At 49.3% G+C, this 56735-nt stretch carries 50 protein-coding genes and 1 tRNA gene (1 of these 51 cut by a window edge); 32 read left to right on the top strand and 19 right to left on the bottom strand.

All coding sequences use genetic code 11. The features are described from left to right. Positions 1 to 830: 830 nt before the first annotated feature. On the bottom strand, positions 831 to 1607 hold the full coding sequence (locus H8L47_RS21800; RefSeq protein ID WP_110258199.1) for an enoyl-CoA hydratase: 777 nt from the start codon (positions 1605 to 1607) through the stop codon (positions 831 to 833). A gap of 152 nt (positions 1608 to 1759) precedes the next feature. On the opposite strand from H8L47_RS21800, the gene H8L47_RS21795 reads away from it, so the two are divergent. Continuing rightward, a complete protein-coding gene (locus H8L47_RS21795) occupies positions 1760 to 1921 on the top strand; it encodes a hypothetical protein (RefSeq protein WP_186955701.1) in 162 nt (53 codons plus the stop codon). An 18-nt stretch (positions 1922 to 1939) separates the two neighbouring features. On the opposite strand, the gene apaG is transcribed toward H8L47_RS21795, so the two are convergent. Further along, positions 1940 to 2314 carry a Co2+/Mg2+ efflux protein ApaG gene (gene apaG, locus H8L47_RS21790; protein ID WP_110258198.1) on the bottom strand — a complete coding sequence of 125 codons (375 nt, stop codon included), beginning with the start codon at positions 2312 to 2314 and terminating at the stop codon, positions 1940 to 1942. A 103-nt stretch (positions 2315 to 2417) separates the two neighbouring features. Between apaG and rpe the strand changes: the two genes are divergently transcribed. The 6 genes from rpe to trpC all read left to right on the top strand — a co-directional run bounded on the left by rpe (position 2418) and on the right by trpC (position 8083). Beyond that, positions 2418 to 3083 (top strand): ribulose-phosphate 3-epimerase, encoded by a 666-nt coding sequence (gene rpe / locus H8L47_RS21785; protein ID WP_186955700.1) that lies wholly within the window; start codon positions 2418 to 2420, stop codon positions 3081 to 3083. Positions 3084 to 3149: 66 nt separating this feature from the next. Then, entirely contained in the window at positions 3150 to 3833 is a 684-nt protein-coding gene (locus tag H8L47_RS21780; protein WP_186955699.1) for a phosphoglycolate phosphatase, read from the top strand. A gap of 273 nt (positions 3834 to 4106) precedes the next feature. After that, positions 4107 to 5603 (top strand): anthranilate synthase component I, encoded by a 1497-nt coding sequence (trpE, locus tag H8L47_RS21775; protein WP_186955698.1) that lies wholly within the window; start codon positions 4107 to 4109, stop codon positions 5601 to 5603. A gap of 74 nt (positions 5604 to 5677) precedes the next feature. Further along, positions 5678 to 6250 (top strand): anthranilate synthase component II, encoded by a 573-nt coding sequence (locus tag H8L47_RS21770; protein ID WP_186955697.1) that lies wholly within the window; start codon positions 5678 to 5680, stop codon positions 6248 to 6250. After that, the gene (trpD, locus tag H8L47_RS21765) at positions 6247 to 7278 is read left to right on the top strand and encodes an anthranilate phosphoribosyltransferase (protein WP_186955696.1); all 1032 of its coding nucleotides are present in this window, start codon (positions 6247 to 6249) and stop codon (positions 7276 to 7278) included. Before H8L47_RS21770 ends, trpD begins: the two co-directional genes overlap by 4 nt. A 4-nt stretch (positions 7279 to 7282) precedes the next feature. Next, entirely contained in the window at positions 7283 to 8083 is an 801-nt protein-coding gene (trpC, locus tag H8L47_RS21760) for an indole-3-glycerol phosphate synthase TrpC (RefSeq protein WP_186955695.1), read from the top strand. A gap of 113 nt (positions 8084 to 8196) precedes the next feature. Here the strand turns inward: trpC and H8L47_RS21755 are convergent, their stop codons facing one another. The 5 genes from H8L47_RS21755 to H8L47_RS21735 all read right to left on the bottom strand — a co-directional run bounded on the left by H8L47_RS21755 (position 8197) and on the right by H8L47_RS21735 (position 13488). Further along, positions 8197 to 10059 carry a M61 family metallopeptidase gene (locus tag H8L47_RS21755; RefSeq protein ID WP_186955694.1) on the bottom strand — a complete coding sequence of 621 codons (1863 nt, stop codon included), beginning with the start codon at positions 10057 to 10059 and terminating at the stop codon, positions 8197 to 8199. Between the two features lie 66 nt (positions 10060 to 10125). Then, entirely contained in the window at positions 10126 to 10587 is a 462-nt protein-coding gene (locus H8L47_RS21750; RefSeq protein ID WP_186955693.1) for a DUF3429 domain-containing protein, read from the bottom strand. 223 nt (positions 10588 to 10810) lie between these two features. Continuing rightward, entirely contained in the window at positions 10811 to 11425 is a 615-nt protein-coding gene (locus H8L47_RS21745; RefSeq protein WP_186955692.1) for a nucleotidyltransferase family protein, read from the bottom strand. A 14-nt stretch (positions 11426 to 11439) separates the two neighbouring features. After that, positions 11440 to 12180, bottom strand: coding sequence for a DsbC family protein (locus tag H8L47_RS21740; protein WP_186955691.1), 741 nt, complete (start codon positions 12178 to 12180; stop codon positions 11440 to 11442). Positions 12181 to 12285: 105 nt separating this feature from the next. Next, complete coding sequence (locus H8L47_RS21735) at positions 12286 to 13488, bottom strand: FAD-dependent monooxygenase (protein ID WP_186955690.1); 1203 nt, start codon at positions 13486 to 13488, stop codon at positions 12286 to 12288. 154 nt (positions 13489 to 13642) lie between these two features. Here H8L47_RS21735 and H8L47_RS21730 point away from each other — a divergent pair. The 8 genes from H8L47_RS21730 (at position 13643) to H8L47_RS21695 (ending at position 26227) form a co-directional block, all read left to right on the top strand. Continuing rightward, positions 13643 to 13718: transfer RNA gene (locus H8L47_RS21730), tRNA-Phe, on the top strand. Positions 13719 to 14131: 413 nt separating this feature from the next. Continuing rightward, positions 14132 to 15613, top strand: a complete 1482-nt coding sequence (locus tag H8L47_RS21725; protein WP_186955689.1) for a type I restriction-modification system subunit M — start codon at positions 14132 to 14134, stop codon at positions 15611 to 15613. Beyond that, positions 15553 to 17391 carry a DUF262 domain-containing protein gene (locus tag H8L47_RS21720; RefSeq protein ID WP_222616637.1) on the top strand — a complete coding sequence of 613 codons (1839 nt, stop codon included), beginning with the start codon at positions 15553 to 15555 and terminating at the stop codon, positions 17389 to 17391. Before H8L47_RS21725 ends, H8L47_RS21720 begins: the two co-directional genes overlap by 61 nt. Then, the gene (locus tag H8L47_RS21715; protein WP_222616636.1) at positions 17388 to 18857 is read left to right on the top strand and encodes a type I restriction-modification system subunit M; all 1470 of its coding nucleotides are present in this window, start codon (positions 17388 to 17390) and stop codon (positions 18855 to 18857) included. The genes H8L47_RS21720 and H8L47_RS21715 overlap by 4 nt, the downstream gene beginning before the upstream one ends. Then, positions 18854 to 19957, top strand: a complete 1104-nt coding sequence (locus tag H8L47_RS21710) for a restriction endonuclease subunit S (protein WP_186955688.1) — start codon at positions 18854 to 18856, stop codon at positions 19955 to 19957. Before H8L47_RS21715 ends, H8L47_RS21710 begins: the two co-directional genes overlap by 4 nt. Beyond that, positions 19957 to 22938, top strand: a complete 2982-nt coding sequence (locus tag H8L47_RS21705; protein WP_186955687.1) for a type I restriction endonuclease subunit R — start codon at positions 19957 to 19959, stop codon at positions 22936 to 22938. Before H8L47_RS21710 ends, H8L47_RS21705 begins: the two co-directional genes overlap by 1 nt. Continuing rightward, entirely contained in the window at positions 22938 to 25487 is a 2550-nt protein-coding gene (locus H8L47_RS21700) for an N-6 DNA methylase (protein WP_186955686.1), read from the top strand. The genes H8L47_RS21705 and H8L47_RS21700 overlap by 1 nt, the downstream gene beginning before the upstream one ends. Further along, entirely contained in the window at positions 25484 to 26227 is a 744-nt protein-coding gene (locus tag H8L47_RS21695; protein ID WP_186955685.1) for a retron system putative HNH endonuclease, read from the top strand. The genes H8L47_RS21700 and H8L47_RS21695 overlap by 4 nt, the downstream gene beginning before the upstream one ends. Positions 26228 to 26438: 211 nt before the next feature. On the opposite strand, the gene sugE is transcribed toward H8L47_RS21695, so the two are convergent. Both sugE and H8L47_RS21685 read right to left on the bottom strand, forming a co-directional pair. Further along, entirely contained in the window at positions 26439 to 26759 is a 321-nt protein-coding gene (sugE, locus tag H8L47_RS21690; protein WP_186955684.1) for a quaternary ammonium compound efflux SMR transporter SugE, read from the bottom strand. 191 nt (positions 26760 to 26950) lie between these two features. Further along, a complete protein-coding gene (locus H8L47_RS21685) occupies positions 26951 to 27517 on the bottom strand; it encodes a DUF3455 domain-containing protein (RefSeq protein WP_186955683.1) in 567 nt (188 codons plus the stop codon). Between the two features lie 219 nt (positions 27518 to 27736). On the opposite strand from H8L47_RS21685, the gene H8L47_RS21680 reads away from it, so the two are divergent. The 3 genes from H8L47_RS21680 (at position 27737) to H8L47_RS21670 (ending at position 30514) form a co-directional block, all read left to right on the top strand. Then, positions 27737 to 28537 (top strand): hypothetical protein, encoded by an 801-nt coding sequence (locus H8L47_RS21680; protein ID WP_186955682.1) that lies wholly within the window; start codon positions 27737 to 27739, stop codon positions 28535 to 28537. Between the two features lie 44 nt (positions 28538 to 28581). Then, positions 28582 to 29127: a hypothetical protein gene (locus tag H8L47_RS21675; RefSeq protein WP_186955681.1), complete on the top strand. Its 546-nt coding sequence runs from the start codon at positions 28582 to 28584 to the stop codon at positions 29125 to 29127. Between the two features lie 193 nt (positions 29128 to 29320). After that, complete coding sequence (locus tag H8L47_RS21670; RefSeq protein ID WP_186955680.1) at positions 29321 to 30514, top strand: glycerophosphodiester phosphodiesterase; 1194 nt, start codon at positions 29321 to 29323, stop codon at positions 30512 to 30514. Positions 30515 to 30590: 76 nt separating this feature from the next. Here H8L47_RS21670 and H8L47_RS21665 read toward each other — a convergent pair whose 3' ends face one another. From H8L47_RS21665 to H8L47_RS21655, 3 genes are all read right to left on the bottom strand, one after another. Further along, positions 30591 to 31790 carry an alpha/beta hydrolase gene (locus tag H8L47_RS21665; RefSeq protein ID WP_186955679.1) on the bottom strand — a complete coding sequence of 400 codons (1200 nt, stop codon included), beginning with the start codon at positions 31788 to 31790 and terminating at the stop codon, positions 30591 to 30593. A gap of 218 nt (positions 31791 to 32008) precedes the next feature. After that, the gene (locus tag H8L47_RS21660) at positions 32009 to 32776 is read right to left on the bottom strand and encodes a zeta toxin family protein (RefSeq protein ID WP_186955678.1); all 768 of its coding nucleotides are present in this window, start codon (positions 32774 to 32776) and stop codon (positions 32009 to 32011) included. A gap of 1 nt (position 32777) precedes the next feature. Then, positions 32778 to 32978, bottom strand: coding sequence for a hypothetical protein (locus tag H8L47_RS21655; protein WP_186955677.1), 201 nt, complete (start codon positions 32976 to 32978; stop codon positions 32778 to 32780). 456 nt (positions 32979 to 33434) lie between these two features. On the opposite strand from H8L47_RS21655, the gene H8L47_RS21650 reads away from it, so the two are divergent. After that, positions 33435 to 34628 carry an RNA ligase RtcB family protein gene (locus H8L47_RS21650; RefSeq protein ID WP_186955676.1) on the top strand — a complete coding sequence of 398 codons (1194 nt, stop codon included), beginning with the start codon at positions 33435 to 33437 and terminating at the stop codon, positions 34626 to 34628. Then, a complete protein-coding gene (gene prfH, locus H8L47_RS21645; RefSeq protein ID WP_186955675.1) occupies positions 34628 to 35260 on the top strand; it encodes a peptide chain release factor H in 633 nt (210 codons plus the stop codon). Before H8L47_RS21650 ends, prfH begins: the two co-directional genes overlap by 1 nt. Here the strand turns inward: prfH and H8L47_RS21640 are convergent. Continuing rightward, positions 35257 to 35745 carry a MerR family transcriptional regulator gene (locus H8L47_RS21640; RefSeq protein ID WP_186955674.1) on the bottom strand — a complete coding sequence of 163 codons (489 nt, stop codon included), beginning with the start codon at positions 35743 to 35745 and terminating at the stop codon, positions 35257 to 35259. The genes prfH and H8L47_RS21640 overlap by 4 nt on opposite strands. A gap of 182 nt (positions 35746 to 35927) precedes the next feature. Between H8L47_RS21640 and H8L47_RS21635 the strand changes: the two genes are divergently transcribed. Further along, on the top strand, positions 35928 to 38339 hold the full coding sequence (locus H8L47_RS21635) for a penicillin acylase family protein (protein ID WP_186955673.1): 2412 nt from the start codon (positions 35928 to 35930) through the stop codon (positions 38337 to 38339). 46 nt (positions 38340 to 38385) lie between these two features. Here the strand turns inward: H8L47_RS21635 and H8L47_RS21630 are convergent, their stop codons facing one another. From H8L47_RS21630 to H8L47_RS21615, 4 genes are all read right to left on the bottom strand, one after another. Beyond that, positions 38386 to 39501, bottom strand: a complete 1116-nt coding sequence (locus H8L47_RS21630) for an AI-2E family transporter (protein WP_186955672.1) — start codon at positions 39499 to 39501, stop codon at positions 38386 to 38388. Further along, positions 39498 to 39980, bottom strand: coding sequence for a cyclic nucleotide-binding domain-containing protein (locus H8L47_RS21625; RefSeq protein WP_186955671.1), 483 nt, complete (start codon positions 39978 to 39980; stop codon positions 39498 to 39500). Before H8L47_RS21625 ends, H8L47_RS21630 begins: the two co-directional genes overlap by 4 nt. Before the next feature lie 306 nt (positions 39981 to 40286). Further along, on the bottom strand, positions 40287 to 41267 hold the full coding sequence (locus tag H8L47_RS21620) for an aldo/keto reductase (protein ID WP_186955670.1): 981 nt from the start codon (positions 41265 to 41267) through the stop codon (positions 40287 to 40289). Next, positions 41264 to 42199 (bottom strand): DMT family transporter, encoded by a 936-nt coding sequence (locus H8L47_RS21615; protein WP_230413857.1) that lies wholly within the window; start codon positions 42197 to 42199, stop codon positions 41264 to 41266. Before H8L47_RS21615 ends, H8L47_RS21620 begins: the two co-directional genes overlap by 4 nt. A 116-nt stretch (positions 42200 to 42315) precedes the next feature. Between H8L47_RS21615 and H8L47_RS21610 the strand changes: the two genes are divergently transcribed. The 11 genes from H8L47_RS21610 to prmC all read left to right on the top strand — a co-directional run bounded on the left by H8L47_RS21610 (position 42316) and on the right by prmC (position 54795). Next, the gene (locus tag H8L47_RS21610) at positions 42316 to 43212 is read left to right on the top strand and encodes a LysR family transcriptional regulator (protein ID WP_186955669.1); all 897 of its coding nucleotides are present in this window, start codon (positions 42316 to 42318) and stop codon (positions 43210 to 43212) included. Positions 43213 to 43585: 373 nt separating this feature from the next. Further along, positions 43586 to 44365 carry a septum site-determining protein MinC gene (minC, locus tag H8L47_RS21605; RefSeq protein ID WP_186955668.1) on the top strand — a complete coding sequence of 260 codons (780 nt, stop codon included), beginning with the start codon at positions 43586 to 43588 and terminating at the stop codon, positions 44363 to 44365. A gap of 57 nt (positions 44366 to 44422) precedes the next feature. After that, positions 44423 to 45238, top strand: a complete 816-nt coding sequence (gene minD / locus H8L47_RS21600) for a septum site-determining protein MinD (protein ID WP_186955667.1) — start codon at positions 44423 to 44425, stop codon at positions 45236 to 45238. A gap of 1 nt (position 45239) precedes the next feature. After that, positions 45240 to 45503, top strand: a complete 264-nt coding sequence (minE, locus tag H8L47_RS21595) for a cell division topological specificity factor MinE (protein ID WP_186955666.1) — start codon at positions 45240 to 45242, stop codon at positions 45501 to 45503. Between the two features lie 223 nt (positions 45504 to 45726). Beyond that, positions 45727 to 46419, top strand: a complete 693-nt coding sequence (locus tag H8L47_RS21590; RefSeq protein WP_110258153.1) for a response regulator transcription factor — start codon at positions 45727 to 45729, stop codon at positions 46417 to 46419. Between the two features lie 57 nt (positions 46420 to 46476). Further along, on the top strand, positions 46477 to 48177 hold the full coding sequence (locus H8L47_RS21585) for a FecR domain-containing protein (protein ID WP_186955665.1): 1701 nt from the start codon (positions 46477 to 46479) through the stop codon (positions 48175 to 48177). A 49-nt stretch (positions 48178 to 48226) separates the two neighbouring features. Then, entirely contained in the window at positions 48227 to 50632 is a 2406-nt protein-coding gene (locus tag H8L47_RS21580; protein ID WP_186955664.1) for a CHASE2 domain-containing protein, read from the top strand. Positions 50633 to 50805: 173 nt separating this feature from the next. Then, positions 50806 to 52086, top strand: a complete 1281-nt coding sequence (gene hemA, locus H8L47_RS21575; RefSeq protein WP_186955663.1) for a glutamyl-tRNA reductase — start codon at positions 50806 to 50808, stop codon at positions 52084 to 52086. A 121-nt stretch (positions 52087 to 52207) separates the two neighbouring features. Further along, positions 52208 to 53287 carry a peptide chain release factor 1 gene (gene prfA, locus H8L47_RS21570; RefSeq protein WP_186955662.1) on the top strand — a complete coding sequence of 360 codons (1080 nt, stop codon included), beginning with the start codon at positions 52208 to 52210 and terminating at the stop codon, positions 53285 to 53287. Between the two features lie 159 nt (positions 53288 to 53446). Next, positions 53447 to 53953: a disulfide bond formation protein B gene (locus H8L47_RS21565; RefSeq protein ID WP_186955661.1), complete on the top strand. Its 507-nt coding sequence runs from the start codon at positions 53447 to 53449 to the stop codon at positions 53951 to 53953. Continuing rightward, complete coding sequence (gene prmC, locus H8L47_RS21560) at positions 53953 to 54795, top strand: peptide chain release factor N(5)-glutamine methyltransferase (protein WP_186955660.1); 843 nt, start codon at positions 53953 to 53955, stop codon at positions 54793 to 54795. The genes H8L47_RS21565 and prmC overlap by 1 nt, the downstream gene beginning before the upstream one ends. Before the next feature lie 47 nt (positions 54796 to 54842). On the opposite strand, the gene H8L47_RS21555 is transcribed toward prmC, so the two are convergent. Together H8L47_RS21555 and H8L47_RS21550 are read right to left on the bottom strand one after the other, a co-directional pair. Continuing rightward, positions 54843 to 55523 (bottom strand): phage tail protein, encoded by a 681-nt coding sequence (locus tag H8L47_RS21555; protein ID WP_186955659.1) that lies wholly within the window; start codon positions 55521 to 55523, stop codon positions 54843 to 54845. Between the two features lie 188 nt (positions 55524 to 55711). After that, on the bottom strand, positions 55712 to 56735 hold the 3' portion of the coding sequence (locus H8L47_RS21550) for a sulfotransferase (RefSeq protein WP_222616635.1). Its footprint extends 29 nt past the window's final position; the window shows 1024 of its 1053 coding nt (coding positions 30-1053); the start codon falls outside the window, past its right edge; the stop codon is at positions 55712 to 55714.

The following is a 56735-nucleotide window of genomic DNA, read 5'->3' as shown; positions in this document are numbered from 1 at the left end:
GTAAGGCATGCCGCCAGCGTTCAATCTGAGCCAGGATCAAACTCTTCAGTTTAATCTCTGTTTTGTGACATTTCTGTCTGTGTCATGTGACTGACACATCGCTCACTCAAAATACTGACAGTTCAGTGACTTATTTCTAAATCACCGTCTTGCTTTATACTTCTTGTGAACACTTGCTATATTATTTAAGCATTCCAATTCACCGAAATGAATTGGTGCGCTTCACCAAGTGCCCACATTTATTGACTGTTAATTGTTAAAGAACCGTATTCTTTTCTACCTAACCGGACTACTTATTCATCCAGTTTTGCGTCGCAGCGTTGTGTGCGTCAGCAGCAGAGAAACGAGATTATGGGGCATTTTACTTACGCTGTCAACACCTTGATTTCACTTCGTTTTGTTTCGCTTTCTCAAGCGTATAAAACTGTTGTTCGGTGTTCACAGTTGCCAGTTTTTTCCGCAATTTGTTCAATCGCTCATTTCACCAGCTTTGTTACTTTGCTTCCATTCTCTTCCCGCTCTTCAGCGGGAGGCGAACTATAGCAAACTACTGCCCGCCTCCGCAAGCTTTTATCGGTAATTATTTACTTCGTTTATTGAATGACACATCAACGTACATAAACGCAAAAACTAAAGGGTGCGCTGCGCGCACCCTTAGGCTTCCTTATTTATATATGTAGTTACTTATCAACGGACGACGCTGGGCTCCTGCCTGCGCAGGAGCGACGGGGTTGGGGTAACTAGATTGCTACTGTTTTGAGTTATTGAGTGCTCTATATTGTTGATGCTATATATAGAGCACTTTTATGAGTCTGCCGCTGAAGCGTAACTTACTTATTCTTAAATACAGCCGGACGCTTCTCCAGGAAAGCCTGCATACCTTCTTTCTGGTCTTCGGTTCCAAAGCTGGCCTGGAACAAACGGCGTTCATACTGTATACCCTCTGACAGGGTAGTTTCATAAGCTCGATTCACAGACTCCTTGGCCATCATGATGATGGGCAAGGACATGGAGGCAATTACATTCGCAGCAGCGAAAGCTTCTTCCATCAGCTTATCCAATGGCACGACACGTGATACCAGGCCTGCGCGTTCGGCTTCGACCACATCCATCATGCGCGCAGTCAGGCACATGTCCATGGCTTTGGATTTGGATATCGCACGCGGCAGGCGCTGGGTACCGCCAGCACCAGGCAAAGTACCGAGCTTGATTTCTGGCTGGCCGAACTTGGCATTCTCTGCGGCGATGATGAAGTCACACATCATGGCAACTTCGCAACCGCCACCCAAAGCATAGCCAGCAACAGCAGCGATGACTGGCTTGCGGATCTGGCGCATGGTTTCCCAGTTGCGGGTGATGTAGTCATCTTTATAGGCATCCATGAAGCTATAGCCCACCATGGCAGCGATATCGGCACCGGCGGCAAAGGCTTTTTCACTACCTGTCAGGATGATGCAGTGGATATTTTCATCCTTGTCGAAAGCTTTGAGCGCCAGACCTAGCTCATCCATGAGCTGATCGTTCAGCGCATTCATGGCTTTGGGGCGGTTCAGGGTGATCAAACCGACTTTGTCGCGGGTTTCAGTCAAAATACATTCGTATGTCATAGATGCTCCTGATTTTATTGAGTAGGGTTATGCAGCATGAATGCCGGTATGTCTATTGTAATGCGCCGAACCAGCACCTGTAATGAGGGACGCAAATAAGCACACAAATTAGCAGGTACAATGCGCTTACTTTATTGAGCGAGGTGGATGCGATGTGGTTATTAGCGCTGGAAGCAGGCGTTGCAATGTTCATGCTGATTTTTATCGTCTGGTGGACGATGTTTCATGGCCGTACACCAGAAACACCACCCAAAGAAGATAAAAAGCCGATAGAACATAACAAGCAAAGCCAGGATAATGAAAATCCGCAATAAGCCTGCGCCATGCAAGTATCAGTGCAGGGTACGCGGCAAAGACAGGACAAACTCGGGTATCTCTGCCTCAAAACGATGGGCATCTTCTGCAACGCAGAAATAAGTGCCTTTCATACTGCCCTGTGGTGTTCTTAGTGAACTGCCGCTGGTGTATTCAAAGCTTTGTCCTGGTGCCAAAAAGGGTTGATGGCCGACTACCCCCAGCCCTTTGACTTCTTCTACATGGTTGGTGCTATCGGTAATGATCCAGTGGCGAGAAATCACTTGCGCCGCCACGGTGCCGGTATTTTTGATGGTAATAGTGTAGGCAAAAACGAAATTGTTTTGCTCAGGATCGGACTGGTCTTTTAGGTATTGCGTTGCCACCGATACACTTATTTCATACGCTGCCATAATTTTCTTTCATGATGAATTACGGTCATTGTGCCAGACGAAGACAACAGCCGCTTGCCCTCACAAGGTAAAATAGCATATCTTTTTCAAGCACGATTCCATCATGACCACTTTCCGCATTGCTCCCAGTATATTGTCTGCCGATTTCGCCCGTCTGGGAGAAGAAGTCCGCAATGTCGTCGCCGCTGGCGCTGACATGATCCATTTTGATGTCATGGACAATCACTATGTGCCCAACCTGACCATAGGCCCCATGGTGTGCGAAGCGATACGCCCGCATGTGCAAGTGCCTATTGACGTGCATCTGATGGTCAAACCGGTGGACCGCATCATCCCCGACTTTGCCAAGGCAGGTGCAAATATCATCACCTTCCACCCGGAAGCATCGGAACATATAGACCGCAGCCTGCAAATCATACGTGACCATGGTTGCAAGACTGGCCTGGTATTCAATCCGGCGACACCGCTGCATGTATTGGAAAATGTCATCGATAAAGTCGATATCGTTTTGATCATGTCGATCAACCCGGGTTTTGGTGGCCAGACCTTTATCCCGCATACACTGAAGAAAATCGCGCAAGCCCGCAAGATCATTGATGAATCTGGCCGCGACATCATGCTGGAAGTGGATGGCGGCGTCAAAATCGAGAATATCGCAGAAATCGCCCGTGCTGGTGCCGATACCTTTGTTGCAGGTTCTGCCATTTTTGGCAAACCCGACTACAAGGCTATCATTGATGCCATGCGTGTTGAGTTGTCCAAGGTTTAATCCTCAATTTCATCTTCAGGCTTTTCGCCACGTCAGGTGGAAAGCCTATATCTAATCGCCCCCGCCATGTTCAGCCACATCAAAGCCGCCATCATTGATCTCGATGGCACCATGATAGATACCGCACCAGACTTTCTGGTCGCCATCAACCGCATGCGCGAAGACTTTGCGCTGAGACCACTGACGCTAGATGTCATCAAGACCATGGTGGGCAAAGGCTCGGAAAATCTGATCCAGCAAGTCTTGGCCCTGGATTTTGATACCTCTGGCGTAGCAGCACGCTTTGATGAAGCATTGGCTGCTTACCAGCGTCATTACCTGGCTATCAATGGTGACCACAGCCAGCTTTACCCTGAGGTGCATGAAGGCCTGCAAGCCATGCGCAATCTGGGTCTGCGCCTGGTCTGCGTTACCAATAAGCCACTGGCCTTTGCACTGCCGCTGATGGAAAAGAAGGAAATAGTCCATTATTTTGAGCAAGTCTATGGCGGCGACAGCTTTGCAAAAAAGAAACCTGATCCCCTGCCCATGCTGGAAGCCTGCAAGTCTCTGGGCTTGCCACCGTCACAAGTGCTGGCCATAGGCGACTCCAGCAATGATGCGATTGCTGCCCGCGCTGCCGGTTGCCCGGTCTTGACAGTGCCGTATGGATACAACCACGGCGAAGCTGTACAAAATATTCAAAGTGATGGTATAGTCGAAACCCTGTTGGTAGCAGCACAACTGCTGTCAGCGAAAAACTCTCATTGACTTTCAAACCATTCACATAACGAATGTTCATCGATAACAAACGTTCCATGATCACTCCAGGCACTTTTGAGGCCTGGCTATGGCGACGCTGGCAATTCTGTTAATACACGAATGCCGCGAGTGGCTGTGCACATCCCCAGCACATCTTCTTGCTTGTTATATCAATCTGTCTTACCCGTCCATACTCTCTTGAGCGAATTTGCGTGCGCTGCTGGCTGCTGTTGCAGACGCGTGTACAAGTTTCAGGAGCAGGCAGGCGGTTGAAAGAAAACCATGACCGAACTCGAATTCAAATCGTTGGCCGCGCAAGGCTACAACCGTATCCCCATGATTGCGGAAGCCTTCGCCGATCTGGAAACCCCACTCACCTTATATTTAAAACTTGCACAGACCCAAAACGGCGGCAAAAACACTTTCTTGCTCGAATCCGTCATGGGTGGCGAGCGCTTTGGCCGCTATTCCTTCATAGGCTTGCCTGCCAATACCCTGGTGCGGAGCTTTGGTGAAAAAGTCGAAGTCCTGAAAAACGGCCAGGTCATAGAAAGCCGCGAGATGAACCCGCTGGATTTCATTGCCGAATTCCAGGCACGTTTCAAGGTTGCGTTGCGCCCTGGCCTGCCACGTTTTTGCGGTGGCCTGGCTGGCTATTTTGGTTACGACGCCGTACGTCATGTAGAAAAACGCCTTGCTGGCAAGGCACCAAAAGATGATCTGGGCCTGCCAGAGATACAGTTATTGCTGACTGAAGAACTGGCTGTCATCGACAATGTATCCGGCAAACTCTATCTTATCGTGTATGCCGACCCTACCCAGCCAGAAGCCTGGTCCAAAGCCCGCCAACGCCTGAAAGACTTGCGCGCGATGTTGCGCCGTAGTGTTGATGCGCCTGTCACATCGGCGTCCGTCCGTACAGAATCGATACGCGAGTTTGCCAAGGAAGATTATCTGAAGGCGGTAGAAAAAGCCAAGGAATACATCATGGCTGGTGACCTCATGCAAGTGCAGGTGGGCCAGCGCATCAAGAAACCCTATGTCGATTCACCGCTATCACTGTACCGCGCCCTGCGTTCACTGAACCCTTCGCCGTATATGTATTTCTATAATTTTGGCGACATGCAAATCATAGGTGCATCGCCAGAAATCCTGGTGCGCAATGAAAGCCTGAACGATGGCAGCAAGAAAGTCACAATACGCCCACTGGCTGGCACACGTCCACGCGGCGCAACACCAGAGCGCGATGCAGAACTGGCCAAAGAATTACTGGCTGACCCGAAAGAAATCGCCGAACACGTGATGCTGATAGACCTGGCCCGCAATGACATAGGCCGGATCGCCCAGACTGGCAGCGTCAAGGTCACTGATCAGATGGTCATCGAAAAATATTCACATGTGCAACACATCGTCTCGAATGTAGAAGGTGTCTTGCAGGCGGATTTGTCCAACCTCGATGTATTGAAAGCCACCTTCCCGGCTGGCACCTTGTCTGGCGCGCCGAAAGTCAGAGCCATGGAACTCATCGATGAACTGGAACCAGTTAAACGCGGCATTTATGGCGGTGCTTGCGGTTATCTGTCCTTCGGCGGCGAAATGGATCTGGCGATTGCCATCCGAACCGGCGTTTTAAAAGACGGCATGCTGTATGTGCAAGCAGCGGCTGGCGTAGTGGCTGATTCAGTACCTGAAATGGAATGGCAAGAAACCGAAAACAAGGCACGCGCCGTATTGCGTGCAGCAGAACAAGTGCAAGATGGCCTGGATGGGGAGATTTAAATAAAATGCCAGACCAAACTTGTCACCTGATTGCCGCCCAGTCATCCCTTACGCTGTATTAAGAGGTCTTACTTATGTTACTGATGATAGACAACTACGATTCCTTCACCTACAACCTGGTACAGTATTTTGCCGAGCTGGGTGAAGATGTGCGTACCTATCGTAATGATGAAATTACGATTGCTGAAATCGAGGCACTTAATCCTGATCACATCTGCATTTCCCCCGGCCCTTGTACACCGGCCGAAGCAGGTGTTTCCATCGCCGTCATAGAACGCTTTGCCGGCAAGACGCCTATCCTCGGTGTCTGCCTTGGTCACCAGGCCATAGGTGCAGCCTTTGGCGGCAAAGTCATCCGCGCCAAGCAAGTCATGCATGGCAAGACTTCTGCGATTGCCCATACTGGCGTTGGCGTCTTCAGGAATTTGCCCAGCCCTTACACGATTACCCGTTACCACTCCCTGGCGATAGAACGCGCCAGTCTGCCGGATTGCCTGGAAGTGACCGCATGGACAGATGACGGCGAAATCATGGGTGTGCGCCATAAGGAATTCAATCTCGAAGGCGTGCAATTCCATCCCGAATCCATATTGTCCGAGCATGGCCATGCCCTGCTGAAAAACTTTTTGACTGGAACAGCATCATGACCATCTCTCAACAAGAAGCACTGACACGCCTGATTGAACACCGTGAGATTTTTCACGATGAAATGTTGTTTTTGTTCCGTAAATTGATGGGTGGCGAAATGTCACCAGTCATGATCACAGCGCTGACCATGGGCCTGCGCGTCAAGAAAGAAAGCATAGGTGAGATCACTGCCGCCGCCCAGGTCATGCGTGAATTTTCGACCAAGGTGCCGCTGGCCAATACGGACAACATGATCGATATCGTCGGTACAGGTGGCGATGGCGCGCATACCTTCAATATTTCTACCGCATCCATGTTTGTCACCGCCGCTGCTGGCGCACGCGTCGCCAAACATGGCGGTCGCAGTGTGTCTTCATCCTCCGGCAGTGCTGATGTACTCGAATCTTTGGGTGCGAATATCAATCTCAAGCCTGAACAGATCGCCCAGTCGATAGCACAAACCGGCATAGGTTTCATGTTTGCACCTAATCACCATGCGGCGATGAAGCATGCTGCACCAGTGCGTCGTGAACTGGGTGTGCGTACCATCTTCAACATCCTGGGGCCATTGACCAATCCTGCAGGCGCACCAAATATTTTGATGGGCGTATTCCACCCTGACCTGGTGGGTATACAAGTACGCGTCTTGCAACGCCTCGGCGCGCAACATGCGATAGTGGTATGGGGGCGAGACAATATGGATGAAGTCTCACTGGGCGCACCGACCATGGTGGGCGAACTGGTGAATGGTGAAATCCGCGAATACGATATCCACCCGGAGGACTTTGGCTTGCAGATGGTATCCAACCGCAATCTGCGCGTCTCTGGTGCAGATGAATCAAAAGCCAAGATACTCGACGTGATGAACAATGTTGAAGGTGCAGCGACTGACATCGTTGCCCTGAATGCAGGTACTGCCCTGTACGGTGCGGGCATAGCAACGTCGATTGCTGGTGGTGTCAAACTAGCTCAATCAGCTATCGCATCTGGCGCAGCCAAGGCCAAGCTGGAACAGTTTATTGAAGTCACCCAGCAATTAGGGAAGTAAGCCCATGTCTGATATTTTGAATAAAATTCTCGCAGTCAAAGCGGATGAAGTGGCAGCAGCCAAGAGATATCAATCCTTTGCCAGCCTGCGTGCAGAAGTTGAATCCGACAAGGAAGCGCAAGCTGATTTGCGCAGTTTTGAAAGCAGCTTGCGTGGCAAGATTGCTGCCGGCAAGGCAGCGGTGATCGCCGAGATTAAAAAGGCTTCACCTTCAAAAGGCGTGCTGCGTCCCGGCTTTCACCCAGCAGAGATTGCGCAAAGCTATGCTGAACATGGTGCTGCCTGTTTGTCTGTGCTGACGGACGTGCAGTTCTTCCAGGGTGCACCTGAATATCTGCAACAGGCGCGTACTGCTTGCGCCCTGCCAGCATTGCGCAAGGATTTCATGATAGATCCTTACCAGATCTACCAGGCCAGACACTGGGGTGCTGATTGCATCTTGCTTATTGTCTCTGCCCTTGATCATGGCCTGATGGCTGAACTGGAAGCATGCGCACATGAACTGGGCATGGGTGTGCTGGTTGAGGTACATGATGCGCAAGAACTGGAAACAGCCTTGAAACTCAAGACAGCTATGCTGGGCATTAACAACCGTAACCTGCGTACGTTTGAAGTTTCCCTGGATACGACGATAGGTTTGCTGCCAAGGATTACGCCAGACAAACTGGTCATTACCGAATCCGGCATCATGTCAGCAGAGGACGTCACCCGCATGCGGGAAGCAAATGTGCATGGATTTTTAGTGGGCGAGGCCTTTATGCGGGCGGAGAACCCTGGGGCGGAACTGGCAAAGGTGTTTGGGTAATTGGCTGAGGATATTTCCCCATAATCTGAAGGGGCTATGTCAAGGTTTCGCAAAAAAATAAAAACCGCCGCAAAGCATCTGGCTTTACGGCGGTTTTTTAAGAAACTACAAACTTACTTCTTGCCTGGTTTTTGATAGCTTGGTCTCAGCAAACTAGCAGACTTGCCTGACGCCTGCACTGCCAAAGTTACAGCGGGTACATCATCCGCCTGCAATTTAGCTTGCACCGTCAACAACTCATCGCGGCGGAAGGCGTGAATCTGCACAGTCTCCCCCACGCGATAACGACCGAGCGCTGTACCCAAACTATCGGCAGCATCTGCAGCAGTCACACGCAAACCATTGATCGCGATGATGATATCGTTGGGTGACAAACCAGCGACATGTGCTGCGCGGCCTTCATGTGCATTGGCGATCTTACAGTCATTTGCTTCACGCACTACACGTACACCAAGGCTGGCTTTCTTGCTTGCGCTACCACTGTTTACCTGTACCGCAAAGTCAGCATACAGCGCTGCCAGCGGCACGTCTTCAACGCCACGCACATGCTTGTCGAGGAAGCGGCGTACGTTCACGCCAGTGACTTGCTCAACCAGACTTTCAAACTCAGTCTCGCCCAGGCCCTGCTGCTTGCCTGACAGGCTGCGCTCATAAAAGTCACGGCCAAATTTTTGCCACATGGCGCGCATGACGTCGTCGAGTGATTTTTTGCCCGCAGTTTCTGCGCGTATCGTCAAATCCAGTCCCAATGCCACCAGAGAACCCTTGGTGTAATAGCTGACGATCGCATTCGGTGAATTTTCATCCTGGCGATAGTATTTGGTCCAGGCATCGAAGCTCGATTCAGCCACGCTTTGCTTCAAACGACCGCTACCGCGTGTCACCATATTGATGGTCTTGGCCACCAATTTAAAGTAAGCGCCTTCATCAATCACGCCTGCACGTACCAGCATCAGGTCATCATAGTAGCTGGTGAAGCCTTCAAATACCCACAACAGGCTGGTGTAGTTTTCATGGCGCAGATCATAGCTGGCGAAAGCAGCAGGTTTGATGCGCTTGACATTCCATGTATGGAAATATTCGTGGCTGCACAGGCCCAGAAAGCCACGATAACCATCGCTCATTTCTGTCTGATGCTTGACTGGTAAATCAGTGCGATTGCAAATCAATGCAGTGGAGGCACGATGCTCCAGGCCACCATAGCCTTCACCCACCACCATGGTCATGAAGACATAGCGATCCATAGGTGCTTTCTTAGTACGCGGCTCAAAGAAGGCGATCTGGGTTTCGCAGATTTTTTGCACATCAGCAATGATGCGCTCCATATCCATATTTGGTACTTTGCCAGTCACGACAAAATCGTGAGAAATGCCATGCGCATCAAATGTCGCCAGCGCAAAGTCACCCATTTCAACCGGGTGATCTATCAACTCATCATAATTGGCGGCCACATAAGTACCAAAGCCATAGCGTTTGGCTTTCAGCTCTGGCAAGGACGTGGCAACGCGCCAGGTTTTACATGCGATATCTTCGGAACGCTGGATATCGACTACATGCGGGTTCATCTCCTGGCCATGTACGCTCAAGAACACGCTGGTGCCATTGAAGAAACCGTGACTTTGATCGAGATGTGCTGCACGTACTGACAAGTCCCAGGCATAGACTTCATAGCTGATACGCAAAGCGCCTTTGCAAGGCGCGGCTTGCCAGGTGTGCTTATCGAGCTTTTTCAGTGCGACTTTTTTGCCTTCACAGCTAGCCTTGATCTGCACGATATTGCGGGCAAATTCACGCACCATGTAACTGCCCGGTATCCATGCTGGCAGACTGACAATCTGGCCCTCAGCTTCAGGCGCTGCAATGTCGAGCGTGACCTGGTAGATATGTCCGGCCAGGTCCTTGGGGACGATGGTATACGCTATTGCATGCGCAGATACAGCCGCGCCAAGTCTCTTTGTTGTTATCGTTTTTTTCATTCGGAACGATCTTTCTGTTTCTTAAATAATGAGTCTGCTGAAGTGAGAAGTGAAAGCAGAATTTTTTCAGCTCGTGTAATTACGAACATTGGCCGCGATAAAGGTAAATAGCTGCGCCCCTACGACTGCACGCGTCAATTGCAAACGCAGAGTCATAAACCATGCTGGCACACCATAAGATTGATAAAGACGCTTGTCTATCTTGTAGGTCGCAATAAAGCCAGCGACCTGAACAATAAAACCTATCAGCATATGGTTCAAAAACAGCCAGGCGATAAAAATGGGGACCACACCCCAGATCAGAGCCTTCTTGTTTTCATTCTCATGTCCACCACCTGCCATCAGGGCGACGCCCCAATGCAGACCACCGAGAAAAGACAAAATCACAATGCCATAATGCAGTTGTGCCTTGATCAGGGCCCCAAGCCAGTCAGGATGCACGATCCAGCAAGCCAGCGTCAAAAAGACAAATGGTGCAAGCCCGACAAACCCTATCCGTATTGCCAGCTTTTGATTGAGATTATTCATAGATTTGGGCAGCACCAATACCGCCACGTCTTAAATCAGGTGGAAGAAAACCGCTATTCTATGGTTATTTTAGTTGTATAGATATATCCGAAAGCTATTTAGAAGCAACAAAGCTGGCGAGGAAAGTGAAAAATTGTGGCAATTCCGTGGCTTTTTTAAGCATCGTCTTCGAAATCATGTCTTATTTACAGGATTTTTAGGCAAAATCACTGATCTCGACAAATTAAGCTTCAGCCCTAGCCATCGCAGCAAGATAATCAACCAAGGCATCTGGCGTATCAATATCCTGATGAATACCCGGGTCGTCTACCATCACCTGCGTCACCAAATCACTTTTCAAAAGACTACGTGCGCCAACATCGCCCTGCAAATCCAGTAATTGTGGCAAGTATTTACGCGCAAACCCCACTGGATTGCCACGCTGCCCATTAAGTACAGGCACGACGATTTCGGCGCCTGCTTGCAAGGCGTCACAGAGTTGCGTTATGGTAGAAGGTTTTACCATGGGCATGTCTGCGAGAGCAATCAGCCAGCCTTCACTATCAGCCGTGGCGCGCAAAGCGCACTTGAGTGAATTGGCCATGCCAGCGTCCGCATCATGGCAGACCAGACATACTATACCCATGGCCTGCAGCTGATCTGATAGCACAGCATTATCGGGCCTGGTTACCGCGACCATATGCGGCATGACCGCGAGTAAATTATGTGCGCTGTGCTGCGCTACAGACTTGCCATCGGCCAGTGTTTGCAAGAGCTTGTCTTGCTGGCCGCTGGCATCAAAACGACGACCACGCCCCGCCGCCAGCAAAATACCAGTCCAGCGCAGTGGCGATGTCATCAGAAAAAGTACGCTTAGTTAGCTTTGTTGTTGCTGGCAGCTGCGGCAATTCTGCTTTCCAGCATTTTCACATCCAGCATACCGGGTGCACGGCTGCCATCAGTGAAGATAACTGAAGGCGTACCAGTCACCCGCATTTTTTGGCCCAGTGCAAAAACTTTGTCATTCGGCGTATTGCAATTGGCTGGCGCTTCTGGCGCAGCCTTGCCACGCAACATCCAGTCATCCCAAGCCTTGTTTCGGTCGGCAGAGCACCAGATGTTCTTTGATTTGTCCTTGGAGTCATCGCTCAAAATGTTATACATGAAGGTATACACCGTGATGTTATCCAGCGTGTTGAGCGTCTTGCGAAACTGTTTGCAATAGCCACAGTTAGGGTCTTCAAATACGGCAATCACGCGCTTGCCGTCTCCCTTGACCATCTTCAGCGCAGATTCCAGAGGCAACTCAGAAAACTTCACCTTGCTCAAATCATCTATCCTGGCCTTGGTGTAATTCGTCCCGTTTTTTGCATCAATGACTTCGCCTGTGAACAGGAATTGTGCTTTTTCATCCGTATATAAAATATCCGAACCGATACGCACTTCAAACAGACCTGAATAAGGCGTCTTGGTCACAGTATCAATTTTCACGCCCTCGCGGAAAGTGGACTGTATCAGCTTGCGCACAGTGGCTTCTTGCGCTGACTCAGCAGCAAATGCACTGCCAGCCAAGGCAAATGCGAGGACTATCAAGCCTTGTAGTGTTTTTTTCATGTTCAATTTTCTTTCTTCATCAGGCTTAGACTAAATCGTTTTAGCCATTTCATCAACATTGGTCGCATTCATTGCCACAAACTTACATGCTCGCAATGACCGGGCTCATTTCCCCATGGCGTGAGCGATCAGTTTATTCTTTATGACCGGCAAGCGGTCCAGCAAGTTCAATCCCAGGTCACGTATTGTACGCAAAGGCGTCAAATCGGATGCAAACAAGCGCGCCAGGACGTCAGTCGTTGCCAGCATCAGCAGCACTTCTTCCTTGCGCGCGCGCTGGTAGCGGCCCAGCAAACGTGCATCACCGCAATCTCGATGTGCCTCTTTCCCTGTCATAACCTTGAGCAAATCGACCACATCGGCAAAGCCCAGGTTCATGCCATGCCCCGCCAGCGGATGCACTGCATGTGCCGCATCCCCCACTAGCGCAACTCGCGGTGCGATCATGCTGTGTGGCCGCATCAGCCGCAACGGGAAAGCCTTGATCGCCTCCGGCAAGACTGGCTGCAAAGTACCCAGCACCTCACCGCAATACGGCATCAAGCGCTCGACCAATGCTGACAAAGGTTCACGCAACAAAGTCTGCGCCAGCGCATCCGGGGCCGACCATACCAGCGAAACGCGATTACCCGGTAAAGGCAACAAGGCAATAATCCCCTGCTCCTGCACAAACCATTGATGCGCAACACCATGATGCGGTTTGGCACACTCAAAATTGGTGACCACACCCTGCTGATCATAAGAACGGTAATCCAGACCGATATCACAAGCACCGCGCACCCAGGACTGCGCACCATCAGCACCAACGACCAAAGACGCACGTATGCTGCTGCCATCATCCAGCAGCACTTGTGCAGCCTCAGCATCAAGCACCAAGGCTTGCGCCTGCCCTTGCACCAACGTCAGATTTTGCGCAAACCGCAACGCCGTATCCAGCGCCTGATTGAGATTCCTGTCCTCAACAATCCAGGCCAGCTCATTCACATGCGCGCCATAAGCATCAAAGCCCAGCTTGCCCGCATCCACACCACCGCCCTGCACCTGCATGGCCGACACTGGCGCCACCCGCGCCTGATCAAGCGCATCCCAGACTTTCAGCGAAGCCAGCAAATCATGCGCCACATGGTTCAACGCATACACTCGCACATCCCAGTCAGCAGAAGCAGGTGCAACAACAGCCGCACCAGAACCCGGCGCGCATAATAAACTCACACGCAAACCCGCCTGGGCAAACCCCAAAGCCGCAGCCTTGCCCACCGCCCCATTACCAACAATACAAATATCGCAATCACGCACCTGAGCAGACATCCGTCCCCCATCAATAAGCAGATAATGCCCCATTATACGGGAAGCCCACCGACCAGCCCGATGCGCCAGATCAAAGCTCGCTCATAGAGGGAAACCAAGTATTTTCAGAAAAAGCTTGCCAACAGCCCCCGACATCTCTATAATTCTTGGTCTTGGCCTGGTAGCTCAGTCGGTAGAGCAGAGGATTGAAAATCCTTGTGTCGGTGGTTCGATTCCGCCCCGGGCCACCAAGAAATATGTAGTAAAAAAATGGTTACTCGCTTCGGCTGGTAACCTTTTTTTTTGCATAAAGTTTCTTAGCGAGAGTCTGTTAGCTAGTTGCAAGCACATTTTTCCTGCAGGCAAATCCATACCCTAGTGCTTCAATCAAAGAACCATCAAATCATAACGGCACGAATACCGTTCCAATGAAAGCCTCCCCTTGTCCAGAAAAGTGTCACTTCTTAACAGAACTTGACTCAACCAATCTAACTCAATTTCTCATTGATTTAGAATCAAACATCCTACCACGCAAAAAATGGCTACGTTATTAAGCTATCAAGTACAATAATCTTTCGTTAATTCTGTGACATCACGCTATAAAAAAAGCAGAATCTATTGCCTGGCACAATTTTGTTGAAGTAACCAACCTTAAAATGACCGCATGAACACGAAACGGCTAGGACTATCCCAACTAGAACAGTATCTCTCTAAAGCCGCCTGGATCTTAAAAGGACCAGTCGATGCCTCAGATTTTAAGGTCTATATTTTTCCCCTGCTTTTCTTTAAGCGGATATCCGACGTCTACGACGAAGAGTATCGCACCGCCCTTTTAGAATCTGATGGCGACCAAGACTACGCAAAGCTGCCAGAGATGCACAGGTTCGAAATTCCTGCTAATTGCCATTGGCAGGACGTACGAGAAAAAACGACAAATGTTGGACAAGCTATAGAATTTGCTCTTCGTGGGATCGAGAAAGCAAATCAAGATTTCCTGTACGGGATTTTCGGTGATGCGCAATGGAGCAATAAGAACAAACTCTCGGACAAACTTCTTATCGATCTAATCGAACACTTCTCTCAATACAGCCTTAATAGTGAGTATGTCGATCCAGACATGCTTGGACAAGCATACGAATACCTGATAAAGCACTTTGCCGATCTAACGAATAAAAAAGCGGGTGAGTTTTACACCCCACGATCGGTCGTTCATCTGTTGGGCTTAATTTTAGATCCGCACCAGGGTGAGTCAATTTATGACCCTGCGTGCGGCACCGGTGGCATGTTGCTAGAGTGCGTCGATCACCTCAAGCATAACAACGAAGACTACAGAACCCTTAAATTGTTCGGTCAAGAAAAAAACCTGACGTCCAGTTCTATCGCCAGAATGAATATGTTTTTGCACGGGATAGAGGACTTCGAGATTATTCGCGGAGATACACTGCGCAACCCAGGCTTTTTTGAGGCAGATGGCCTGAAAACATTTGACTGCGTTATTGCAAACCCGCCATTCTCATTGAGTGACTGGGGCTCGGAAAACTGGGCAAACGATCCGTTTGGTCGCAATATTGCAGGCGTTCCACCACAAGGCAATGGCGATATGGCCTGGGTTCAGCACATGGTCAAGTCGATGAATAGCACAGGCAGAATGACAGTAGTGCTACCGCATGGAGCACTCTTTAGAAAAGGTGCCGAAGGTAAAATTCGGCAAGCATTAATCGAAAAAGATATTCTCGAAGCAGTCATCGGCCTTGGCTCAAATATTTTCTACGGCACGCAACTCGCAGCCTGTGTCATGGTGTTCAAACAAAACAAAGAAAAAGACCGGAAAAAGAAAGTCTTGTTCATCGATGCCTCTGACCAGGTTCGCAATGGCCGTGCGCAGAACTATCTTGAAACGCAGCATGTCCAACAAATCTACGATTGGTATTCGAGATTCGAAAATATCGAAAACTCAGTCTTTGTCGCATCACTAGCAGATCTCGAAGCTAACGATTACAACCTCAATATCCCGTTGTATGTCGAAAAAGTAATCGAGGACAATCTGCCATCTGTTGAACAAGCAATGGCTGATTTGAGAACAGCTTGGCAAGAGAGCTTGGAAGCAGAAGAAAAATTCAAAACTATTTTAAAGAGATTCATATAATGGCTTATGAAACCCCAATTACTATAAAAAAAGCAATCGACAATATCCGTAAAAGAAACTACGTCTTGCCATCAATTCAACGTGAATTTGTGTGGGACACAGATCAAATTGAAACGCTTTTTGATTCTTTAATGAGAGATTACCCAATCAGCACTTTTCTGTTCTGGAAGGTTGATAAAAGTAAAATCAAAGATTTTCAATTTTACGAGTTTCTCAAGAAATATCACGAGAAAGATAACCGACACAATCGTAAAGCCGAGTTGGAAAATGAAGATGACATCATAGCCATCCTAGACGGGCAGCAAAGAATGACGTCGATGTATGTGGCACTAACAGGGTCTTATGCGAAGAAAATGCCCTATTTCCACAAAAATAGCGCACACGCCTACCCGGAAAAGAAACTCTATCTCAATCTATTGAAACAATCAGAAGATCTTGAGATGGAATACGACTTCAAATTCTTGACAGAAAAAGAAGCCGAATCAAGTGAAGGTCATTTTTGGTTCGAGTGCGGAAAGATACTAGACATCACAGACATGGGAAAGTCATCCATGTATTTGATGAAAAACAATCTGATGAATACCTCGGTTTATTCGGAACAAGAATCTGAATTCGCCATCAACACTTTGAACGCTTTTTTTAATGTCGTCCATCAAAAAGGCACCATCAGTTTTTACCTTGAAGAGGGTGAGGAACTAGATAAGGTTCTTCAAATATTTATTCGTATTAACAGTGGCGGTACAAAATTAAGCTATTCGGATCTGCTTCTATCCATTGCAACGGCACAATGGAAAGAGAAGGATGCGAGAGAAGTTATTCATGAGTTTGTCGATGACATCAACAAAATTGGAGATGGTTTTTCGTTCAACAAAGACATCGTTCTAAAAGCCTGCCTGGTACTGGCAGACTTCGATGTTAAATTTAAAGTGGACAATTTTACGAAAGAAAATATGTCCATCATCGAAAAGCAGTGGGATCAAACCTCGGCCGCTCTTCGTGCGGCAATTGAACTGGTCGCAAAGTTTGGATACAACAGAGATAACCTGATTGCAACGAATACTATTATTCCGCTTGCCTACTTCATTTATAAAAACAACTTCGAGAATCAAATACTTCATTCAGCCCAAAGAGACGCTGATCGCCGAGCTATTAGGGAATGGCTTGCACGAGTCCTGCTCAAAGGGGTTTTTGGTGGACAGCCAGATTCTATTTATCCTGCCATGCGCGACCTAATCAATAAATGCCCAGGTCGTTTCCCTCTGCATGAAATCATTGAACATTATAAGGGCCGCAGAAAATCGATATCGTTCAGCTCGGATGACATCAAGAACCTACTTGACCTGCAATATGGGCAAGCGAAAACATATTGCGCATTAACCTTGTTATACCCAGGTCTAAACTTTAATTTCAAATATCATCAAGATCATATTCACCCAAAATCTCAGTTTACCAAGCGAAATTTAAAGAAAGTCGGCATCAGCGAAGAGCATATAGACTCTTATTTGTCCGAGTTCAATAATTTGAGCAATTTACAACTTTTACAAGCAACGCAAAATATTGAGAAGAGCGATAAACCATTCGCTGATTGGCTAGACAAAAATATCGGCGGCCAATTGGATCGTGAAAGCTTTCTCATGCAAAATCACATCAAGTTAGACCAGTCTTTAAGCTTCTTTGACTTTATCGAATTTATCGACAATAGGAAGAAAGCACTAGCAACGCAACTTTCGAACCTTCTCGATAGCGCAATACCGGATTCAGCGGAAACTGAAGAATGATGACCCAACAAGAACTAGAAAAATACCTCTGGGGCGCGGCCGTTGCCCTGCGAGGTACGATCGATGCTGGCGATTACAAGCAATACATTTTTCCTCTACTCTTTTTTAAACGCATTTCAGACGTTTATGATGAAGAGTACGATCTCGCGCTTGCCGAGAGCAATGGCGATTTGGCTTATGCTGAATTTGCGGAAAATCATCATTTCATCGTTCCCAAAGGCGCTCATTGGAACGACGTGCGCGAAACAACGGTCAATGTTGGTCAAGCATTGCAAGAAGCGATGCGCGCAATTGAGAAGGCGAACCCTGATACCCTGCATGGCATTTTTGGCGATGCCAGTTGGACCAATAAAGAACGCTTATCTGATGCAATGCTCATTAACCTCATCGAGCATTACTCGCAGCAAAAACTCAGCCTCACCAATGTTCCAGACGATAAACTAGGCAATGCCTATGAGTACTTGATCAAAGAATTCGCGGATGACAGCGGCCATACGGCAGCGGAGTTTTACACCAACCGCACTGTAGTCAAGCTCATGACCATGATCATGGACCCGCAGCCGGGCGAGAGTGTCTATGACCCGACCTGCGGCTCTGGTGGTCTATTATTGAACTGCGCATTGCACCTCAAAAGCGAAGGCAAAGAATACCGCACACTCAAACTCTACGGACAAGAAATCAATCTTCTCACTTCAGCAATCGCCCGCATGAACATGTTTATGCATGGCATAGAGGAGTTTCAAATTGTACGCGGTGACACATTGGCGAATCCGGGTTTGCTTGAAAATGATCAACTGAAAAAGTTCAACGTCATCCTTGCCAACCCGCCCTACTCGATTAAGTCGTGGGATAGGAAGAGCTTTGAAAGCGATCCATATGGTAGAAATGTATGGGGAACACCACCCCAGGGCTGTGCAGATTATGCGTTTCAACAGCATATTCAAAAGAGTCTGGATGCCAAAAATGGGCGTTCCATTTCGCTATGGCCACATGGCGTTTTGTTCCGAGATTCCGAAGCAGAGATGCGTCGAAAAATGGTGGAAGAGGATCTGGTGGAGTGTGTAATTGGGCTGGGACCGAATCTATTTTACAACTCGCCGATGGAAGCTTGTTTACTGATTACCAAGACCAATAAAGCTCCCAATCGAAAAGGAAAAGTCCTTTTCATCAATGCGGTCAATGAAGTGAAGCAGGATAAAACGATGTCCTATTTGATGGAATCGCATATCTCGAAGATCTTTTCGGCCTACAAAAAATTTGAAACGATGGAAAGTTTTACATCGCTGGTCACTAATGAAGATGTTCTTGGGCGAAATGGCAATATGGCCATCAATTTATACGTCCGTCCAGATGAGCACAACGCCGCCGATACCATCCGTTTTGCCGCCGCCTTCAGCGATTGGAGAAACACCTCAGAAACGCTAAAAACCTCTATGAAAAAACTTTTTGAAGTGTTGCAGAAATGAAAAATTTGAACATAGATAAAAGTAGTTGGAAACTCGTCAAATTTGGAGACGTGGTTGTCGAACCCAAAGAAACCATCACCGACCTCGCCGCTTCGGGACTGGAACATATAGTCGGACTTGAACATATCGACACCGAATCAATCCATCTTCGCCGTTCAGCGGGAATCGAAGAGAGCACTACTTTTACCAAACGTTTTGCTGTGGGCGATGTGCTCTTTGGTCGTCGTCGAGCCTATCTCAAAAAGGCGGCGCAGGCCAGTTTTGATGGAATTTGCTCCGGTGATATTACCGTGCTTCGAGCCAAAAAGAATCTGCTTCCCGAGCTTCTTCCTTTCATCGTCAATAACGACAAATTCTTTGATTATGCGGTGAAACATTCGGCGGGCGGATTGTCGCCGCGAGTGAAATTCAAAGACCTAGCCGACTACGAATTCCTCCTCCCACCCAAAGAACAGCAGGCCGAACTGGCAGAACTGCTCTGGGTGATGGATAAGGTGATTGAGAAGGATTTGGCGGTGTTGGAAAGTGTCAAAACACTTTTGACATTAGAAATGCTTCAAATAAAAAACAAGTATTTCAAAAAAAAGATCATCACTTCTGAAGAAAAATTTATGGAAGGAAAATTGGAAGATTTCTTTGTTTTACAGAGAGGATTTGATCTAACTAAAGAAAAATCATTGGCAGGGGATATACCCGTTATATCATCTTCTGGATTAAGCTATTATCACAATGTCGCGATGTGCCAATCACCCGGAGTTATTACTGGTAGAAAAGGTAAAATTGGAGATGTGTATTTCACTGCCCTACATTATTGGCCGCATGACACAACACTTTGGGTAAAGGATTTCAAAGATAATAATCCCAAATTCATATACTGGTTTTTGAAGTCGATAAATCTTGAAACATTTAATGCTGCAACTGCAGTTCCAACCTTAAATCGAAATACAATTCACCCTTTAAACATTTACTTTCCACTTTCTGAAAAACAAACTTTTTTAGCAAATCTATTAGACATACTTGATAACGAAATTGATCAGATAAGAATTCATATAGCTAACTCCAAAGCCCTCCAAAAATCCCTCATCAACGAGGTATTCTAATGGCCTTTACCGAACTCAACTCCGTCGAATATTTCATCATTCATAAACTTTCAGGAGCCAATCTCAACACCCAAACCACTGCTTCCGCCGTCTCCGAAGATGCCGACACAAGCTACGGTCATTTCTGGCAGTTCCGCTCCCCGCAGCAGCTCGACCGCAGTGTAAACGAAGTGCTTCTCGAAAACGAACTCAAATCCGCTCTCATTCGCCTCAACCCCGAAATCGCCGAAAAACCGGAGCGTGCCGTTGAGGTGATTCATACGCTTCGAGGGATTTTGAATTCGGTGGCTCATACGGGCCTAGTGCGTGCCAACGAGGAGTTTCTCAAGTGGGTCTGCGGCGAAAAGTCCATGCCCTTTGGCGAAAACAACTCTCATCGCCCGGTCAAAATCGTTGACTTTGAGACCATGAGCAACAACCACGGAATTATTACCAATCAGTTTCGCATCCATCACCGCGAAACCAAAATTCCTGATGTGGTGCTCTTTATCAACGGAATTCCCGTAGTGATAGGCGAAGCCAAAACACCGATACGCCCGGCCGTTTCTTGGCTGGATGGCGCTCACGAGATTCACGACATCTACGAAAATGCCGTGCCGCAGCTCTTTGTGCCTAATATTCTCTCCTTTGCGACTGAGGGCAAGCAACTCTTTTACGGTGCGGTGCGTTGTCCGCTGGAATTCTGGGCACCCTGGCGCATTGAATCAAAAAACACGGCACTGGCCCAGGCATTGGGGCTTGCTGAAATTGGCCGGGAACTGTCAGATCTGCTTTCGCCGGTACGCCTGCTAGATATTTTGCGAAACTTCACTCTCTTTTCGAGCAATAACAAGAAAATTCGTATGAAGGTGATCCCCCGCTTTCAACAGTACGAAGGCGCCAACAAAATTGTAGAACGGGTAGTAGAAGGAAAAATTAAAAAAGGGCTGATCTGGCATTTTCAAGGTTCGGGTAAATCACTGCTCATGGTATTTGCCGCACAAAAGCTGCGCCGGACGCAAGCACTTAAGAGTCCTACAGTGCTAGTACTGGTTGATAGGACGGATCTTGACACACAAATTTCCGGTACATTTAATGCCGCCGATATTGCCAATGTGGAGAGCACGGACAATATCAAAGAACTGCAGACGATGTTGGAGCGCGATACACGAAAAATTATTATCTCCATGATTCATAAGTTCCGCGATGCTAAGCCGAACATGAACACAAGAGATAACATCATCGTTTTGGTCGATGAAGCACATCGTACGCAAGAAGGCGATCTCGGTCGTCAAATGCGGGCTGCTCTACCCAATGCGTTCTTGTTTGGGTTAACTGGTACGCCTGTCAATAAAGCAGATAAGAATACGTTTTGGGCGTTTGGTGCGGAAGCCGACGAAGGTGGCTACATGTCTCGCTACACCTTCCATGACTCCATTCGCGATGCAGCCACTTTGCCGCTACACTTTGAACCTCGCTTAGTGGACGTTCATGTAGATAAAGAGGCCATTGATAAAGCCTTTGCGGAGTTTAAGGAAGGCACAGCGCTGACCGATGAAGAAGCCGATGCGCTCAACCAAAAGTCAGCCAAAATGGCTGCCTTCTTGAAATCACCGGAACGAGTCAAGAAAATCGTTGAAGATATTGCGATCCATTTCAAGACTAAGGTTGAACCACAAGGTTTCAAGGCGATGATCGTCACACCAGACCGTCACGCCTGCGTGCAATACAAAGAAGAGCTAGATAAACACTTTCCAGAAGCGGCAAGCCGAGTGGTGATATCTACGACTGCCAACGACGATTTCGATTTCAAGAAAAAATGGGAACTAGATAAGGGACAACAAGAGAAGGTCGTAGACGAATTCAATAATAAAAATTCAGAACTACTATTCCTGATCGTCACTGCCAAACTCCTGACTGGCTTTGATGCCCCTATTTTGCAGACAATGTACTTGGATAAGTCACTGAAAGACCATACTTTATTACAGGCTATTTGTCGAACCAACCGCTTATTCCCTCAAAAAAGTTTTGGCCGGATTGTCGACTACTTTGGCGTATTCGATGATGCAGCAAAAGCGCTTGAGTTTGATGAGCAAAGTGTTAAGCAAGTCATTAGTAATCTTACCGAACTTCGAGAAAAGTTACCGCAGGCTATGTCGGATGCGCTGGCTCATTTTGCGGGAGTCGATCGAACCCTCGTTGGATTTGAGGGTTTAGAGGCTGCACAAAACGCCATTGGTACCGTTGAGAAGAAAGATGCATTCGCACTTGATTTCAAATACTTAGCGCGACTGTGGGAATCCTTATCGCCAGACGAAGTACTCAATCAATATAATCAGGATTACAAATGGCTTGCTCAGGTTTTTGAATCTGTCAGACCCGCATCAGATAATGTTGGAACATTATTGTGGCTAACACTTGGTGCGCAAACTACCAAACTCATTCATGACAACATTCACGTAGGGGAAGTGCACACTCTGGACGAGTTCGTTCTGGACGCAGATGTGATCGAAAACATTTTCAACAACCCCGACTCGAAACAAGTGAAGCAACTTGAAAAAATGCTCGCTAAGCGTTTTCAAAGGCATGCGGGCGACCCTAAGTTCAAGTCTCTCAGCGAACGACTCGAAGACTTGCGCAACAAGGCAGAGCAGGGATTAATCACATCCATCGAATTCGTTAAAGAATTATGTAAGATCGCGAAAGAGACTATTCAAGCAGAAAAAGATCTCGAAGCAGCCATGCAAGATAAGTCAGCGCAAGCCGCACTGACCGAATTGTTTTTAGAGTTAAAGACAAACCAAACACCTGCAGTCGTCGAACGTATCGTTTCCGATATTGATGCCATCGTTCGGGTCGTACGTTTCCCCGGCTGGCAGACAACGATTGGCGGCGAACGCGAGGTACAAAAATCCCTTCGCAAGGCACTACTTAAATACAAGCTACATACTGATCAGGCTTTATTTGATCGGGCATATGCGTATATCAAGGAGTATTATTAATGTCACTCGATGAACAAATTGAGGCAAGCGAACTTACAAAAAAAATCTGGAGAATATTAGATCGTGCTAAGGGGAGTGCAAGCATCGATCATTTTCGAAAATTAGCTTTCACCATACTAATCATCAGTTTTTTTCAAGCGAAATTTGATAAGAAACTCAAAAATACCGGTTTTTTAACAATCGACGAGCTTCGTCAGCACATCGCTGATTTAATGAAGGCTTTTTCCTTAGAGCAATTAATTGCAACACGGTCAGATCAAAATGTTATATTTTTTTTAAAAGAAGAAATTCCAAAAACCATTTTCTCTAAAGAACTAGAAAATGATGTGCATCGAGAAATACTCGCTTTTCTCAGTGATATCCGTTCTCCAGTTAACGAAACAATCGCACAAAAAACCCTTTACGAGCTAAATGCTAGATTCACCGAGAGTGAATCACGGACTGGAAGTCAGTTTTATACCCCAAATGATTTAAATAAACTTGTCTTAGGATTGGGAAAACGAAACAATCCTCAATCCATATATGACCCTTTTGCGGGAGGTGGATTAACGGCATTTCAGTTTTATCGTGAAATAGAAAATGCTCAAATTTACACGCAAGAGATTAATTCAAATTCCTATTATTTGGAAATAATTGCTCGCATTATTCTCGACGTTCCTGGACATGATGTTCTGGGAAATTTTCTTAGCAAGCCATGTTACGGAAGTGATTCTTTTGATTTAGTCGTCTCGTTCCCCCCAATTTCTTTAAGAGTACCTAAATACATTATAGAAAGTGCTGCGATCGGGCCCATCAAATGGAAAGATGAAAATTGGATTCCGCTCGTAGAAAATTTGCCGGAAACCAAAAGTGACTTATTTATTGTCTTGAGTATGTTAAATGTACTTAATCCCAAAGGAACTCTAATTACCTGCTGCCAATTGGGGCCACTTACTAGATCTGGTAAAGAATTTGAAATTCGTAAGCAGCTTATTCGCAACAATTTGGTTGATGCTGTCATTCTATTGCCAAGCAAAATTCATTTCTCGACAAAGGTTCAAACTGTACTTTTAATTCTTAAAAAATCTCGCTCAATTTCTAATAAAAACCAAACAATACGATTTGTTGATGCGTCGTCTTTTTGTTCACCACGCAAAGGGAGGCACGGTTTCGATGAGAAACATATCGAATATATTTTGGATGCTACGGAGAACGATGGAAAATACAGCGTATCTTTGGACGGCGAATTTATCATCGAAAATGGGGCATCACTAGATCCCTCTAACTACGTTAAAAAATCGCTTACACTTAGGACCATAAATCTACGGAATTTTCGCGGGTACCGAGATTTTTCGACTTCAATTCATAAAAATCTAACTGTGCTTGTCGGGGAAAATGGTGCAGGGAAGACTTCAATTCTCGAAGCCATCGCTGCAAGCCTTGGCCCGTTTTTAACGTCCATACCTGAGGCAAAAGGGCGTCTCCTTCGAAAATCTGATATTCGAATATCGGCGGAGGGGGAATCAGACTATGCACAGGTTTTTATAGAAACCAATTCTAGTTTGAGTTGGGATCTGTCGATAAGGGGTGCGACAAAAAATAGCATTCAAGGGATAGGCCATTCAGCACTTGCAGAGTTTGCCACTGAAATAGTCGAAAATAATGCAGATCTCCCGTTAGTAGCGTATTACGGCACAAATAGAACTCTCACTTCAGCTGGAAAGGTCGCGATCGACCCATTTGAAAAAAATAGCAGGTATGAGGGCTACGACGGTGCGCTTGAGGCACGCCTTAACTACGCTTCTATAAAAAATTGGTTCTCGAAAATTGAAGTTGCTGAATTGAGAATACGTGACGAAGAGAAGCAACAAAATTACATACACCCAGTGAAGTCTTTGATCCTGCGAGCGATACAACAAATAGTCCCAAGTGCTACAAACATTTCTTTCGATAGAAACGAAAGTGACATCCGTGTCCAGTGGCGCACTGTTTCAGGTGAAAATGTTTCACTGTCTCTTGAGCAGCTCAGTGAGGGAAATAGGAGCATGGTTTCTATGACTGTTGACTTGGTAAGACGAGCTTACCAATTAAACCCTGAAAGCAGCAATCCTTTGAATGTAGTGGGCATCGTCTTAATTGATGAAATTGAACTGCATTTGCATCCAAGATGGCAGCAAAAAGTCTTAGACGACTTACGATCGCTCTTCCCAAATATTCAATTTGTCGTTTCGACACATAGCCCGCAAGTACTTACCACCGTAAAAGGTGAAAACATTCGGACGGTATCCTACGACAGTCAGGTCTCGGGTACTGTTTCAACACCCTACGGTGCTGAAAGTGGATGGGTGATGGAAGAGATTCTTGGCGTCAAACAGCGTCCAGAAACGGAAGTAATTATGAAATTGCGTGATTACTTTAACTTGATCGAAGATGGGTTGTCAGATTCAGAGACTGCTCGCCGACTAAGAAGGGAAATTGAAGAACTCACCGACGGAAAGGAGCCACTGCTCCTGAAAGCAGACCTAGCGATCAAGAGAGTCAACTGGGTTCGTTCAAAGAAAGGTGAATGATGCCCTATTTCCATATATCAGAACCGCTGGAACTTGAAAAGTTCAGAACTGCTGATCCTAATGCTACTTGGGCTGATTTAAAGGCTACGATGAACGTGAACATCTCAGTCAAGAATACAGTACCAAAGAAAGGGGCTGGACTATGTATATATTGTGAACAAAAATTGATCGACAAAGTCGATTTTCAAGTCGAACATTTTGTCCCAAAAAAAGGCGATGTAAATTCAAGTTATCTCCCAGGGGACCCAAACTGGGCGATCCATTGGGACAATTTGTTGCCTGCTTGCCTAGGTGGAACAGCACCCGCGGGTAACATGCCAAGCTCTATTTGTGATTCCGAGTCTCGGATTTACACCTCAAAGAATAATATCTCATGCGGACAATTCAAGGGTGATAAACACCCTAATGTTGGCTTCATTTCGCCCAAGGAAATACCAAGTTCGGAGTCTCTGTTCCTGTACGAAGTAGACGGACAAATGAAGTTCAATCACAAAGCGAAAAACGTCGGAAGTTTAGACAAAAATTCAATTGATAAGCATATCGGGTTACTAAACCTAAACTGCGAGCGTCTAAAAAGAGCACGCGCAAAGTTTGCTCTAATGTTAGAAGACGAATTTGACGTTGCGCAGCAGAGCTATGAAGACGTTAGTGAATTGATAGAGAAATGGCTGACTCCAAACGCAGACGGTCTGCTGGATCAGCCGTTTTTTTCACTAATTTTGAAGCGATACAAGTCATAATAGTCGTTTATTTGGGAGTATTGGACTACCCTGCAAATGACATGGCGCGGAATGTGCATATTTCATGGTCATCGCCAGTCTGATAAATATTTAAGTTCTGCAGTCGCACGCTGCGCTATTTCATAGAACTCATTTCATAAACAAGGTGAGATGCATTTGCTAGATAATGCAGGCTGCTATGGAAAAGGGGAAGAAATCTGCCTCCCCCAATTTATTGCGATGACGACATCTTCATCAAAATCAGCCCTGAGACGATCAGCAAGGCAGCGCAGATGCGGGTGAAGTTCAGGTGTTCCCCCAGGAAAACGATGCCTGCGATGAAGCTGCCGACGGCGCCTATGCCTGTCCAGATGGTGTAAGCAGTGCCGAGTGGGAGGCTGCGCATGGAAAATGCCAGCAAGACAAAGCTGACGATCATGCCGACGATAGTAATAATGGAGGGTATGAGCTTGGTGAAGCCATGAGATTGCTTCATTGAAAAAGCCCAAAGGACTTCAAAAAGCCCTGCTACGATCAACATTGCCCAAGCCATATGGCTCTCCTGTCAAAGAGCCGGGCCGTCCCGGACTTTCACTCCCAGAATGGGGAAGGTCGTTCCTTCTGCACTCGGGCTGTGGTCACCCGGCGAGTCAATTATAGCTCACGCCATGAACACCTGCTGGTTGCATGGCGTTCACAGCATGGCTACTATGCAAGGGGCAAGTGTCTGCCCATTTTGCCTTCTTACATCATTTTCCAGAAGATATAGTCTGCCTGATAGCTGACGGTTTGCTTGCTGCTCACTTTGCTGGTATCACACACTGTCGATGGCGCTACCCCGCCTTTGGTGGCAACGCGCTGTATGTAAGTGACGCCCATCATCGCACCATTGCCGGTTGCTGGATTGGCTTTGACCAGTTGATGAGGGATATTGCCTGCGCCCGCCGGGGCGACTGCTAGCTGGGTGGCAGTGACTTTGGAGCCATCCATGCTTTCCCATGTCGCAGGTGGGCCGTAATATTTGCCCACCTTGTTGCCACTGCGGTCATTCAATGCTGCATCAGGGCCGACGAAAACCCATTCGAATTGGCCAGCCATGTCTTTTTTGGCGCGGCATTCATAGGTAATCAGCCCGACACCTACGGTTTGCATGGCGACCTTATGCCCAGCTGGCACCTTGACGGCGTCTGGTAGGTTGTCTTGCGAGAAGCTGGCCGCCATGGGGCTCATGGATGTGCAGCCAACGAACAATGTCAGCAGAGTGGCAGCGCCAGCCAGACGGCCGGCGGTAATCAGAGTGAAGGCTTTCATGTAAGGCTCCTAAAGTAAATGGGGTATTAGTCCTCGCGACCAATACTTCAGATACGTAGCAGATGCCTTACTGGATTCAAGATATTTCAAGAAAAATGCATCAAGACAGCAAATTGCTATTTACTTGTCATTAATATTGCTTAAAATATAAATCTCGAACTGCGCTGTCCATAGTCAAGCATCTCCCTCAGTTTTCAATATCGGGCAAAGATCAACATCATGAATGCGAAAAAATCTCTATTCTCACTGTGCCTGTCCTTGGGCGCGTTGGTGCTGACCCAGCCCGGCTATGCGGCTCTATGCCCTGGAGAGCAACAGATCGGACTAAGCTTTGAAGGCCAACAGCTGGATCGCTGGACTGGTACATCAGCCAGCATGCGCACCTACACGCTGGCGAATGGCTTTGTACTGGGTTTGAAAGTGGAACAGGCGCCCAGGGAAATTTATGCGCGTGACTTTGCCCGCAGTCCGGAAACCCAGCCAGAATGGGTCAAGATCAGTATCTACGATGCCAGCAGCAAACAGCCACGCTACCTGACCTCGACTTACGGCGGCAGCAATTCAGAACAAGGCTATAGCGCCAGGGGTGGTGCAGACCGCGTCGATGAACTGGGAAGCAAAGGTATCAAATTATCTCTGAGGAAACCCGAATGCCAGATCACACAGGCAGATTTGGCCACCATCCCCACAGAAAAAGAACTGGCTCAGGTAAAGGAGCACCCTGTCGCCACAGCACAAGCCCAGCGCTGGATAGCCCAGGCCAAGGAAGACATCAACAAGGGCAAATACGTCATCAGCTACCATCAGGGCAGTTTGCCAGAAAATGTACTTGCCCGTCTGACCAGCCTGCTGCAAAAGGATGGCATAGAAATCCAGCTGATCGCTGAGGGTGATAAACGCAACAGCAAGGATTATTTCACCGGCTATGGCCGCACCATGTTTGATGCGATTCAGGCACGCTTTGGCGCTGAACATCTGCGAAACATTGAGCTGCAGTTGAAACAGGAATACAAGAGCTAAGACATGCATGGCACAATGCCCGCATCCTTACCTGATACTCCACCATGAACAATAATCCGGAAACGTCCGAAAAAGACTTGCGCGCCCTGCTGAGGCGCAATAAACAAACACTCAAGGGCATGCTGTTGCCGCAAGCCCTGGGGCTGATGGCGGGTTTTTACCAGGATACGCAATACGCGGTCGCCAGCCCTGATGATGATGCCCTGATCGTGTACAAGGACATTACCAATCGCGGTCGTGGCACACGTTTCGAAATAGGTATCATACGTCTGTTTTGCCTGCCGGATGCAGGTGCGGGTATGGAACCACAAGCCGCCCTGCGCTTGCGGCTGCGTCTGTGCTACAGGTTTGACATGGAAATCATTACCGAACTGATGTCTGAAGATTTCTGGTCTTATCACTGCTGGTCTGTGCAAGACATGCCAGCTTTGCTGGCGCAGGTGATGGCGACGCCGGCGTACCAGTTATTGCAGGAGAATGTACCTGCCGAAGTCAACATCAATCTGGAAGAAACCACTTACCTGCCTGGCGAGAAGCAACCAGGCACGGATCCCCAAGAAAACTGGTGGGGAGTGTGGGACCAGTTTTAAGTCATCCACTGGCTTACCTGATTTTCACAAACAGGCATCAGGGAACAATACGCAGGGTATTTCCCCTACCAGCTTCATATCTCGCACTTTCCAGGGATTTGACGACCATATGAGTTTGTAAGCATATGTGTTTTTGTCATGACCTCGTCATACGCAACTTATATCGTCGCTCTTTTTTCACCGAGAGACGTTCATGTCAGCTATACGCACTCCAGAATACTTATTGGCTTCTTCCCTGTTAATCTTGCTTAGCGCCTGCGGCGGTAATAGCCAGCAAGCCTTGCCTACTCTGAATGGTGACAAACCTGTGGTGGTCGCTCACAGGGGTGCATCCGGTTATTTACCAGAACAAACCTATGAAGCCTATGTGAAAGCCATCGAACAGGGTGCTGATGCGATTGAGCCTGATTTGGTTTCCACCAAGGACGGTGTTTTAATTGCGCGTCATGATCCCAATCTGGCCTACAGCACGGATGTGGACAAACACCCTGAGTTTGCTGCACGCAAGAAAACCATCAGTGTTGATGGTGAAACCCAAACCGGCTGGTTTGCCAGTGATTTTACTTTTGCAGAAATCAAGACTTTGGGTGGCATTTCCACGGATGCTGAGCGCCCACAACAATATAACGGTGTGTACAAGATCGTCAGCTTCCAGGAAATCATTGATCTGGTGAAAGCCAAATCTAAAGAAACAGGCCGCACGATTGCAGTCTATCCAGAAACCAAGAACCCCAGCTACCACCGTGCCCTTGGCTTGCCGCTGGAAGACAAGCTCATCGATATCATCAACAAGGCTGGCTGGAATGACAAGAATGCACCTATCTTTGTGCAGTCATTTGAACCAGGCAGTTTGAAAGAAATGCGCAAGAAGGGTTTGAACGTCAAACTGGTGCAATTGATTGATGCAGATGATGTGGACATGAAAACTGGCGCACTGACATTTGCGGCACCGTATGACAGACCTTATGACTGGGCAATGGCAGGTGACAAACGTTTGTTCAGCGATATGGTGACACCTGCAGGTCTGGCAGAAATCAAGACTTACGCAGATGGCATAGGCCCATGGAAGCGTTACATCGTCAGCGTCAAGGGTACTGTAGGCGCAGATGGCAAACTGGTGGATGTCAATGGTGATGGCAAGGTCAATGAAACTGATGCGACTACCCTGGCACCAACCAATCTGATCAGCGATGCTCACAAGGCTGGCTTGCTGGTACATCCTTACACTTTCCGCAATGAAAAGCGCAGGCTGGCGGCTAACTACAATGGCGATCCCAAGGCAGAATACCTGCAATTCTTCCGCCTGGGTGTGGATGGGCTGTTCTCAGACTTTGCCGACACAGCACTGGCTGCGCGTGCAGACTACCTGAAGGAAACCGGCCGCTAATTTTTCTGATCAGCGTCTTACCCGTTCATGCGTGAAGTACCTTCGCTTCACGCATGATTCTGCTTCAAAGCCTGCTTCAAAGCCCTTTGGCCAAAGTTCCCAGTCGGGTAATATCATTGATCAAAAAAGCCGGCACGCAAGGAATATGCTCTGCCGGTTTTACTGGACAATCCATGCGGTCTGTCAGCGTTGCTGCACCACGTCTGTTCATGGCCTGGAAGGCTGAATCGGTATTTCCATAAGGTACAGTCGTATCATCGCGGCCATGGAAGAATGAGATAGCCGATTGTGGGGTCCAGTCATTGACATTGCTTTGGAGCGCAATGGCAGCATCATCATCGTTGAGGAAATTGTCGAGGAAAGTCGGATCGAAACTGATATCGCTTTTGCTGCCCAACACGGACGACAATATAAGATTGCGTACATTGGCCCTGTCATTCGCACCCAGTTTCTTCAAGAAACCGGGACTGATCAATGCACCGATTATAGGGTTCTCTTTGCGCACCGCATCAAGCATGGCATTCAGTGTCAAGACCACATCGTAAGGACCAGCGCCGATGTAGGTGCTGACTGGCAATACGCCTGTCTTGTTAAGCGTCAGATGACGCAGGGTTGCCATGCTCGCATACGCGCCTTCTGAGTAGCCGGTTAAAAACACCTGACCATTTTCAGGAATCGACTTCATCTGCCGCCAGCGAGTATTGGCCGTCATGAAATCTGCCACGGAAAGCGCCGTTGGCGTAGCCAGCAAATAAGGATGAGGCAAGCCCCTGGTCGTTCCATAACCGACATAATCAGCAGCGCTGACCAGGTAGCCCATGGAAGCAAACAACACTGCAGGCTCATCTGCCGTTGCGTGATTGCTGGGTGCTTCAGCATTGGTCTTGATGGTAGCATGCTGGTAGCTCAGCACGGGACTGGGCAAGCTGCTGCTCTTGCGCGGGATGGCAGCGAGGCCAGAGGCAAGCACGCTGCGGCCACTGGCATCCGTGGTGGTGTAGGTGATCTTGTAGGTATCTACGGCATACAGAGGCTTGACTACCGTTGTCACTTCTTTTGGCAAGGCCGCAGTCACTTCAGCGGCGCTGATGGTTTTGATAAAAGTAGCAGTATCGAAATATCCGGGGCCGGGTGGATTGGCAACATCTGGTGTGGTGACAACAGGAATGGTCGCAGGGCTGGAAGCTGAGCCACCACCACAGGCGCTGACAATCAGGCAAACCGCCAGGCCGGTTATATAGCGTGGCAATGAGTGGTTTAATAAATCAGATTTCATATTCTTTCCCTTTAATGCTCAGGGTATGGTCAGGCAATATAGGCGGCGAGAATGCATTACACAAAAACAAACATCTGCCTGAGTTGCCTGGAACTTGGTACCCAGCTTGAACACTGGCATATCTGCCTATAACGGTAAAGAACAGAATTGGATGACAACAAAGCTGCATTGATACATATTGATGTATAAATGAGCTTAGCTCGCAGCAGCGATTTAATTCAGGGCTTGAGCTTATCCACTTTAACTGCTTCGTTTGCGGTGGAGATCAGGCGATTCGACGGGCTGTCATTACCTGACAATAAGTTAACATCCGTTATGGTCTTTTCAGTTTTTTTGCTGGAAGTTTGAGTGGTATTCTCCAACTTTATTGCCAATGGCGCATTTTCTTGCCGTGCCTGCATGTCTGCCAGAGCTTTGCTTTCTATGCATTGTATCCAATCTGGAGCTTTCTTTTCGGTCAGACGTATGACTTGATTATTTTGAATTTCAAGATAGGTAACGGGATATAACTCTGAGTTATCACGTACCAAAGTCAAATCGCATATCGAAATTGCTTTAATGAGATTTTCCTGACTTTCAGTATAGCGTCTCCGAATAACATCCTCATCGATGTTATGCCCTCCCTTAGCAACTCTATTGGCGACACGTAAAACATTCAAATCAGCATCTTTCAATCCTACATAAAAAAGCTGGGTTTCGAATCCAGCCGTCTTGGCTTCCTCAATGCGTCTGAGTATGCCATTTCCAGTCAGTGTAGTTTCCATCGAAAATGAAGTTCTATTGTCGATGGCTTCTTTGAACTGGCGTATCGCCTCTCGCCCTGCAGCAACATCAACAGAACGTGGATCATTGGGATTGATGACACGTGCAATTGCATCAGGGTCTATATGTTTCTTGATCTCAGTGTCAGTATCTATTTCCCTCAAAGTCGATTTACCTGAACCATTGGTGCCGCCATAAAATAAGGCGATAGGACGGTTCCCCATATCAAGACTTCACGCTGGGAACATTGCGTATTCTGGTAATCACGCCGTCTGGGGAGCGCATGACTACATAGCCTTCCTCATCGATATAACTGACAGATTCGGTTTCATTGAGTTTTTTTATATGCTCTGCAAATTTCTGATCAAGTTCCAATGCACGTTTGGCAGCGTCACTCAATTTTGTTTCTTTATCGGGTTGACTCATTTTCATTCCTAACATGACGATAAATAAGTAATTCAAAAATTTTTGTTTCTTCATTTTAGTCGCTTGATATCGAAAGAATAAATGAAGTTTCAATATGTTACGCCGTTGGTGTGAAAGGCTTTTGTATGTGTGCAGCAAGCGTCTTGTACTGAATATCTGTAAAAAATTTCTTGCCAAAACCAAAATCCATCGGATATTATCAAGCCCTCACCTCAACCAGCTTAATCTGAAAGGAGATCAACATGCGACTACCACAAAACCTCTCTCCTTCATTGGGTCTGGTTTTTTGCTGCCTGCATTAGTTCGTATTTTATCGCGCGTATTTCATCGCGCTGTTGATACAGCGTACACGTCTGCAAGCATTTCATTTTAGTCTTCATCTTGTCAGCATCAGCTGGTGATTTGATACGTCTATACCAGCGCCCAATTCCTTAAATTATTATTTGGAATTCCTCTATGGGCAATTTTATTCAGCAATTGTCTGAGCGCGTATCCGTGATCGCCTCAGACCGCTTGTGGCTTGAAGACAGCGCGATACAGCAACTCAAGACAACAGCACAATTAACACAGATGGTAAGCGTAGTTGGCTTGCCTGATTTACACCCTGGTCGTGGCTACCCTGTGGGCGCAGCATTTTTATCGCAAAACCATTTCTACCCTGCTTTAGTTGGCAATGATATCGGTTGCGGCATGAGCCTGTACCAGACTGACCTGGCCATCAACAAGGTCAAACTGGACAAACTCGACAAGCAAATCGGCAATCTGGATGAGCCTGTCGATGCAGATGAATGGCAGCAATTGCTCAGTATTGATCCTGAACTGGCAACAAAAAAACAGGCCGTTGCTGATGGCTTGCTGGCAGCAGGATTGGATTTGCTGCAAATGCGTTCACTGGGCACGATCGGCGGCGGCAATCATTTTGCCGAATTGCAAATCACTGACAGAGTCGATGATGCGGCCAGCTATGATGCCGCGAACCTGCATGCCAAGCGTGTGCAGCTACTGGTGCATAGCGGCTCGCGTGGTCTGGGGCAATTCATCTTGCGTCAACATGTGGATGCACATAGTCACGCTGGTCTGGCAAGTGATAGTCAAGCAGCGACAGACTACTTGCGCAAGCATGATGCGGCACTGGCGTATGCGGCACTCAACCGCGCCATGATCGCAGCACGTATCTTGCGCCGCCTGCGTTGCAATGGCGAACTGGTTCTGGATATCCACCACAATCTGGTCACGCCTGCACATGCGGACGGCAAGAGTTTGTGGTTGCATCGCAAAGGTGCCAGCCCCAGTGATCAGGGCATGGTGATGTTACCGGGTTCACGTGGCGACTATAGCTATCTGTTGCAACCAAAAACAGAGAACGGCGCAGCCAGTTTGTATTCACTGGCGCATGGTGCAGGCCGTAAATGGCAACGCACAGACTGCAAGGACAGGCTGTTCAAACTGGCGACACCAGATCAATTGAGCCGCACTGAATTTGGCAGCCGGGTGATCTGCGCAGACCGTGCCCTGATTTATGAAGAGGCACCACAAGCCTATAAAAACCTGGACAGCGTGCTCGACTGTTTGCTGGGTGCAGACCTGGTGACTGTCATATCCCGCAGCAAACCCTTGCTGACCTACAAAACACGTGGGGAGTGCTGCTGATGTTGTATCTACAAATCACCGCCAATACCGGCCCGGCAGAATGTTGCCTGGCTGTTGCCAAGGCTTTGCAGTTATTCAATAAGGAAGCGGCAAAAGCAGGTGTCATTGCGCGCATCATTGAACAAGTCGATGGCCCAAATGCTGGCAGCCTGCGTTCTACCCTGCTGGAATTGAGCAGCGAAAAAAGTCCAGCTGCAGTACAAGAACTGGCACAGGCATGGGAAGGCAGCTTGCTCTGGATATGCAATAGTCCTTACCGACTTGGCCACAAACGCAAGAACTGGTTTTTGGGCTGTAAAGTATTTCAGGCTGGCAGCACTATGCCTGAAAGTGAAATACGTTATGAAGCTACGCGTGCATCCGGGCCTGGCGGGCAACATGTCAACAAGACGGACAGCGCCATCCGTGCCACCCATATTGCCACTGGTATTTCAGTCAAGGTACAGACTGAGCGCAGCCAACATGCGAACAAGCGTCTGGCTGCGCAACTACTGAGCAGCAAACTGGCAGAATTGCATGCGGCAAAAGAACGCGACAATAAAGCCGAAAGACGCATGCAACATCACGATACAGAAAGGGGAAATGCCAAACGTATATTTGTGGGCATGGATTTCAAGGAACAAAAAGCTTAACGCTTTTTTGCGACAGGTTTCTTGAAAGCTTTCTTTGCCACTGCTGCACCAGCACCGCTGCCGCTATCGGTAGCGGTGCTTTGCATGGTGGTGACAGGCAATTCAGGCTTACAAGTCAGCAAGGCAAAGGTGGCCTGCAATTCTTTTTTTAGAATTTTCAACTGGCGCATATGTTCATCTATTTGTGCCATCTTGTTCGATAATTGCTGCTCTATGTCGGCGCGGCCAAACTTGCCCTCTGCCAGGCGCGGCAGGATGGCCTGTATTTCCGCCAGAGAAAAACCCAGTGCCTGCGCACCACGGACAAAACGCAGGGTTTGCACATCTGCATCGCCATACTTGCGATAACCATTTCCCTGGCGCGGCGCAGGCTGGATGATGCCTTGCTTTTCATAATAGCGCACAGTGTCGGTTGATACTTCGCATGCTCCGGCAAACTGGCTGATGTTCATTGCTTGCTCCAGACTAAAATCGTTCTTGACCATGGAGTGTAGTCCAGGCTCTAAACTAGGCACAAGTTGAAATAATTTCGCTTTGCAGCAAAACACCCAGGCATGGTGATTATTGCTTGACGGCGCTACTCGCTTGCGAAATGATGAGAGCTTGCTTAAAAAAGCAAACAAATAAAACGATAGGCAGGCCAGAACCTGACCCGGATGGAGACAAGATGAGTAAAATTCTAAGACGCACGGCCATAGGTCTGGCGTTAGTACTAGCCTTGGGGGCGACGGCTGGATATCTGAAACTACGCAGCTCTGGTCACCCACAAATCGATGGGGAAATGCAACTGGCTGGCTTGACTGCTCCCGTCAAAATCTTGCGCGATGAACTCGGCATACCCTATATTTTTGCGAGCAATACGCCTGATCTTTTACGTGCTCAAGGCTTTGTGACTGCGCAAAACCGGCTGATGCAGATGGAGTTATTCCGTGCTACCTGGCGTGGTGAATTGTCAGCAATTTTAGGTGCCGAGACATTGCCCAGCGATATACGCATGCGGGTACTCGGCATACGTCGCAACGGTGAGCGTCATGCAGAAAAACTCAGTCCTGAATCGCGTACCTTTTTTCAACATTATGTCGATGGCATCAATGTCTATGTCAAATCTTATCCCGGTGAGCATCCCATAGAACTCAAGGCTGTAGGCCTGGTGCCGCAAGCCTGGACTGTGGCTGATCTGGTAGCGCTGGTGCATTACATCCACTACACCCACTCCACCAATTTCAAGGCAGAAGTCATCGCGCAAAAATTGATTGATCATCTGGGTATGGAAAAAGCCCGTGAGATTTTCCCGCTGACAATCAATCCTGACTGGAAAACAGCCCCTACTGCAGCCATCACGCAAGCACAATCCGCACAATTAAATCTCGCCTGGAGCGATCTCAATATCGCTCCAGAGACTTTGAATCATCAGGGCCTGGGTTCCAACAACTGGGCGGTTGGCCCCTCGCGCTCCTTATCAGGCAAGGCTATCGTCGCCAATGATCCGCATCTGGATAGCCGTATTTTGCCAGGCACCTGGCATCCGATAGGTTTGTTCACGCCTGAGATACAGGCTGTAGGTGCGGCTATCCCCGGTATGCCGGGCATTATGGTAGGCCGCAACAAGCATGTGGCTTTTGGTGTCACGAATGCCTATGGCGATGTACAGGACTTGTATGTGGAAAGCCTGGACCCGGCCAATAAAGATCATTACATGGACGGTGGCCGCAGCGTGCCATTTACAGTTATCAATGAAAACATACGCATCAAGGACAAAAGCGCCACAGGAGGCTACAGGGATCAGCCACTGATCATCCGCTTCACCAAACGTGGGCCGGTGATAACCGATCACCCAGGCCTCGGCCCCAAGGGCGACAAGCTGCTGGTCTTGCGTTCTACCGATGCCGAAGTGTTGATGCCGCAAATCGGCATAGAAGGCATGCTGACTGCTGCCAATGCCGCCGACTTTGACAAGCAAGTGCAAAAGATAGATTTGATGATGTTCAATTTTGTCTTCGGTGATGACCAGGGAGCAATCGCCCACCGTGCCACTGGTGCTGTGCCGATACGCGCAGGTGCCGATGGCGGCTTCCCGCGCCTGCCAGCAGCAGATGGCAGCGATGACTGGACAGGCTTTATCCCCAAGGACAAGATGCCTGGCATGCATAACCCTGATCGAGCCTGGGTAGGTACGGCTAATCATGATACCCGGCCTGAAGGTTTCCCCTGGTATTACACCAATTATGTCTCACCCAATTATCGCTATACCCGCATAGGACAAGTCCTGACGGCGGGTCAAAAGATGACGGTGGAAGATCACTGGAAACTCATGCATGACAGCCGCAACCTGCAAACAGATGCCTTGCGCCCTGCCCTCATCGCTGCGCTGGAAAATGATACTGCGAACAAAGACCTTGCAGCCATCCTCAAGAACTGGGATGGCCAGGACGATGCGACCCTTGCTGCACCATTGGTCTATCAGGCACTCTACAGAGGAGTCGTGACAGGCACGTTCAGTGATGAACTCGGCGACGATGTCGCCAAAGACATGCTCTCTACCTGGTATTTCTGGCAGCAGCGTTTTGATAGCTTGCTCGCCAAGCCAGACGCCACCTGGTTTGACGACGTGCGCACCAAGGACAAACGCGAAACCCTGGCCGATGTGATACATGCAGCCGCACCTCGTGCCCGCTCAGAAATCGAAGCCTTGCAAGGTAAAGATGCGGCACAGTGGCGTTGGGGCAAGGCGCATACCGTGCGTTTTGTCAGCCCTTTGCGCCGCAGTGGCGCGGGGCAGGAATTACTGGGTGGTTTCACTGCTGAACGTTCGGGCAGTGGCGAGACTGTCAGTCGTGGTGTCTATGATTTCCAAAAGCCCTATGAAGCGAATTTTTTCGCCTCCATGCAAGTCATCATGGACTTTGGTGACAATGACAAAATCGAGGCGGCCATGGCTGGCGGTGTCAACGAGAGACATTTCCAGCCTCATCAAAACGACATGGCCAAACTATGGGCAAAGGATGAACGCCGCCCTTGGTGGTTTGCACCTGACAAAGTGGAAGCCAATGCCAGACACCGGCAAACCCTGAAGCCATAAGATGTAAAAAGAGGCAGCCTTATCGCTGCCTCCTTTTTTTGTATTTTCAGCCTTTCAAATCAACACTAACCTGTCGCTCGCGCAGGGCCTTGGCATGTCTATGGCGTGCGCGCAAGCGGGGGTTGGTGATGACACGCCCCAGTGTCTCTCCCACCACCATGGCGATACCAAGGATAGGTAACACCAGCATCAGGCCAGGCACACCAGCCAGCTCACCGCCTACAAAAATCATCAGCACAGAAATCAGTGGGTGCATGTGCAGGCTGCGCCCGAGCGTCATGGGCATGAAGATAAAATCATCCAGCAGGCGCACAGTGACAAACACCATGATGGCACTGTAAGCCAGCAAAGGCGTATCTGGCGCATCGGTGGCAGCTACCAGCACCACCATGATGCAGCCCAGCACGGAGCCAACAAAAGGCACCCAGGCGAGAATGGCCGATATCAGCGCCAGCGTGAAAGGTGCAGATATGCCTATAGTCCACAAACCCAGCGCCAGGATGATGGTATCGATCAAGGTCAGCTTTAGCAAACCCTGGAAATAGCGACGTGCAGTCTGGTCCACTTCATGCATGAGGAACAGGGTTTCTTCAAAAAATGCATTTGGCACGGCATTCGCCAGGAATTGCTTGAACCTGCGACCATCGCGCAAGAAAAAGAAAGTCAGGAAAGGCGTTAAAAATACTGCAGGCAATACAGCGGCCATCGAGACCAGGATATTTGCCACATATTGCTGCGCGAAGTTGTCAGTATTACTGGCCATCCAGGCATCGACAGATTCACTGGCATGTGCCTTGTGCAGGATGGGGAAACTTTTCTCCAAAGCTTGCATGCTATTGCGCACAAAGCGTATGCCACCGTCGACATAATGTGCCAGCATATCTTGCAATGACCCCGCGCGCATCGTAATTTTATTGACGACGTAAGCAAGCACCAGCGCCAGTAAAATAAAGAAAATTCCTCCCACCAGCATAGCCGCCAGATCGCGTGGCAATCCCAGAAGGCTCAGGCGTGCAACGGCTGGCACGAGTATGTAATACAGTATCATCGCAAACAGGAAGGGTACGATCAACCACAAAACCCTGGGCAATAAAGACAGCAACAGGCAAGTGGCAAACAGTACGCACAGCCAGACGATGGGGCCGGATTGACGCTGATTCACAAGACCTCACTACGTGAATTGGCATCCAGCGAATCGCGCAGGCGGCGGCTGTTCAGGCGCGCCAGTTCCAAAGAAATTTTGTAACCAATGACAGCATTGGTTTCCAGCAGTGAACTGAAGTCGGCGCGGAAGAATACCGCCACCTCACAATTTTCGATTGCCTTGACCTGGGCACTGCGGGGAGAATTATCAAGCAAGGCCACGTCACCAAAAAAATTACCTGCGCCCAGTTCGGCAATCATTTCATCGCCATGCTCACGCCTGCGACTAATGCAGACTATGCCAGAGAGGATGATATACAAGGCTTGCCCCTCCTCGCCTTCATCAAAGATGATTTCATTGGCCAGGTAATGCCTGTTGTGCAGCATGCCATCAATGATCTTCAATTCACGCGGACTCAGTGTGGAGAACAGGGACATGCCTGACAGGCGCTGCAGACGATGCGAAGTGACGGGTTGCCGTATCCAGGTGAGTGTCATGTGTATCCTTTTTTACTATTGGTAACGCAGCAATCTACAATTATGCGGCACCCAGTAAGCCTTGCCCATGAAAATCTCATGACATCCATGCGGTACAATGAAATAATTGACATTACTACAAAAAATCACTCTCGCATTTGTTTTCCGCACACTATCTCCAGATTTGGAGTCTCTATCAGAAATGCAGACGTCAAACACACATAAAGACCTAGATACATGTGCACATCAACAAGCTAGAACCAGATAGTTAAAGTGCAACCTCCCTCGAATTAACTGGATTCAAGATGAAGTCAGCACTGGTTCAATTCATCTGTCCACCATCGCCATTCTCTCCTTGCTGTAACGTTCACCTGCAACAGTTTGCATTGCTGTGCCCAGGGCTTGCATATCCGCATTATCCAGTACCACTTCGCTCGCACGCAGATTTTCTTCCAGGTACTTCACGCGCTTGGTGCCTGGAATAGCCACAATATCATGTCCCTGATGCATGACCCAGGCAAGTGCCAGTTGAGCGGGGCTGACATTTTTTTCGGTAGCAATTTCCCTGACCTGGGCAGCTGCCTGCATATTACGATCAAAATTCTCACCCTGCAAACGCGGGTCAAGATGACGGAAATCCGTCGCAGGATACGCCTCAGCGCGCAGTGCGCTACCGCTGAGAAATCCACGTCCCAGAGGGCTGAACGGCACCAGACCTATCCCCAGTTCACGCAAGAGCGGCAGAATCTCGTCATCGAGATTGCGCTCCCATAGAGAGTATTCGCTCTGCAATGCACTGATGGGGTGAACCGCATGCGCACGGCGTATGGTATTTGCCCCCGCTTCTGACAAACCCAGAAAACGCACTTTGCCTTGTTTTACCAAATCAGCCATACAACCTATGACTTCTTCAATGGGAATGGCGGGATCTACTCTGTGCTGATACAAAAGATCAATATAATCCGTCGCCAGCCTTTGCAAAGACCCTTCCACTGCCTGGCGTATATGTCTGGGGTGGCTGTCCAGTCCCGTTATTTGATTGTTTTCTATCTTGAAGCCAAACTTAGTGGCGATCACTACTTCACTGCGCCTGCCCTGCAAGGCTTTGCCCAGCAAAGTTTCATTAGCATAGGGGCCGTATTGTTCCGCGGTATCAAAAAAATTCAAGCCCAGCTCCAGCCCTCTGTGTATGGTGGCTATGCTTTCATTTTCATCGGCAGCACCATATGCCGTACTCATACCCATGCATCCCAGACCCAGCTCGGATACGAGCAAACCTTGCTGTCCCAATTCACGAGTTTTCATCATTTGATTCCATTTCTTAAATTCAAAGTTCGCATCAACATAAGCAGATTCCAGTCACGCTGATTTGCCAGCACGGCTATCAATATCATCGCCATGCCTAGCAATTGCATGGCACTCAAGACTGTAGAAAAAAACCACACATCAACCAGCAGAGCCACCAGCGGATAAATAAAGGATAAGGTAGCGATACTCGTTGCTGGCAATTTTTGGAAAGCATCGTACATGAGTTTGTACATCAGCCCGGTATGAACAAAGCCCAGCAAAACTAAACTGCCCCAGCTTTGCCAGTGCCAGCTCCAGCCCGATAAATCTGCCATCGGTGCCAGCACCACAGCGCCAACCAGCAATTGCAAACCAGCGATCTGCGCCGGGGCTATACCTTGCAGCTTACGTGTCGCCAGCGTGGCAAAGGCATATAGTAAGGCCGCCAGCAAGGCCAGCCCGGCACCTGCCAGAACCTGACTAAAATGTCCATCAGCACTACACAGGAAATCATGCTGGACATCCAGCCCCGAGCTGAACACGACTCCAGCAAAAGCCAATAACAGGAAAGGTAGCTTGCGCCAGATTTGCCCATCCTTTTGCGTCATGGCGAGCAAGATCAGTAAAAAGAAGGGTTGTACATGATAGACCACCGTGGCGATAGAAATGCTGCTGAGCTTGTAAGCAGAAAACAGGCATAGCCAGTTGATGATGAGGGCAGCAGCTCCCAGCAATAGCCATTTTACTTGTGCGACATTGAAGTTTTTCCAGCCGCCCTGCCAGTACAACAAGGCTAGCAGGCTAATACCACCAATCAGGCAGCGTAATAACACCACCGTCATCGCTGGCTGGCCGCTGGCCATCACAAAAAGGCCTATGGTGCCAGACAATGTCATTGCCGCCACCATTTGCCATTTTCCGAGAATTTCAGAATTGCCTGAATCGCTAATCATCGTATCCACCTGCTTCTGATTTAAGTAGCCTTTATTATCGACAAGCTGACACTCTTCAACAATACGCATAAAATACAAAAGATTATTGCCCTGGAAGCAAAAATAAAAGGATATGCATGATGGAAATGCTCAATGAGATGGCGATCTTTGCCCAGGTAGTGGAAAGCGGCAGTTTTTCGGCTGCCGCTCGGCAACTGGGTGTCAATACCTCAGCAGTTAGCCGCCACGTCACCCGGCTGGAAGCACATATGGGTGGCAGGTTGCTACAAAGAACCACACGCTCCTTTGCCCTGACCGAGCTAGGGCAGGAAGTGCTGATCGGTAGCATGCGCATCTTGCAGGCAGCACGTGAAACGCATGCGCTGGCAGGAAGTTACAGCCAGCATCCGAGTGGCGTCATACGTCTAACCGCCCCCGTGGTATTCGGCGAGGTCTGGCTGGCACCACTACTGCCTGGCTTTCTGGATGCAAATCCAGATGTCTCTGTTCGCCTGACATTGATGGATGACACCATTGATCTCATTGATGAAGGCGTAGATTTGGCGATACGCATTTCAAGCGCTCTGGCTCCGGGTCTGGCCGCCAGGCCGCTCGGCAAGATGCGGTATCAGTTGGTCGCCACACCATATTATCTGCAGCAATCAGGCTACCCCGCAGAGCCACATGAGTTAACGACGCATCGCTGTATTTATCTGGGCTATGGCAACTTTGGTGACCACTGGACCATGCAAAGAGACAAGCAACAATGCAAGGTGCAAATTTCAGCGAGGCTAACGATTAATAATAGCGCGGCCATACTGGCGGCTATATTGGCAGGTGGTGGCATTGGACTTATTCCTGACTTTACTGCGCGTGCAGCCATCGCGGCAAAGCAGTTGGAAGCCGTTCTGCCAGATTGGGAATTTTGCGCGCCCTATACGGGTAATATTTTCGCAGTGTACACACCGGGCAAACATTTGGCCTTGAAAATCAGGGCCTTGATTGATTACCTGCTGCTACAAACGCAAACATGACCTGACGGGACAAATTGAAATGTAAGCTTCCCATCACAACAATTTCAAAGCCCAGCCTTTGTTTCCAACAAGGATCATATTGCACACACGTTAAGCCCGTTTATTTCTTTTATGTGCACAGTTATAGCTGGTGATGACCATCTACGCTATTGCCTTAACGTTACTGATAGTCAAACCAGCACGCTATTTTTGTAGCTTTACAAAGAAAAAGTGCATAATTTTGCAATCCTGCCCGCCTATTGGTAGGATTAGTCCTTTTCATGCTTGCTATTAATTGCGCATGACTATTATTCTGACACGTGAACCATGAAATGGTTCTTACGTGAAAGTATTTGGGCAATTAGCAGATTCACTACTATTTCCAACGGATGCCATGCAAAACAGCCTGACGCGCAAGCCCATTGAGATCAAGATTTCTACTGTTGTTGCTGTTGCAATTTTGCTGCATGACTCCGCTTTTCCTGTGCTGGAAGCAGCATTGAAGGAAATGACTGCAGGTTCGCCCGACTTTTTTGATGATGAATTTGCCGTTATTGACGTGGAAGCCATTACTGAGCAAGCGCTGGACTGGGATGCGCTGATCCCGCTCTTCAAGTCGCATGGGCTGAACCCGGTTGCCGTGCGCCATGCCCGGGAAGAAGATCATGTCACCATACGCTCGCATGGTTTGAGCATAGACGTGGTCAGCAAACCCAGGGCCGAACCAGAACTTAAAGCGGAAGTGCCCGTTGAACAGCCGGCCCCGGCACCAGTAGAAATAGCGCCGGTTGAGGCACCCGTTGCAGTTGAACCACAAGTCATTATCCGTAATATGCCTGCGATGGTGATAGATACACCCGTGCGTGCAGGCCAGCGTATCTACGCGCGCGGAGCAGATCTGATTATCACGGCTTCGGTGAATAATGGCGCCGAAGTGATTGCAGATGGCAGCATCCATGTTTATGCACCTTTGCGAGGCCGCGCGCTCGCAGGGGCGACGGGGAACACCGAAGCCAGGATTTTTGCCTTGACTATGGAGCCAGAGCTGGTTTCCATCGCCGGGATATACCGTACGTTCGAGAATGGCTTCCCGCCGTTACTACCTCATCATCCGGTTCAAGTTAAACTGCACGGTGACAGTATTGAAGTATCATCAGTGAAATCAGCAGGCTAGTCTGCAGGAAAGCAGCCTCAATTTTCAGTATCCTCGGATAGATAAAAGGAGTTATTTGTGGCAAGAATCATCGTTGTGACATCCGGTAAGGGCGGCGTAGGCAAGACTACTTCCAGTGCCAGTTTTTCTTCTGGCCTGGCCATGCGCGGCCATAAAACAGCCGTGCTGGATTTTGACGTGGGTTTGCGCAATCTTGACCTCATCATGGGCTGCGAGCGCCGTGTCGTGTATGACCTGGTGAATGTCATCAGTGGTGAAGCGACGCTCAACCAAGCGCTGATCAAGGATAAACACTGCGATAATCTATATATTTTGCCTGCCTCACAAACTCGCGATAAAGATGCCCTGACAGAAGAAGGCGTGGAACGGGTACTGAATGACCTGATCAAGATGGATTTTGAATTTATCGTCTGCGATTCACCCGCAGGTATCGAGCGCGGCGCCGTCATGGCGCTGACCTTTGCCGATGAAGCCATCGTAGTCACCAATCCTGAAGTCTCTTCAGTCAGGGACTCTGACCGTATCCTGGGCATCATTCAGGCCAAGTCCAAGCGCGCCCAGGCAGGCGGCGAACCAGTCAAGGAGCATCTGCTGATCACTCGCTATTCACCAAAGCGGGTGGAAGCTGGCGAGATGCTGTCCTATACCGATGTGCAAGAAATCTTGCGCATCCCCCTGATTGGTGTTATTCCTGAGTCGGAAGCGGTATTGCATGCTTCCAACCAGGGCAATCCGGCTATCCACATGAAGGGGAGCGATGTGTCGGAAGCCTATGAAGACGTGGTTTCCCGCTTCCTGGGCACAGAAGTTCCCTTGCGTTTCATCACTTACGAAAAACCGGGGCTGCTGCAACGCATTTTCGGAGGCAAATAATATGGCTCTGCTTTCATTTTTATTTAATACCAAACCCAAAACCGCCAATATGGCGAAAGAACGCCTGCAAATTATCATTGCACGCGAACGCACGGGCCGTGATGGCTATGATTTCTTGCCAGCATTGCGCGAAGAACTGATCGCCGTGATTTCCAAATATACCAAGGTCAACCCGGAAGACATCAAAGTCTCGCTGGATAAACAAGGGAATCTGGAAGTGCTGGATGTCAACGTGGTCTTGCCGGAACTTGAGTTACGTAGTTAAGTCTACATTGCTGCAGGCTTGCGAGAACATGGGCCTATGCAGGCAGAAACTTGATTAAAAAAATAATAAATTTAATAATTGTCGCGTGCCATTGTCGAAAAATTGTAACAACAAGTAATTTGTGTTTTATTCACATTTTTTCACAATTACTTATTTTTTCACTTGCTTTCGATATAATGGAAGATATTCCACTTTATTTGCCGAACATCAACGGTAACATCCCATGAGAATCGCTGTACTTGACGACGACAATAACTTGCTCGAATTGGTCTGCACCATATTGAATGCAGCAGGTCATACGACTCACCCTTTCCTGAGCGGGAAAGAGATGCTGCACCAGTTGCGCAGGGAGAGTTACGACATGCTGATACTCGACTGGCAAGTGCCAGACCTGAGTGGCACCGAGATTTTGCACTGGGTACGGGAAAAACTTTCGCCTACGCTGCCAGTCCTGTTCATGACCAGCCGCTCTGGTGAGGACGATATCGTGGCTGGCCTGGCTGCCGGTGCTGATGATTACATGATCAAGCCGATACGCCGCAGTGAAATGGTCGCGCGGGTACAGGCTTTGTTGCGCCGCGCCTACCCTACCCAGGCAGCATCCGAGCATTTGCAATTTGGCATCTACAAGTTTGAAACCCGCGCTGGTCGCGTCAGTGTCAATGAAGTACCGGTAGAAATGACACAAAAAGAATTCGACCTCGCCCTGCTGCTGTTCCGCAATCTCGGCCGCCCATTGTCGCGCGCCTACATACTGGAAGCCGTATGGTCACGGGATGTGGATATCCCATCCCGTACCATGGACACCCATATTTCCAGAGTGCGCAGCAAGTTGGAATTGCGACCGGAAAACGGCTACCGCCTGGCACCCGTTTATAGTTACGGTTACCGCCTGGAACAAATGACACCAGAATAAACACCTCCGGGGCAGCCAAGGCTGCCCCGGAAAGCTTTTCCAAACAAGGAGTCCCGCATGAGACTAAGCGCCACCCCACTCTTGCGACAAATACCGTTTTGCCTGTTTTCCAGTCTGGCACTGGTATCACCTGCCTACGTCTTTGCCAACCAGCCTGCAGCTACTCCCGGCAGTTTCATCAATACCCCGCCAGACATGACTTATTTCGCCCTGCAAGGCGATACCCTATCAGCCATTGCCAAACGCTACACCGAGAAAACCAGTAACTGGCAAATCCTCGGCAAACGCAACAATATCGGCAATGACAGGACCATCCCCATAGGCACGGCCATCCTGATACCGCTGGAGTTATTGCCAGAAGAAGCCAGTGAAGCCAAGGTCATCGCCATGACGGGCAACCCGGCCTATAAAGCCGCTGACGGCACGACTGGCAATCTGGCCTTGGGCAGCGTATTGAAGGAAGGCGCGCAAATCAGTACCGATAAAAACGCTTTCCTGACCATGGCATTGCCGGACGAATCGCGCATTTCCATTCCTTCAAATAGCAATGTCAGCCTCTCCAAATTGCGCAAGACCAAGTACACGGCCAGTCCACGTACTGAAGTCACGCTCTTGCAAGGCAAGGTCGAGTCACGTGTATCTTCGCTGGTCAGCAACAAGGGACGCTTTGAAGTGCGCACCAATCTGGCTGTCGCGGGTGTACGTGGCACCAATTTCCGCGTTGGCGTAAATGAAGACGGTATTGCCAATGAAGTGCTGGAAGGCGGCGTTGCTGTCAGTAATGCACTTGCCAAAGTCAAGGATGAGCTGGTGCTGACATCAGGCAAGGGAAATATCATTTCTGCTGCTGGCATAGGCAAAGTCGTTGATTTGCTGCCACCACCGCTAATGAACGACCGCTATTTGCTGCAAGAGCGCCCTACCATGCAATTCCAGGTCGAAGCCAGCCCGGATGCTGCTGGCTATCGCGTGCAAATTGCGCAAGACAAAGAGATCATCAATGTCCTGGCAGAAAACCGCTATAAGGACAACCGCTTCAAGTTTGACGGCTTTGCCGATGGCAATTATTTTGTACGCATCACCGCCATCGACAAACTGGGCCTGGAAGGTCTGCCAATGGTAAAAGCCGTGACGCTGAAAGCCCGTCCGGAACCGCCATTCACCGTACAACCTAAAAACAAAGTGAGAGCCGAACGCCTGGATTTTGCCTGGACCGAAGCCAGCAATGCCGTCAGCTACCATTTGCAGTTTGCCAGGGATGCAGCGTTTAAGGATTTGCTGATCGACAAGCCTGATCTGAAAGAAGTGCAATTCAGTGCTGACCGTCCCAAGGATGGTGAATACTACTGGCGCGTGGCAACAATAGCGAGCAACAATGGCAAAGCTGAGCATGGGCCGTATAGCGATGTGCAGAAATTTGCTGTCCTGCCAGTCACCAGCCTGGCACCGCCAGATGAAGGCAATGGCAATCTGCTGTCCTTTAGCTGGGCTTCCGAACCGGGGCAAAAATTTCTGATACAGATCAGTACCGATGCCGGGTTCAAGAAGCTGTATCTGGACAAGGAGCTAGACAAAGCAGAGCTGAAGATCAATCGCCCTGAGGCAGGTACTTATTTCATCCGCGTCCGCTCCACCGACCCGGACGGCTATGTCAGTGCCTTCACGTCGACCCAGAAAATCACCCTGCTACCACGCTGGACCAGTGGTGATGGCACAGCGATACAAAGTGGTAGCGGGCCAGTGGGCACCAATTATTGAGATACTATTGCGTTACAATCACAGAAGGTCAGATCAATAGCAACGTTACATGAAAAACAGCCACTTACAGGTAGAGCGTATTGCATTACGGGAGTGGCTGGTTCTCAGTACCCTGATTTTTTTCTTCACCGCTGGCGTCTTGTATTACAAGGTGCTGGAGCGGTCAGACCTGGTCCTGTATGACAGGCTCATGCAACTCAACTCCCGCCCAGCGCGGGATGACATCATCATCGTTGGCGTAGACAGCCATAGTCTTAGTGAACTCGGAAAATGGCCCTGGCCGCGCCTGCGCCATGCACAATTGATCAAACAAATCAGTGCGGCCCAGCCTGCGGCTATCGGCATGGACTTTGTATTTACCGAAGCAGAGGAACGTGATGAGCAGGCACAAAATGGTGACCAGCAATTGGCCGAAGCAATGGTACGCAGCAATAATGTGGTCTTGCCCCTGATCTCGGAAAATGCGGGCAAGGGATTGACGACGGTGCGCCCGATACCCTTGCTGGCCAGTGCCGCACGCCACCTGGCCCATATCAATTTGGAACTGGACAAGGACGGCGTCGCACGTAGCGTCTTTTTGCGCGAGGGCATGAATGGGGAATGGTGGCCCCATTTTTCCCTGGCAATGGCCGATGTCGCCAAAAGCATCACGCCGGGCACAGAGACAGATTTGCCAGGCGAACGCCTGGCAGCCGCAGTACGCAATGCCCCGGCCGATCCTGGCACCTGGCAACGCGACTACCTCATGCATATTCCGTTTGCTGGCAGCAGTGGCCATTTCCGCACTGTGCCCTATGTCAGCGTTCTGCGGGGCGAAGTACCGGCCGATTTCTTCAAGAACAAGTATGTCATGGTGGGCCCGACGGCAAGCGCGATGGCAGACTCCTTCCCTACTCCGGTATCTGGCAATGAAGGCATGATTTCCGGGGTCGAGATCAATGCCAACATCCTCGCTGCCCTGCTGGATCAGCGCAACATACGATCAGCACCGCCTGCCTACCTGTATTTACTCAATTTGCTGGCAGTGGCCGTGACACTGATGGCTTACCAGATGTTGTCGCCACGCAAGGCATTGCTGGCAACTGCCATCGTTGCATCCGCCACCGTACTGGGTAGCTGGGCGATGCTGCGATATGCTGGTTATTGGGCCGCACCAACCGCGGCCTTGCTGGCACTGGTGATCGCCTATCCTTTATGGAGCTGGCGCCGGCTGGAGGCGGCAATTCGTTTCCTGGCAGAAGAATTCCGCATCCTCGACCAGGAACCGCACCTCTTGCCAGAATTTATCGATGAAGATGAAGAGCAACCAGCAAGCGCCCTGACCGACACCCTGGAGCAAAGCATCAATGCCATGCGCGAAGCCGTCGACCGCGTGCGTGACTTGCGCCAGTTTGTCAGCGACAGCCTGACCAGCCTGCCCGATGCCACCATGGTCACCACCACAGATGGCAATGTCTTGCTAACCAACCAGCCTGCCCTCGACTACTTTGCCGGCATAGGTATGCCCAAGGTCAATGATGCCCTGGTGCCCTATCTGTTTGCCAAGATGTCGCCACCACAAAATGGAGAATCGGGCCCAGATTCCAGCTTTAGCTGGTGGGACTTGCTCGACATCAAACATACCAAGACCATGTCGCAGGGCATAGAAGTGCGCGACCCGCAGGGCAAGGATTTGCTGATCAAGAGCGCCCCCAGTTACAACGGTGAAAAACAACTGGTGGGCTGGATAGTCAGCCTCATCGATATCACCAGCGTGCGGGCAGCAGAGCGCAGCCGTGACGAAACCCTGAATTTCATTTCCCACGATATGCGCGCCCCGCAGGCATCCATACTGGCTTTACTGGAATTGCAAAGAGACAGTGTCACTGCACTGCCTGCCGAAGAATTCATGGAACGCATAGAAAGAGCTTCACGTTCCACCTTGGGCCTGGCTGACAATTTTGTGCAACTGGCGCAGGCAGAGTCGCAGAATTATCGCTATGAAGAAGCCGACTTCCAGGACATCCTGCTGGTGGCAACCGAAGAAATGTGGTCACTGGCGCGCAGCAAGAACATCTGCATAAAAACCAAAATCCAGGATGAGGAATTCCCTGTACTGGTAGATAACTCATTGATGACCAGAGTGCTCACAAACCTGCTGTCAAATGCCATCAAATACAGTCCCAAGGACACCACCATCACCTGTTCGCTGGTACGTGAACAGCGGCTGGCCGATTCCATCATTGTCTGCTCTATCAGCGATCAGGGTTATGGCATTACCCATGCAGACCAGACCAGACTGTTCCAGCGCTTCCAGCGCTTCAGGACCAATGAACAGCCCAAGAATGATGGCATAGGACTGGGTATGGTTTTCGTCAAGGCGGTGCTGGACAGGCATCAGGCAACAATAGACTTTAGCAGTGTCCCCAATGAAGGTACGACTTTTAATATTCGCATTCCGGCAGATCTGGAATAAGAACATTGCTGTTCCAGTTGGCAAGAAGATACGTTCTTGCCCATTTGCACGTTGCAAAAACGACATATTTTTTACCCTGTAGCCTTCCTTGATATGCATCAAACACCAGTGCTCAGGAAAATGCTCTCGCAAAGCGCTATAATGGAGCCTTACATCCCGCCACAATTAATTGCATGCAACTGTCTGCCGTTGGCCTCAACCACACGACCGCGCCGCTGTCCCTGCGCGAAAAGGTCGCCTTCTCGCCTGAGCAAATATCTCAGGCGGTAGTGGCTGCGCGTGCCTGGTTTGGTCGCGATGCCAATGTGGCAAGGCATGGTAATGAGGCAGCCATATTATCAACTTGCAATCGTACAGAACTGTACGCCGCTTGCACTGGTGCCAATGCAATTGATTCTACGGCGCATTTCCTGGCGGATTTTCATAAGCTGTCATACACAGACTTACGCCCTCATCTATATACCCTGCCGCAAGACAATGCGGTAAGGCATGCCTTTCGCGTTGCCTCTGGCCTGGATTCCATGGTCATCGGTGAACCGCAAATCCTGGGGCAAATGAAAGATGCCGTGCGCCAGGCAGAAGCGGCCGGTGGCCTCGGTACTTATTTGCACCAGATGTTCCAGCGCAGTTTCGCTGTCGCGAAGGAAGTACGCACTACCACAGAAATAGGCGCGCACAGCGTCTCCATGGCCGCCGCAGCGGTACGCCTGTCACAACGTATTTTTGACAAGATCTCCGAACAGCATGTCTTGTTTATTGGCGCTGGCGAAATGATAGAGTTGTGCGCCACCCATTTTGCGGCGCAAAACCCCAAGTCGCTGACGATCGCCAATCGCACGCTGGAACGTGGCGAGGCACTGGCCCACCGCTTCAGCGGCAAGGCCATACGCCTGGCAGACTTGCCGCAGCAACTGGCGCAATTCGATATCATCGTTTCCTGCACGGCTTCTTCCCTGCCCATCATCGGCCTTGGTCTGGTGGAGCGTGCGGTCAAGGCGCGCAAGCACCGCCCCATTTTCATGGTTGACCTGGCGGTGCCACGCGACATAGAACCTGAAGTCGCCAAACTCGATGACGTCTTTTTATATACTGTCGATGACCTCGGCACTGTTGTGCAAACTGGCCTGGAAAGCCGTCAGGCTGCAGTTGCGCAGGCAGAAGCCATCATAGAAACCCGGGTGCAATCCTTCATGCACTGGGTAGATGGTCGCGCTGTTGTGCCAGTGATACAGGATTTGCATGAAAGCAGCGAGCAACTGCGCCTGATGGAACTCGAACGCGCACGCAAGATGCTGGCCCGTGGCGATGACATAGACGCGGTGCTGGAAGCCTTGTCCAAAGGCATTACCGCCAAATTCCTGCATGGCCCTCAACAAGCACTGCATCAAGCCAGTGGCGATGAACGCGCCCGTCTGGCAACACTGTTACCTCAATTATTCCGCACCAAGCGTTAGCGATTCGCTACGCCGCTGGCCTGTCCGCTTAAGCGCGGATTATATACAGGCACATCTCATCTGGGTCAGACTGACCCGCCCTACCATTAGCATCATTCGCTATACAGCAAAAGAGTACATCATGAAACCATCAATGCTACACAAGCTCGACCAGCTTGCCGAACGCCTGGACGAAGTCGGCCACCTGCTCATGCAGGAAGGTGCCACCAATGACATGGATACCTACCGCAAACTCAATCGTGAGCATGCCGAACTCGACCCGCTAGTCGCCCTTTACAACAATTACAAGCAAGCCCAGGATGATATTGCCGAAGCCGAGCTCATGCTCAGCGACCCCGACATGAAAGCCTTTGCCCAGGACGAGATCGAGGCCGCAAAAAACACCATGCAGGCACTGGAAAGTGATTTGCAAAAAATGCTGCTGCCCAAGGACCCGAATGATGAGCGCAACATCCTCATGGAAATCCGTGCGGGTACCGGTGGCGATGAAGCTGCCCTGTTTGCCGGTGACCTGCTGCGCATGTATATGCGTTTTGCTGAGCGCAACCGCTGGCAGACCGAGATCATGTCCGAGTCGCCATCTGAACTAGGCGGCTATAAAGAGGTGATCGTGCGCCTGGCTGGCCAGGGTGTGTATTCCAAACTCAAATTTGAATCTGGCGGTCACCGCGTGCAACGTGTACCTGCGACAGAAACCCAGGGCCGTATCCATACCTCAGCCTGTACCGTGGCCGTCATGCCCGAGGCAGATGAACTGGCGGACGTCGTCATCAACAATGCCGACCTGCGCATAGACACCTTCCGCGCCAGTGGTGCTGGTGGTCAGCATATCAACAAGACCGACTCTGCCGTGCGCCTGACACATATTCCTACCGGCATCGTGGTCGAATGCCAGGATGGCCGCAGCCAGCATCAAAACAAGGCGCAAGCCATGCGCGTGCTGGCAACCCGCATCATGGATGGTCAGTTGCGTGAAAAGCAAGCCAAGGAAGCAGCCACCCGTAAGAGCCTGATAGGCTCCGGCGACCGCAGTGAGCGCATACGCACCTACAACTATCCGCAGGGACGCATGACGGATCACCGCATCAATCTGACGCTCTACAAACTGGACTTCATCATGGATGGCGAACTGACAGAATTAACAACTGCCCTGGTGGCAGAGCACCAGGCCGAATTACTGGCTGAGCTGGGTGACGATTGATATAGCCTATCCGCAGGGTAAAGCAAGCTTTCGCGTAATATCATGAATTTTTGATTGCGCAATTGCATCAAACTGTCGGATACTCGCTGCCACTATCATGCGATGCAGAACTAAAACGCCAGAACTGCGTCCAACACCTATACTTTCACCGCGTTCACCATGAATCTGTCGAAAAAAATTCTGCTATCGGTTGCTGTTACTTGCATAGGCTTGCTGGCAGCTGCCCTGTATTTGCAAATCGTGGAAAAAATGCTGCCTTGCCCGTATTGCGTATTCCAGCGCTATGCCTTTGCCCTGATTGCGATTTTCTGCCTGATTGCTGTTACAACGGATGGCATCGTGCACCGCATCACAACTGGCATGGCTTTGTTATCCAGCCTGATTGGCCTGGGTGCGGCTGGCAAGCATTTCTGGATACTTGAACACCCAGCCCTCTCCTGTGGCATCGACCCACTGGAAACTGGTTTGAACAGTTTCTTCCTGGCGCAATGGTGGCCAGCCATGTTCAAGGCCGATGGCCTGTGCGAAACACCTTATCCACCTACCTTGGGCCTGTCACTGCCAGCCTGGGCCGCCATATTTTTTATATTATTTAGCCTGACCTTGCTGATTGTGTTGATACGCAATCAAAAAACCAAGCGCGGCATGTTTGGCCCCTCACGCTAATGCTGGACTGGCTACAGCCTGGTAACACCCTGGCTGCCTGTGAAAACAGCAGCCCGCTCGAACGGATAGACACCCGCCTGCTGCTCATGCACGGGCTGGGCATGACGCGCATACAACTGATCACCCAGTCTGAACTTGTACTCGATGCTGAACAACTCGCCATCGTGCAAGAGTTATTTAGCCGTCGCATCAAAGGCGAACCCATTGCCTACATACTGCAGGAACGAGATTTTTTTGGTTTGAATTTTCATGTCACCCCTGCCGTACTCATCCCACGCCCCGATACAGAATTGCTGGTGGAACTGGCACTGCAATATGCGCCAGCCAATTCCAGGCTGCTGGACATGGGCACCGGCTCTGGTGCAATTGCCGTGGCAATTGCCCACCAAAGACCAGACTTGCAAGTCGCGGCCCTGGATGTCAGCCCCACTGCATTAGCAGTCGCCCGGGAAAATGCCAGGCGACATCTGCCCGCAGATAAAGTGGAATTTTTTTGCAGCAATTGGTACACAGCACTTGCAGATAAAAAATTCCAGACCATCGTTAGCAACCCACCCTATATCGTTGAAAATGATGCTCATTTACAACAAGGTGATTTACGCTTTGAACCCGTCGATGCGCTGACTGACCACGCAGATGGCTTGTCTGCCTATCGCCAGATCATAGGCGAGGCACATTTGCACTTGCTGGCAGATGGCTGGATCTTGCTGGAACATGGTTATGACCAGGCAGAAGCGGTGCGCGATTTATTGGTGCAGGCCAGCTTTACTGAAGTACAAAGCTGGCGTGATCTGGCAGGTATAGAAAGAGTCTCAGGCGGCAAACTGCAGATACAGACATAAAAAAATGGCGCCCTTGATACTGGCGCCATTTTTCTTATGCTGGAAAATTAGTTCCTGGATGGGAAGATACCTTCCATCGCGATGATGTAGTTCAAACCCAGATAAGGCTGCATATTGGAGATAGTAGCGCTTGATACGACAGGTACTGTCAATGGAGTTCCACTGCCGGTATTTGAGTTATTGACAGTGCCAGAGCCTGAAACTGTCGTAGTAACGCCACCCAAAGCGACCGGGCTGGTTGGCGCAGTTCCTGCTGGTAAGAATATGGCAGCAGCTGTCCCTGAACCAGTTGCGGTACTGGTCAGCCCGCCATTGTTCAGGACAGCAGCAACACCACCATTCGTTCCAGCACCAACGTTTATAGTTGTGCTTGCGGTGATGCCACTCAGAGTAACTGTTCCGGTATGGGTATGAGAAGGCATGTTTGCTGTTGACAATGTGATAGTCGCCGTACCGTTGGAGATCACTGTCGCATTATTGCTACCCGCTTTCTCACCTTGTGAAACATTGGCCAGACCTGGCCCTTGTGCCTGCGAACCAACGACTACGCGACCACGTAAATCAGGGATGCCAAATGTATTTTGGCCATCGCCGCCATACATGGTGCCCAGCAAGGCAAACATGGCAGAATTTTGCTGGATAGGCACGGTTTGCCCATTGCAGAAAAGCCAGCCACGTGGGGGATAATTAAAGCCAACCGCCAATACGGAACCCATAAATGCATCCATTGCATACTCCAATTCAAGTTATCGTTTAAACAGGGATCTTGCTATCTAGTCTCTTCTGCATCCATCCCCAGATACGGGTCTGAATTCAGAGCTTTCATCAATGGCTTTCAATATGCAAACAAACAAGCAATTTCAAAAAAAGCAAACCAATTCTACAACTGTTATATAGAAATAACACTGCAATATTTTCATCCTGATACAACTTTACAAATTTTAACTTTTGATCGCAATTCCTCTAGTTGCAGAAAAATTTGATTGCAATGTTGCAGGCAAGTAGATACCTCCCACTCCTGCGCAGATACGGCAGGCGCAGGATCGCCTGTAAAGCCGGTATGCCTGTGCTTGGAATGCAAGGCAGAGCGTGCTTGCAGTTTCATCAAATCTTGCTCACTGCAATCGAGTCGAAACTGCATCAGCAATTCAGCCCATAAGACTTCTGGTAATTGGCTGTAATTCAATAAAATCAAATCTTGCGAGACGGCGCTTTCAAAACCGGCCTGTAACATGCTCACCAACATGCTGGCAGCATAAGCATCAAAATTTGCCGCTTGCTCATGCGAGGCTGCAGCTTGGAGCCGGGTGGTATTCAATAACCCCGGTATCATCTGCGGTCCGCGCTGACGCTGATGCGAAGCCAGCACGGCTTGCGGTTCGCGGTATAAAAAAATGATGGGTATAGCGGGAAACGCGGCACGCACAAAGGGCAACCAGGGCAAATGCCAGCTATCGAATTTGACAAAGAAATGACTTTCGTCTGGTGAACGTCTTTGACCCAATGCGGCAATCAGATTCTGGAAAATGATGGTCGCATTTTGCAGTTCGGGATGCGCATGGTAGTAGCGGAAAAATGCATCGATGACTGGTGGCTCCGACATCACCACGCATTGCGGCAGCGATGCCAGCATCTGTGTCAACAAGGTAGAACCACAGCGAGATACATGAAAGATAAACGCCATTGGAGGCACCTGCGGCAAGCTGGCCAGTTGTTCTGGCAAACTCGCCAGCGGCGTCAGGCAAACTTGCCTGTGCTCACGGCTTTGCTGATTCAATGTGTCAAGAAAAAATGACTCCAGAAACCTGGCCTCACCCAGATGCCGCCAGCAGAGTGTGCCTGCACCCGCCTCAATAGCCACAGGGAACCAGCCCAGCATGCTTGGCAAGTCTCGCGCATCGATTTGCTGCCCGCGCAGCAAAGCCCTTTCTTCGGCGGCG

Origin of the sequence: Undibacterium umbellatum, from assembly GCF_014284125.1 — a bacterium.
In the GTDB taxonomy this organism is placed as follows: Bacteria; Pseudomonadota; Gammaproteobacteria; order Burkholderiales; family Burkholderiaceae_D; genus Undibacterium; species Undibacterium umbellatum.
The sequence above is the reverse complement of the archived record's forward strand: the minus strand, read 5'-3'. Positions and strand labels throughout refer to the sequence as shown.

What these genes read in the sequence shown, in the direction of transcription:
- H8L47_RS21700 (WP_186955686.1), top strand. Translation starts at nt 22,938, where the DNA reads ATGTCACTCGATGAACAAATTGAGGCAAGCGAACTTACAAAAAAAATC.
- prmC (WP_186955660.1), top strand. Translation starts at nt 53,953, where the DNA reads ATGCTGGACTGGCTACAGCCTGGTAACACCCTGGCTGCCTGTGAAAAC.
- H8L47_RS21735 (WP_186955690.1), bottom strand. Translation starts at nt 13,488, where the DNA reads ATGTCTGCTCAGGTGCGTGATTGCGATATTTGTATTGTTGGTAATGGG.
- minC (WP_186955668.1), top strand. Translation starts at nt 43,586, where the DNA reads ATGCAAAACAGCCTGACGCGCAAGCCCATTGAGATCAAGATTTCTACT.
- H8L47_RS21680 (WP_186955682.1), top strand. Translation starts at nt 27,737, where the DNA reads ATGAATGCGAAAAAATCTCTATTCTCACTGTGCCTGTCCTTGGGCGCG.
- trpE (WP_186955698.1), top strand. Translation starts at nt 4,107, where the DNA reads ATGACCGAACTCGAATTCAAATCGTTGGCCGCGCAAGGCTACAACCGT.
- apaG (WP_110258198.1), bottom strand. Translation starts at nt 2,314, where the DNA reads ATGGCAGCGTATGAAATAAGTGTATCGGTGGCAACGCAATACCTAAAA.
- H8L47_RS21585 (WP_186955665.1), top strand. Translation starts at nt 46,477, where the DNA reads ATGAGACTAAGCGCCACCCCACTCTTGCGACAAATACCGTTTTGCCTG.
- sugE (WP_186955684.1), bottom strand. Translation starts at nt 26,759, where the DNA reads ATGGCTTGGGCAATGTTGATCGTAGCAGGGCTTTTTGAAGTCCTTTGG.
- H8L47_RS21660 (WP_186955678.1), bottom strand. Translation starts at nt 32,776, where the DNA reads ATGGGGAACCGTCCTATCGCCTTATTTTATGGCGGCACCAATGGTTCA.
- H8L47_RS21655 (WP_186955677.1), bottom strand. Translation starts at nt 32,978, where the DNA reads ATGAGTCAACCCGATAAAGAAACAAAATTGAGTGACGCTGCCAAACGT.
- H8L47_RS21615 (WP_230413857.1), bottom strand. Translation starts at nt 42,199, where the DNA reads ATGATTAGCGATTCAGGCAATTCTGAAATTCTCGGAAAATGGCAAATG.
- rpe (WP_186955700.1), top strand. Translation starts at nt 2,418, where the DNA reads ATGACCACTTTCCGCATTGCTCCCAGTATATTGTCTGCCGATTTCGCC.
- H8L47_RS21675 (WP_186955681.1), top strand. Translation starts at nt 28,582, where the DNA reads ATGAACAATAATCCGGAAACGTCCGAAAAAGACTTGCGCGCCCTGCTG.
- H8L47_RS21695 (WP_186955685.1), top strand. Translation starts at nt 25,484, where the DNA reads ATGATGCCCTATTTCCATATATCAGAACCGCTGGAACTTGAAAAGTTC.
- hemA (WP_186955663.1), top strand. Translation starts at nt 50,806, where the DNA reads ATGCAACTGTCTGCCGTTGGCCTCAACCACACGACCGCGCCGCTGTCC.
- H8L47_RS21755 (WP_186955694.1), bottom strand. Translation starts at nt 10,059, where the DNA reads ATGAAAAAAACGATAACAACAAAGAGACTTGGCGCGGCTGTATCTGCG.
- H8L47_RS21705 (WP_186955687.1), top strand. Translation starts at nt 19,957, where the DNA reads ATGGCCTTTACCGAACTCAACTCCGTCGAATATTTCATCATTCATAAA.
- H8L47_RS21740 (WP_186955691.1), bottom strand. Translation starts at nt 12,180, where the DNA reads ATGAAAAAAACACTACAAGGCTTGATAGTCCTCGCATTTGCCTTGGCT.
- H8L47_RS21780 (WP_186955699.1), top strand. Translation starts at nt 3,150, where the DNA reads ATGTTCAGCCACATCAAAGCCGCCATCATTGATCTCGATGGCACCATG.
- H8L47_RS21665 (WP_186955679.1), bottom strand. Translation starts at nt 31,790, where the DNA reads ATGAAATCTGATTTATTAAACCACTCATTGCCACGCTATATAACCGGC.
- H8L47_RS21710 (WP_186955688.1), top strand. Translation starts at nt 18,854, where the DNA reads ATGAAAAATTTGAACATAGATAAAAGTAGTTGGAAACTCGTCAAATTT.
- H8L47_RS21620 (WP_186955670.1), bottom strand. Translation starts at nt 41,267, where the DNA reads ATGATGAAAACTCGTGAATTGGGACAGCAAGGTTTGCTCGTATCCGAG.
- prfA (WP_186955662.1), top strand. Translation starts at nt 52,208, where the DNA reads ATGAAACCATCAATGCTACACAAGCTCGACCAGCTTGCCGAACGCCTG.
- H8L47_RS21715 (WP_222616636.1), top strand. Translation starts at nt 17,388, where the DNA reads ATGATGACCCAACAAGAACTAGAAAAATACCTCTGGGGCGCGGCCGTT.
- trpC (WP_186955695.1), top strand. Translation starts at nt 7,283, where the DNA reads ATGTCTGATATTTTGAATAAAATTCTCGCAGTCAAAGCGGATGAAGTG.
- H8L47_RS21555 (WP_186955659.1), bottom strand. Translation starts at nt 55,523, where the DNA reads ATGGATGCATTTATGGGTTCCGTATTGGCGGTTGGCTTTAATTATCCC.
- H8L47_RS21800 (WP_110258199.1), bottom strand. Translation starts at nt 1,607, where the DNA reads ATGACATACGAATGTATTTTGACTGAAACCCGCGACAAAGTCGGTTTG.
- H8L47_RS21640 (WP_186955674.1), bottom strand. Translation starts at nt 35,745, where the DNA reads ATGGTCAAGAACGATTTTAGTCTGGAGCAAGCAATGAACATCAGCCAG.
- H8L47_RS21725 (WP_186955689.1), top strand. Translation starts at nt 14,132, where the DNA reads ATGAACACGAAACGGCTAGGACTATCCCAACTAGAACAGTATCTCTCT.
- H8L47_RS21685 (WP_186955683.1), bottom strand. Translation starts at nt 27,517, where the DNA reads ATGAAAGCCTTCACTCTGATTACCGCCGGCCGTCTGGCTGGCGCTGCC.
- H8L47_RS21750 (WP_186955693.1), bottom strand. Translation starts at nt 10,587, where the DNA reads ATGAATAATCTCAATCAAAAGCTGGCAATACGGATAGGGTTTGTCGGG.
- prfH (WP_186955675.1), top strand. Translation starts at nt 34,628, where the DNA reads ATGTTGTATCTACAAATCACCGCCAATACCGGCCCGGCAGAATGTTGC.
- H8L47_RS21635 (WP_186955673.1), top strand. Translation starts at nt 35,928, where the DNA reads ATGAGTAAAATTCTAAGACGCACGGCCATAGGTCTGGCGTTAGTACTA.
- H8L47_RS21650 (WP_186955676.1), top strand. Translation starts at nt 33,435, where the DNA reads ATGGGCAATTTTATTCAGCAATTGTCTGAGCGCGTATCCGTGATCGCC.
- H8L47_RS21580 (WP_186955664.1), top strand. Translation starts at nt 48,227, where the DNA reads ATGAAAAACAGCCACTTACAGGTAGAGCGTATTGCATTACGGGAGTGG.
- minE (WP_186955666.1), top strand. Translation starts at nt 45,240, where the DNA reads ATGGCTCTGCTTTCATTTTTATTTAATACCAAACCCAAAACCGCCAAT.
- H8L47_RS21590 (WP_110258153.1), top strand. Translation starts at nt 45,727, where the DNA reads ATGAGAATCGCTGTACTTGACGACGACAATAACTTGCTCGAATTGGTC.
- H8L47_RS21795 (WP_186955701.1), top strand. Translation starts at nt 1,760, where the DNA reads ATGTGGTTATTAGCGCTGGAAGCAGGCGTTGCAATGTTCATGCTGATT.
- H8L47_RS21610 (WP_186955669.1), top strand. Translation starts at nt 42,316, where the DNA reads ATGATGGAAATGCTCAATGAGATGGCGATCTTTGCCCAGGTAGTGGAA.
- trpD (WP_186955696.1), top strand. Translation starts at nt 6,247, where the DNA reads ATGACCATCTCTCAACAAGAAGCACTGACACGCCTGATTGAACACCGT.
- H8L47_RS21565 (WP_186955661.1), top strand. Translation starts at nt 53,447, where the DNA reads ATGAATCTGTCGAAAAAAATTCTGCTATCGGTTGCTGTTACTTGCATA.
- H8L47_RS21670 (WP_186955680.1), top strand. Translation starts at nt 29,321, where the DNA reads ATGTCAGCTATACGCACTCCAGAATACTTATTGGCTTCTTCCCTGTTA.
- H8L47_RS21745 (WP_186955692.1), bottom strand. Translation starts at nt 11,425, where the DNA reads ATGACATCGCCACTGCGCTGGACTGGTATTTTGCTGGCGGCGGGGCGT.
- H8L47_RS21625 (WP_186955671.1), bottom strand. Translation starts at nt 39,980, where the DNA reads ATGACACTCACCTGGATACGGCAACCCGTCACTTCGCATCGTCTGCAG.
- H8L47_RS21770 (WP_186955697.1), top strand. Translation starts at nt 5,678, where the DNA reads ATGTTACTGATGATAGACAACTACGATTCCTTCACCTACAACCTGGTA.